The following is a 57671-nucleotide window of genomic DNA, read 5'->3' as shown; positions in this document are numbered from 1 at the left end:
GAATATCATGCGAATGCCTCCTTTGAGATGTGGATATTAAAGATTGTTTATATCTACAATTCGCGCAAAAAAAAATTTACTGCGCTTCCCGCCGGATGAACTCGAGCATATGGCCGTCCACCCGATCGACCAGGTCGATCAATTTTTGCTCCTGCAAATAACGCTCCATCCGATCCTCCGCGCGGGCCATTACGCTGCGGATCAGGCAGCCTTCATGGAAGCCCGCATCATGACCGGGGCCGCACTCGAACAGCGAGGCGGTTCCTTCCACCGCTTGGATAATATCGAGGAAGGAAATCGCGTCCTTGCTTTTGGCGAGACGGTATCCGCCGTGGACGCCCGGCGTCGAAGCGATCAGACCGGCCTTGACGAGCTGGGTCAATATTTTGGACAAGTACGTCGGCGACACGTTCTGAAACTCCGCGAGCGGGCGAACGCCTATCGATTTCCCTGCCGGGGCCGCGACCAAATATAACATCGTATGCAGGGCGTAGTTCGTCGCCTTGGAAAATTTCATTCGATCACCACGGTAATTGTAGATTCGATTTGTCTACGATTATAGCATCGGTTCCGGCCGAATGCAAGAAGGGGACGCTCGGATGCGAGGCGCCACCCCTTCTTCGCCGGGACCGAGCAGGCTTCCGTCAAGAAATGACTTTCAGCCACGCCCGATCGTACCGCCACTCCACTTCGACCGGCGCTTGGAAGAAATCGGTCAAGTAGCCGCTCGTCAAGACGTCCTGCGTCGAACCCGACCGGTACACTTGGCCGGAGCGGATCAGCAGCGCCTTCGTAAACGCCGGAACGATCTCCTCGATATGATGGGTGACGTAAATCAACGTCGGTGCGTCCGGCTGCGCGACGAGCGACTGGATGCTCGCCAGCAGCTGCTCCCGCGAGAAGACGTCGAGGCCGTTGCACGGCTCGTCGAGAATGAGCAGCCGGGGGGACGCCATCAGCGCCCGCGCGATCAGCAGCTTCTGCTTCTCGCCTTGCGAGCACGAATGGTAGTGGCGGTCGTACAGATGCGATACGCCGAGCTGCTTCATGAGCGATTGCGCCCGGTCCATGTCGTCGTCGGCCGGCTTGTCGTACAAGCCGATCGTGGCGTATTTGCCGCTCAGCACGACGTGTTGGGCCCGGTCGTTCATGTGCAGCTTCTCCTGCAGCGACGAGCTGACCCACCCGATCGATTTGCGCAGCTCGCGCAGATCGACCGTGCCGAACAAATGCCCGAAGACGCTCACTTGACCTTCGGTCGGCCAGATATAGCCGGTTATCATGTTCAGCAGCGTCGTTTTGCCGGACCCGTTCAAGCCGAGCACGGCCCAATGCTCCCCGGCCTTCACTTGCCAATTGACGTCACGCAGCACCGTTTTGCCTTCACGGTTCCAGGTGACGCGGTTTACGTCTACGACCAAGCTCATGACTTTCACTCCTCCGATCGCTCACCGTTGGTTTTGATAAATTGTATCATAACGGAAGGGGAGTGAGCGGACAAAATCGCGAAAAGCACCCATTTGAGCAATATTTGCTAGTCCGGATTGACAAGAAAACGGCCGTTCGGTTACTCTATAACTAAACTAACGATCGTTCGTTTTCTTGAACAGAGGAGGGATACGTCCATCATGTCCGCCCGACAAGACCAGGAGCAAGAACAAGAGCTCGAGCCGTATATCGATTTGAACGAGGCGCCGATCACGAGTCCGAACAAGATCAAGATTATGGAAACCGCCATCGATTTGTTCTCGCACCGCGGCTTCAGCGGCGTATCGATTCGGGACATTACGAAGGAGGTCGGCATCAAGGAGAGCTCGCTGTACAACCATTTCCGCAGCAAGGACGAGCTGCTCGGCACGATTTTCCTCAATTTCCGCCGATCCGTCACCCGGATTATGCCCCCCAAGGAGCATCTCGAGTCGATACTCGGCACGATGAGCCCGGAGCTGTTTCTGAAGCAGGGGCTGACGAATTTCATGAAGCATATCGACGACCCCGTCATGGAGAAGGTGTGGCGAATCGTCTATCTGGAGCAGTACCGGGACCCGCTGGCCCGGGACATTTACTTGAACGATATCGTCGGCGCGATCTTGTCGTTTATGGAGAGCGTCTTCGCCCGTTGGATCGCGTTGGGACGGATCAAGCCCGCCGATCCCCGGGTACTGGCCGCCGAGTACCAATATCCGCTGTTCGCGATGGTGGGCGTCTACGTGCTGCTCCGCGTGGACGGACAGAGCACGTGGGATATCGAGACCGGCATGCGGGAGCACGTCGACTTTTTTGTCAGCAAGATCATGGAGTAAGCATCGGGAACGGAGGCCATTGGCATGGAATCGATTTACCGCAAGCCGGAATATGAAGACGTCTACGTCCGCGCCTACGATCGCACGCTGAGCGAATGGAGCGTGCCGTACGAGACGTTCTACGTCCGGACGAGCTTCGGCGAGACGCACGTCATCGCGGCCGGGCCGAAGGAGGGGAAGCCGCTCGTGCTGCTTCACGGATTCGGTTTCGGCTCCACGCATTGGATCGACAATATCGCCGCGCTCAGCGAGAGCCGCCGCGTGTACGCCCTCGATTTCGCGGGCGATACGAACAAGAGCAAGGCGACGAAGCGAATCGCTACACGGGAGGAGGGTGCGGCGTGGTTTGCGGAGACGCTGGACGGCCTCGGATTGGAGGTGCCGGACGTCATCGGCCTGTCGTACGGCGGCTTTCTAGCGCTGCTGTTCGCGATCGCGCTGCCCGAGCGGGTCGGCCGCATCGCGGCGATCAGTCCCGGCGCGTCGCTCCGGCCGCAAAGCAAACGGTTTTTCTTCCGCTGCATGATGGCCGGCTTCTTCCCTTCGGCGAAACGGATCGAGCGGCTGATGGACTACATGACCGGGCCGGGCCACACGATCAACCGGACCGTCAAGGACCAATTCGTCGTCACGATGCAAACCTGCCTGCCTCGTATCCGCTTATTTGCCGGCACGTTTACGGATGAAGAGCTCGGCCGCATCCGCTGCCCGGCGCTCATCCTCGTCGGGGAGCACGAGGTGCAGTACGACGCGGCTCAAGCGGTGGCACGGGCCGAAGCGGTCATACCGGGCGTGCGGACGGTTCTCGTACCGGGTGCCGGCCACGGCCTTCCGATGGAATGCCCGGAACTCGTCAACGAGCTGCTGCTGGACTTCTTGCACGAATCGGCTGCCGCTAGGAAACATGCATGAGGAGGGAACGGGCATGATCGAGTTGAAACGATTGGACCATCTCGTCTTGACGGTACGGGACGTCTCCGCCGCCTGCGGCTTTTACGAGCGGGTGCTGGGGATGGAGGTCGTCACGTTCGGAGATAACCGGAAAGCGCTACGGTTCGGAGAGCAAAAAATCAATTTGCACGAGGCCGGCCGCGAAATCGAGCCGAAGGCGGCGTCGCCTGTGCCGGGCTCGGCGGACTTGTGCTTCTTGACCGACACGCCGATCGCAGACGTGGTGGCGCACTTGCGGGCTTGCGGCGTCGAGCCCGAGCTCGGCCCGGTTCCCCGGACCGGAGCGACGGGCCCGATCGTTTCCGTTTATATTCGCGATTTGGACCGGAATTTGCTTGAAATATCGAACGGCTCGACATGAACGCCGCTTTTCCGGCGGCTTTCCTTCGTGCCTTGGCCCGGCTTGATCCAGACGAAGGCGATCAGGGCGGCAACGGCGCATAATGCGGCGAACGTGTAAAAGACGGCCCCGTGGCCGTAGCGGGTCAAGACGGCGGCCGCCGGCGGGCCCGCGGCGACGCCGATAAACCGCATGCTGCTGTAAATCGACGTGATGGAGCCGCGCTGCTTTTTCTGAATTCCTTCGGTAATAAGCGCGTCCAAGGCGGGGAGCGCAACGCCGAATCCGACGCCGGCCACCGTATACCATACAAGCCACGACGCGACCGAGCCCGGCACGATCCAAGCGATCGCGAGCATCGCCGCGGTGCCGGCGGCCATCCCGGTAACGGCGATCCACTTCATCGCCGTTTTGTTTTCCCCCACTCCTTTCCCCGCTATATACGAAGCGGTGCAGAGCATCAGCAGCGGAATCGCGATCAGCAATCCTTTGACGACGCCGTCGATCCCGTACTGCTTCTCGAGCATCGAGGACAGATGGAACAAAAAGCCGAACAGCACGAACATGACGATGCCGCCCGCCGCAAAAATCGGCAAAAGCCATCGCTTCTTCTCCTTCAGCACAAGCAGAACCGGACGGATGAGCGCCTTGAAGCCCGGCGGACGCTCGTCCGAAGGCGGGACTTTCAAGAATAAGGCGAGCAGGACGATTGCGATCGCGCACAGCAGCGGGATCGAGAAGAACGGAGCGTACCAGAGCCAAGCGGCCAAAGCGGCGCCGAGCACCGGGCTGAGCACTTTGCCGAACGTGTTCGCCGTCTCGATCAAACCGAGTCCTTTGCTGACCTGCTTCTCGTCACGGAATAAATCGCCGACAAGCGGCAGCACGATCGGGAACGCCCCGGACGCGCCGATTCCTTGAATGAACCGCCCGAGCAAAATAAACCCGTACGCGCCGGGCGAGGCGTACAGGGCGGCGACGCCGCTGATCAGGCCGCCGGCCGCGGTGACGATCAGGCTCGGAATCATGACCATGCGGCGACCGTACCGGTCCGAGAGAAGGCCGGCGATCGGAATGAGCAGGATGGCGGTAATCGCGTATACGGTAATGATCAGGCTTGTCTGCAGCGAAGTGAGGCCGAGCTTGCCTTGAATGACCGGCAGCACGGGGATGAACATCGAGTTGCCCAGCGTCATGATGAGCGGGACCGAAGCGACGGACAGCAGATCCGCCTTCTTGTCGAGCGCGGTCGATGGTTGGACGGGCATGCGGGAAACCTCGCTTTTCCGAATTCTGGGTGAGATGCGGTTTCCGGGTTGTCCGGTCAACAATCATAAGATGCTTCATCGCGGGAAGGCGTATGCATCCGAACCGACTCGGCGGGGTAAGGCGAAAGCGGCCGTTTGCGTTCCCGGCCGCCTTACGGCTCCTGCTGCGCCGTCTTGCGGAACTCGCCCGGCGGCAAGCCGGCGTACCGCTTGAACATGCGGATGAACGAGTTCACGTTATGATAACCGACCTTGGCGGCGACGTCCTGGATTTTCAGCGTCGAATGCTGCAGCATCTCCTTCGCGATATTCATCCGCATGCCGTTCAAGTAATCGCTGAAGTTCATGCCCGTCTTCTCCTTGAAATACGTCGACAAGTAGGCGCCGGTAATGTTCAATTTGTCGGCCAGCAGCTCGAGCGATATATCTTCCCCGTAATGGTGCTCCAAGTAATGAAAAACGAAGCTCGTAATCGGATCGTGCGCTTCCTTCTTCCGCTTGATCCAGCCGGCCGCCTCGCTCAAGAAGCCGGTCCAGAACGCCTCGTACCGTTCGAGCGTATGGCAGTCGGCCAGACGCTCTCCCGGCGTATCGCCTTCGGCGTGCAACCGGCCGTCCAGCTGGAGCGCGGCCAGCACCCTCACCGTCTTGTTCAGCAGGTCGCGGGAAAACTCCGCAAACTCTCGCGCACTCGCCCGCTTCCGATGCAAGGCCGCGAGCGCCCGCATCGTCTGCTGGACGACGGCCGGGGCGTTGCCCGCCTGCAGGTTGGCGTGGAACTCCTGCTCCTCGAGCAGCGTGAACGTATGAAAGCCGTCGCGCGCCTCGCCCGGCTCGGTGACGATGATCGTATCGTCCCCGAGCGGCCGGTGCTTCAGCAGCGCGAGCGCCTTCTCGTACGCTTCGGTGAAGCGGGACGAGTCCGGGTACACCGGGCTCGAGGCGATCGTCAGGAAGCAGTAATGCCGGTCGCGGTCGAACGTCCGCTTCATTTCCGCCAGCGTCTCCGCCAGCGGGGGCTCGCCATCTTTCGGGAAGACGAGCGCCAGAATTTGATTTTTCTCCATCTGGAAGACGGTGGCGTCGGCGTACTTGTCGCCCATGACGGTCGCAATATATTCCTTCAGAAAGTACGCCGCGAAATCGGAGTCCGTCTCCATCTGGTCGTAGTAGCTGCGCCGGAACGTAATATCGAAGACGGTCAGCACGAACGGCTTTTCCGGCTCGGCCGATTCCTTCCAATCGAGGCCGTTCGTGCGGATCATCTTCAGCTTGTTCATGTACGTGTAGTACTGGAGAAGCGAGTTTTTGTGCTGCAAATCTTCGTGGATGACCCGGTTCGTCTGCATCAGGTCGCTCAGCCGGTCGCCGATAATGTCGAACTCCTTGATCGGCGAGCGCGCCCGGGGCGCGTGGGGGCCGGCGTTAAGCTGCTGGACGGACTGGACGATCCGCTTCAGCGGATTGTTCATGCGGATGCTGAACAGTACCGACGTGCCGACGCTGATGACGATCGCGAGGACGAGCAGCGTGACGAGGATGACGTTCAGCTTGACGATCTGCTGCGAGACGCCCGCGTTCGGCACGATGTTCACATACGTGAAGCCGCTGGCCGCATGCTTCGAGTAGAAGTAGTAATCGGTGCCGATCTTGAGATAGCCCTCCCGCTCCGGCAGCTTGTCGAGCGTAATGCCGAGCTCCGGCGACAGCACGGAGGAGAAGATCGTCCGCCCGTCCCGGTCGAGCACGATCAAGTTGCGGTTGATCGATTGGTGGAAGGCGCCGAACATTTTGCCCGCGTCGAGCATGGCGACGATCATCAGCTTCGCGTTCGCGCTGTCTTTAATGATGAACGGGATCAGCGTTCCTTTCGGATTCGGCGTCTCCCACGCCTGCTCGACGAAGGAAGCGGCGGGAAACAGCTTGTAGGAATAATCGCGGGCGAACTCGTTTTTCCAGAAGTCGTACGGGTAGCTGTCGCTCCGGTAATATTTCGTGAACATCGTTTCGGCCGGACTCGTCCCTTCGCGCTCGATGATGAAACCGGTTTCACGAAAGTAAAGGATGAGATTGTTGAGGTACAAATTTTCGTTGTTGATCGTATTGCGGATATTTTGCCGGATTTGACCGGCGACGTCGTAATGGATGCGGGGCGAGCTGATCTTGAGCAGCTCCACGTCCGGGCTGAAGTACAGCGTGAACGCCAAGTTGCGCACGAGCGTCAAATGCTTCTCGTAGTCGCTGACCGTCTTGTCCAAGTTCAGCTTGTTGTAGCGCAAAATCTCCTCGGTGACGTTGTTCCGGAAAAACGTATACGACAAAAAGTTGAACGAAATGAGCAGAACGATGATGGCCATGAAGCTCGTCAGCAGCTTGATGAACAGCGAGTTCGTATTTTGCCGAAGCTGGTGCCATTTGCCCATAGTTCCGTTCCCTCTTTTCTTTGCCGGATGGAGTTTCATTATACCATTCGCCCTGCGTGCAGGGGTACCCCGTAAGGGGGGCTGACGCATATTCACTTTTTTAACCGATACGCCATTCTATGGATTTTCGAAAAAACGTAGACCGGCGAAAGAACGGATCATAGCCAACGTCGGGGTGTACCTGCTACGATCGGGTCACCGACGCGAAAGCGCTGCCAAACGCCGGCGGCGGCACAACGAGATAACCGGATAGGGGGACGGCCGAATGGCACAGACAAGTACCGCAATCCCGCCGATCGCGGCGGAGACGGGGACGAAGCGCATGCCGAAGCGCGGGTTCGCCGGCAGGTGGAGGAAAAGCCGATACTTGCTGCTCATGTTTTTGCCCTGCTTCGTCTACTTCGCGCTCTTCAAATATTTGCCGATGTTCGGCATCGTCATTTCGTTCAAAAATTACAACCTGTACAAGGGCGTCTGGGAGAGCAGCTGGGTCGGACTGAAATATTACCGGATGTTTTTCGAGAACCCCGACTTCTTCAAGCTGCTCCGCAATACGATCCTGCTCGGCTTCTACAAGCTGCTGTTCGGATTCCCGGCGCCGCTTATTCTGGCGCTGCTGCTGAACGAGCTGAAGAACGCGGTGTTCAAACGGTTCGTGCAGACGGTCAGCTACTTGCCGCACTTCATCTCGAACGTCGTCGTCGCGAGCATGGTCGTCCTGTTCCTGTCGCCGAGCACGGGAGCGGTCAACCAGCTGATCGCATGGCTCGGCTTCGAGCCGATCAACTTCATGGTGAAGCCGGATCTGTTCCGTTCCATCTACGTGGCATCGGAAATTTGGCAGCATGTCGGCTGGGAGACGATCATTTATTTGGCGGCGCTGACCGCGATCGATCCGATGCTGTACGAGGCGGCGGAGATCGACGGCGCCGGCCGGTGGAGAAAGCTCGTCCACGTCACGTTACCCGGCATCGCACCGGCGATCGTCATTCTGCTCATATTGAACGTCGGCAAAGTGCTCGAGATCGGCTTCGAAAAGGTGTTCCTGCTGTACAATCCGGCCACCTATGAAACCGCCGACATCATCAGCACCTACGTCTACCGGGTCGGCTTGATGGAAGGCAACTTCAGCTACGCGTCCGCCATCGACCTGTTCACGGGCGTCGTCAGTCTCATCTTCATTCTCGCCACGAACGCGATCAGCCGCAAGGTGAGCGAGACGAGCCTGTGGTAGAAAGGAGACGAATCGCATGAAATCCCGAATCGGCTTGTTTACCGTCGTCAACGTCGCGATTTTGCTGCTCGTCGTCGCGGCGACGCTGTATCCGTTTCTGCACATGCTCGCCGTCTCGCTCAGCCAAGACATTTATGTCATGCGAGGCGAAGTGTCGATTTGGCCGAAAGGGCTGAACTTCGACATGTACAAGTTGGTGCTGAACGACCCCCGCATCGCGACCGGCTACGCAAACACGATCGTCTACGTATCGCTCGGCACCGTCATCGCGCTGCTCGTCACGTCTCTCGGCGCTTACGCGCTGTCGAAGAAAGAGATGCTGTTCCATAAGGGCTTTACGCTCATGGTCGTGTTCACGATGTTTTTCAGCGGCGGGATGATTCCGACGTTCCTCGTCGTGAAGGGGATGGGGCTGATGGATACGGTGTGGGCGATGGTGCTGCCCGGCGCGGTGAGCACGTGGAACCTGCTCATCATGCGGACGTTTTTCTCGGGCGTCCCCGTAGAGGTCGAGGAGTCGGGCAAAATCGACGGGCTTACGGACATCGGTATTTTCTTCCGCATCGTGGCGCCGTTATCCAAAGCGGTGTTCGCCACCATCGGGCTGTTCTACGCGGTCGCGCTCTGGAACAACTTTTACTTCCCGTTACTCTACTTGCGCGATCCGGATTTGTTCCCGCTGCAGGTCATTCTGCGCAATATCGTGCTGGCCGGCCAAGTCAATTCCGGCGACGTGACGAGCGTGGGAGGCGACAATCTGATCGTCGAGGAATCGCTCAAGTTCGCGACGATCATCGTATCCACGGTACCCATTCTCTTGCTCTACCCGATGCTCCAGAAGCATTTCGTCAAAGGAGCGATGATCGGGGCGGTCAAGGGCTAACGATACACCGACAGGGAGTTCGATGGGGTATAATGAACAAGAGGAGAGATGAACATGAGAAAAGGGTTGTCGACGATGCTGGCCGTCGTGCTGTCGCTCGCCGTCGCGGCGGGCTGCTCCGGGTCCAAGCCGGATGCGTCGGGCGAAACGGGCGCGGCGGGCGGGGGGACGCCGTCCGCTTCGGGCGCTCCGGCCAAGCAAACGTTCTCGATGCTGACCGAATCGCATCCGAGCTGGCCGTACAACAAAGATTGGCTCATCTGGAAGCTGTTCGAGGAGAAGACCGGCGTGACGATCGACATGCAGGTGCCGTCCGGCAAGCTGGACGAAGCGATCAATTTGGCCGTCGCCTCCGGGAACATGCCGGACATCATGTTCATGCTGACCGATCAGATGGCGAATAAGTTCGGCCAGCAGGGCGCGCTCGTGAACATCCTCGATTATTTGAACGACATGCCGAATTTCAAGAAGTGGCTCGATCGATACCCGGAAATCGCCAAAGGCGCCATCGCGGCCGACGGCAACATGTACAAATTCCCGAACGAAGGGTTCGGCGAGACGAACCGGATGATCTGGCTGTACCGGGACGACGTGTTCAAGAAGCACGGCTTGACCCCGCCGAAGACGTATGACGACCTGTACGCGGTGCTGAAGAAGCTGAAGGAGCTGTATCCGAACAGCTACCCGCTCGCCTTCCGCAACGGCGCCCAGCTCGGCATGATGCGCAACCTGTCGGCCAACTTCTCGACGCACGAAGGCTATTACTATGAGAGCAACGAGCTGAAATACGGCCCGACGAGCGACAATTATAAAAAAATCGTCGAGTATTTGAACAAGTTTTACAAGGAAGGCCTCATTCCGCCCGATTGGCTGACGATGGATACGAAGCAATGGCAGGATATCATGTCGACGAACCGCGCGTTCGTGACGTTCGACTACATCAGCCGGATCGACTTTTTCAATTTGGCGCTGCGCAAAGACAACCCGCAGTTCAACATGGCGTTCCTGGCTCCTCCGGCCGGCCTGCCGGGGGGCAAGCAGCTGAGCGCGTACACGCAGTTCGTCGAGTCGGGCCTGACCGTCTCGTCCAAGTCGAAGAACATCAAAAGCGTCATGAAATTCATCGATTTCTACTACTCGGAGGAAGGCCGCAACATCGCCAGCTGGGGCAAGGAAGGCGAGACGTATACGGTGACGAACGGCAAGAAGCAGCTGATGAAGGACAAATTCGTGGACATCTCCGATATGCGCAAAAAGACGGGGCTCGCTACGAACGGGGTCTATACGTGGATCGATTACGACGCGCATCTGTCGCTAGCGTCTCCGGAGCTGCAGGCCGCCTACGTCGAAGCGCGCAAGTACGACGACGTGTTCCGCCCGCGCGCCAGCTTTAACGAGAAGGAGCAGGAAGTGATCTCGACGGCCGGCCAGGCGATCGACAAGCATCGCGAGGAAGCGATCACGAAGTTCATTCTCGGCGAGAGAAGCTTGGGCGACTGGGACAAATACGTCGACGAAGCGAAAAAGCTCGGTCTGCAAAAAGTGATGGACACGTACAAAACGGCGTTCGAGCGCGCCGCGAAAACGAGCTTGAAGTAGGACGACACCCCCTTGGGCCGCTTGACCGGCCGAAGGGGGTGTTTGGTATGGGACGCATGGGCAGTCGGGTTCGATCGGCGCTTTCGGCGGACCGGCGATTCGGATAAGATAGGAAGTAGCGCCAACGAGCTTAGGGCCGTGTAGGCCGGCCCTTGATCGTACCGATTCGAGGGTGGGGAAGGAGGATGCTGACATGAGATGGAAGATCGCGTCGGTTGTCGGGATCGGACTGCTGATACTCTCCGTGCCGCTTCTCGTTCCGTATTGGGAAGAGACGCGCTTAAACCGGGCTGCGTATGCCCGGTACGAGCTGTCTCCGGTGTATGACCGGAACGATGCGTCGTTCTACGGCCATCGGATCTCGCTGAAGGATGCCGCGAAGGACCGGATCGCCATCGAAATCGACGGCAAAAACTACTCCGATCCGGCTCCCGCCGAGATTCGGGACGGATTCACGGACGCGAACCGGTACCACGGGTATGCGCACTTGGTCCGGCTGACGGACCGCAAGACGGGGGAGGAGCGGTTCGCGGTCGTCCAGCGCGTCGACGGCGTTCGGACCGAGCAAGTTACCCGAGTCGAAGGGCTTCGCTGGCGATTGCTGCTCGTCGATCGGGACGGTCGCGTCGCGGAGGAGACGTTCGGCTACGGCGAGCATGCCGAGCCGGCTTATCGGACGATGCTGGCGGGCTACGCCACGCCGATCGCGTTCGGTCGCTCGGGTGCGCCGTACGGTTATCCGCCGCTTCTGTCCTGGCTTCTCGTGCCGTTGACGGCTGCGGCGATCGGCGCCGTGCTCGCCGTCGCCGGAATCGTCGGGACGTTCGCGACACACCGGCGAAGAAAGCGGACGGCGGGTTGAACGGTTAAACGCCGGAATAAACGGTTAAAGCGGTTTTGGGCCGGGCGGTCCCGGGGACGAGGGTGGTATACTGATCGTATCTCGGGCCGCTTATTTCGTATGGACCCGGGACTAGGAGGCTCCAAATCGTCGTGTGCAACATCGCGTTCATCCGGATTCGCTAATGAGGGTGCAGATTGGATCGCCCGGCTACGTTCCAAAAGCCGGGTCGTATTCGGGCTGCACCTTTTTCATTCAACGAATCGAATGAACGGGGTGTATTTGGCATGTCCAAACAGAAACGTACGTTCCGGGATGGCCGCGGAGCCGAAGGAACGACTAATTTTTCCGGCCAGCATTTGCTGGTCGACGGGGCGGCGATCGGGCGCATCGTCGCGCTCGCGCAATCGCGGGCCGAAGGCGATCGGCCGATTCTCGATATCGGCGCGGGGAAAGGGGCGCTGACCGTGCCGATGGCCGAGCGGGGATGGCGCGTGCTGGCCGTCGAGAACGATCCGGCCATGGCGGAGAAGCTGCGGGCGAAGCTGGGCGACAAGCCGAACGTACGGATCGTCGAGCGGAACGCGCTCGATATGCGGCTTCCGCGAGAACCGTTCGGCGTCGTCGCGAACATTCCTTTCGCCATTACGACGAGGCTGTTCGATCTTCTGCTCGGTACGCCGGCTTCCTCGTTCGAGTGGGGCGTGTTCGTCGTCGAGCGGGGGGCGGCGTACCGGTTCACCGCCGACCCGGTGACGGATCCGCGCTTGTTGGGATGGCGCATGAGGTACGACCTGAAGATGACGCATACGATTTCGCGCGACAGCTTCGCGCCGCGGCCGCGCGTCGATGCAGCCGTCCTGTGCGCGACGCGCAGGAAGCGTCCGCTCGTTCCCGACGGCGGCGCGGAACGGTTCTTGGCGCTGGCCGCGCACGGGCTGAGGGAGCCGCGGCTCCCGTTGTTCGAAGCGCTCGGCGACGTCTTTACGGCGCCGCAGCTGAAGGTGCTTTGCCGCGCGCTCGGGGGCGACCGGAACGCGGCGATCGGCACGTTGGACGAGAAGCGTTGGGCAATCGTTTACGAGACGATGTGCCGGTACGCGGATCGTTCGCGTTGGCCGAGGAGGGTGCGGCGAAAATAGCGGATCGGCGCAACCGTTCCGGCGGTCGAAGCGTCTAACCATTTACAGGAAATCGGTAGGAGAGAGGGAGGCGCAACGATGCTTCGCGGATGGAGAAGGATGAGAGGAAAGCTGCTTGCGGCGCTGTCGGCGATCGCGCTGCTTGTGCCCGTGTGGGGGGCGGAGCGGGTCGAAGCCGGGTCGACGATATCGAAATCGGTCGTCGTCGTTCGTTCGGCCGAGCTTTACCCGTCGCCCGAGAAGACCGGACAGCCGCTCGGCGTCGTGTCGGGCATCCAGCAGGTCGACGTCGACTGGGGAGATTGGGAGGAGGACGGACGCAAGCCCGAGAAGTTCCCCCAACGGGGAGACTGGATTCGGGTGAAGACGTGGCTCGGCCCCGCATGGATCGAGGACGGAGCGGGCGTGCTATACGGCGGCTACGACGAGGAACGCGGGGAAGCCCACTTGCTGAACACGGTCGAGCTGTATAACACGCCCGTCGAGGGAGACGCCGTCGGAGCGTGGATCGCTCCGCAAAAGCTGAAGGTGACCGGAACGATATCGTTTCAGCCGAAAGATAGCGGTTCGGCCCGCCAGTTTGCGGCCTTAAGCGGCGAGTGGCTGCGAATCGAAACGTGGCTCGGGGATAAATGGATTTACAAGCCGGCCTTGATGGAGAAGATGAACCGGAAGGAGCAGTCGTATGCATTGAAGCTGACCGGAGAGGCGAAGGCGTATCCGCTCCCGCACGTCGAAGGTCCCGGAGAGACGATTCCGGCCGGCGTGGTGCATGTGACGGCGAGCGCTTGGGAAGGGCGCGACATGGGGTCGCCTCACTGGTACGAGATCGAATGGAACGGGGAGAAGCGGTGGATTCCGCTCGGGGACGACGCTTGGATTCAGTATCGGACGTTGAAGCGGCCGATCCGGCTGACGGAAGCGACGGACGTGCATGAGAAGCCGAGATATGGAGTAGGCGGAGCGGAGCTTCCGCCCGGCACCTATGAAGCGATCGAAGCGACCGGCCCGTGGGTGCATGTGAAGACGGCGGACGGTACGGCGTGGGTCGATATGGAACGCGCGCTGCTTCGGCAGAGGGAACGCGCCGTCTGGATCGAGGAGGATGTGAAGCTGTCGGAAAAGACGGAGTCGTATTACTATCCGCAGACAGGAGATGTGTACCATGCGAAGGGGTTCTTCTCGCCGCAGACGGTGAAGTCGTTCGAGCGTTGGACGGCCGAGGACGGGGAAGTATGGTACCATATCCAAACGGCGGGCGGAGCCGAATGGGTGAACGAGGACGGTGTCGTCCCGGCGGACGCCGGCGAAAAGGCGCATGCCGCCGCGGAAGGGACGGCGGAAGGCAAGTAGCCGGGGGAGGCGGGTCCGCCTCCAGCCCCCTACTTGAACTTGCGCCAGTCCATCCCGCTCTGCTCGAGCAGATGGCCGAAATCGTTCTCGAGCCGCTTCTGCTCGGCTTTGCGCGCTTCCTCCGCCTGCTTGCGGGCGTCCTCCTTGCGCTTCTCCTCCGTCGCCTTCAGCTCGTCGCCCGTCGCCTTCAGCTTGGCGAGCACGTCGGGATTCAGCAAATCTTTCAGCGTCGCCGGCTTATCGGCCGAAGAAGCGGCGGGAGAAGCCGCCGGGGGCGCCTTCCTTTTTTTATGGGCCACGATACATCACCTCGGATTTTTCCTTATTATAGCAGGCTGTGATCGTCAGTCGATACGGTTGATCGACTTCTTCAAGTAGTAATGCCGGCTCCCCCGAGGCGCGTCCTCGATGACGCACAGCACCTCGTAGCCGTGTTTCCGGTAAAAATCGGGGGCTTGGAAGCCGAACGTATTCAGCTTGACGAAGTCCGCCCCTTTCGCCGCGGCCAGCGATTCGGCTTCGGCAAGAAGCCGGGAGCCGTAGCCGTGCCGACGGTACCGCTCGTCGACCCATAGGATGTCCACTTCCACCCAGTTCCAGCACCGTTTCCCTACGAGCCCCGCGACGATATCGCCGGACTCGTCCCGGATCGCGAGTTGGATCGGCTCGTACGCCCCCGTCACATGCTTGCTATTATACTCGATCAGCTTATGGCGGACGTATGCGGCGTCCTCATCCTGCATACGGCTTACGATCGTGTCGTCGGCCATCGGTATCCGCTCCTCTCCCTCGTGCTTGCGATTGCGCCCATTGTAACGCCTAAGACGATCCCGGGCAAGGGAAAAGATCGTTATACGTCACGCTCGGGCCGGGGACCGTCCGCCCGATGTCCGGGAAACCGCGTGGCGGTGCGCCCCGGCCGGGCGGAGAAGTTTCTTTTTGGCCCCGGGGATGATAAAATATCGGTATATGACGCTGTAAGCGTTTGCCGTACAAGGAATGTTGCAGTGGGGTCTCGCGTTATCTGGCATCGTCCCGTCGGGGGACGGAAAGGAAGTCGCGAATGGGGAATCCGAGAAAGAGAAAAGTCGTCGTCTACGCCGCAACGGCGGTTATCGTCGCGGCGGCGGCCGGCGTATGGGCCGTAATGGGGACGGGAGACGACAAAGGCGGGGCGGAGCGTGCGGAAAAGGAGAAAATATCCATCGTAACCAGTAGCTTGGGGACGACGTTTCCGCCGGGGTTGAACGAAAACGACAATCCGTATCTCGATTACATCGAAGAGCATACGAACTTGGACATTCATGTCACGCTGCCGCCCGTCGAGAGCTACGAAGAGAAGCTGAACATCATCATGACGTCCAGCAATGTGCCGGACATGCTGCATGCGGTCGACGAGGTGTGGGTGGCCAACTATGCGAGGCAGGGCAAGCTGGAGGCGCTCGAAGATTTGATCGACCAGTACGGTCCCGAGCTGAAGAAGAAAATTCCGAAGGAGGCGTGGGATCAGGTCACGTTCAACGGCCGCATCTACGCCATACCGAGCCTGAACGAAGCGAAGGGCATCCAGCTGATGTACGGTCGCAAAGATTGGCTCGATCGGCTCGGCTTGAAGCCTCCGAAGACGCTGGACGAGTATTACGAAGTGATCCGCGCCTTCGCCCGGAACGATCCGGACGGCAACGGCAAGGACGATACGATCGGCCTGCTGCTGACGGAGAGGCTCGGCAGAAGCGCGCCGTTCTTCGGGGCGTTCGGCACGCAGCTCGACCAATGGCTCGAACGCGACGGACAGCTCGTCTATTCGAACATTTTGCCGGAGACGAAGGAGGCGCTCGCCTTCTTGCGGAAGCTGTACGAGGAGCGGCTGATCGACCCGGAGTTTCCGCTGAACCGGAACAAAAACCTCGAGGAGAAAATCGCCACGGGCAAAGTCGGGCTGTTCTCCGCCGCCTGGTACGATACGCGCGGGCCGATCGAGCTGAACAAGCAGCGCGACCCGAAGGCGGAATGGATTCCGCTCGACTATCCGACCGGGCCGAGAGGCGAAAAGGGCGTCTACGCCACCTCGCTCATTCGCGGCATGGAGGTCGTGCCCGTCGGCAGCCCGAATGCGGCCAACGTCATCCGCATGCTCAACTTCATCGCGGGCGAAGGACACCGCAGCTTGAAGCTGGGCTTCGAAAACCAGGTATGGTCGATGCAAAACGGGAAAATGGTAACGAACTTCGAGGAGCATAACAAGCACCAGTACCGGGGCATCTATACGTCGCTGGCCGACGTCGTCGAGCCCGAGCTCGAGAAGCAGCGGCTCGATTCGCTCGGCGAGCATTTCCGCCTGTACGAAAACGTGCGCATCGTCGAAAGCAATCTCATCCCGAACAAATTCACCGGACTGCCGACGCCGGCTATGGGCAAATATATGATGAAGCTGTCGGCGCTTCAGGACGAATTTATCAAAATCGTCCTCGGCGTATCGCCTCTGGACGAATTCGACCGCTATGCGGAACGATGGAGGCGGGAAGGCGGAGACGAAATTACGCGGGAAGTCAACGAATGGTATCGTGCGTCCAACCCTTGAAGCGCGCCTTTCGGCCGACACTCCACCTGATCAGAAACGGGGGTTTTGACGATACGCCCGATCCGCTGGTTCAGCCGGCTGTACCATCAAAACATCCAGCTGCGGCTGACCGTCTACTTTTTGTTTATTTTGCTGCCGCTTGTGGCGGTCAGTCTGTTCTCCAACTTCCAGTCGCGCCGCATGCTGCTCGAGCAGACGACCGAGCGGACGAAGGCGGCGCTGACCTCGTCCATGGACTATATCGATTTGACGCTGCAAAACGTCGAGGAAATCTCGACGCTGATCGCGACCGACGCCAACCTGCTCCGCTACTTGGAGCAGAACGGCTCGCAGCTGACGCCGCAGGCGATCGTCAACTTCACGGAAGTGCTGAAGCAGCTGTCGAATATGACGTCGATCAACCACATGATTTCGCAGGTGTCGATTTTCCATTCCCGCTCCAACATGGTCGTGTCGACGGCGAACGGAAGCAAGCATCTCGTCGACCCGAGGCAGCATGAATGGCTGCGGCTGCTCGCCCGGTTCGGCGGGAGCGGCATCGTGTATACGCTCCCGGACGAGCCTACGCCGGACGGGCAGACGTTCGGCTCCGTCATCGGAGCGGACGGCATCTCGCTCGTGCGGGCGATGGACTTGAGCAATCCGGACCGGCAGCCGAACTTGCTCGTCGTTACGCTCAGCAAGTCGAACCTGCTCGGCCTCATCCGCTCGCTGCTGCCCTCCGACAGCGCGCAGATCGTCCTGCTGACGAGCGAACGGAAGCCGATTACCGGGACGGGCGAGCTGAGCGCGGAGAAGCTGGCGGGGCGGATGGCGGACGACGGTACGTTTACCGTCGAAGTGAAGTCGAAATATTACAAATGGTCGCTATTGCTCATGCAGCCCAAGGACGAAGTATATGCGAAGTCGGAGCAGATGCAGCTGTACACGTATATCATTATCGGGATCAGCGTTCTTCTTGCGCTCTGGATTTCGTGGGCGGTCTACAGCGGCATCGCGTCACCGGTGCAGCGGCTCATGTCGGGCATGAAGCGCGCGGGCGGAGGCAACTTCAACGTGCGGATCGAGAACGACCGGCAGGACGAGTTCGGCTATTTGACACAGGCGTTCAACCAGATGATCTACGACCAGAAGCAGCTGATCGAGCACGGCTACGAGCAGCAGCTTCGGCTGGCGCTGACCGAGCTGAAGTTTTTGCAGACGCAGATCAACCCGCACTTTTTGTACAATACGCTCGATTCGATTTATTGGGCGGCGAAAAACTACGAGGCGGACGAAATCAGCGAAATGGTGCTGAATTTGTCGCGCTTTTTCCGGCTTAGCCTGAACAAGGGAAGCGATACGTTTACGGTGGAGGATACGGTGTCGCACCTCCACTATTACGTCCGGGTGCAGCAGCTGCGCTTTCTGGACAAGTTCTCGGTCCGCTACGAGATCGAGGAGGCGAGCAAGCCGATTCCGATCATGAAGCTGCTGCTGCAGCCGCTTGTCGAAAACGCGATTTTGCACGGCTTGGAGCAGCGGGAGCGCGGCGGGGAGCTGGTCGTGCGCGCGCAGATCGAAGAAGGCTACCTGCGGATGACGGTAACGGACAACGGCGTCGGCATGAGCCGGGAGCGGCTCGATTATATTCGCGGCGAGCTGGAGCTCATCTTCGGTCCGGACAAGCCCGGCTTGTCGCTTCCGCCTTGGGAGGCGCCCAAAGATTTGTACGGGCTGCGCAACGTCGCTTCGCGCATTCGGATGGTGTACGGCAAACGGTCGGCGATGAAGGTGGACAGCGCGGAAGGCGAAGGGACGGCCGTTACGGTTCTGCTGCCGCTCGACCGGTGCAAGGAGACGTTCGAGCTGTCCGAAGGGGCCGGCTTGGATAGGAGAGGAGCGGAATAGATGAATTTGCTCATCGTGGAAGACGAAATCCGCTTGTGCAACAGCTTGGCGAACAATATGCCATGGGAGCAGCACGGTATCGAAATAGTCGGCATGGCCCATAACGGGCTCGACGCGCTCGACTTGATCGAGCGGAAGAAGCCGGAGCTGCTGCTGCTCGACATTTCGATTCCCGGCGCTGACGGCTTGACCGTGGCGCGCAAAGTGCACGAGCAGCGGCTGATGACGAAAATCATTATTTTGAGCGGGCACGACAATTTTACGTATGCGCAAAAAGCGCTCGAATTCGGCGTGTCGAAATATTTGCTGAAGCCGGCGGGCGAAACGGAAATTATGGAGGCGGTTTTGCACGCGGCGGAGCAGCTGCGCCGAGAGCTGGAGCTCAAGCACAGCCAGGAGGCGCTGCAGGAAATTTGGCGGCACAACCTGCCGAATTTGCAAAACAACTTTTTCATCCATTGGCTGAACGGCAAGTTCGTGGAATGGGAGGTGACCCGCCGCAGCCAGGACGTGCAGCTCGAGCTCGACCGGGAGGCGCGGTACGCCGTCGTCGCGGTCGATATGGACCCGGTACCGGAGGAGGAGACGCGGTTTACGCCCCGCGATTTGCCGGTGCTGCAATTTTCGCTCGGGAGCATCGCCAAGGAAGTGCTGCCCGATTACTGGGTATGCTCCGATCCGGGAGGGGCGACCGCGCTTATTTACAAGGCGCCGCCGGACAAGGACGCGAATGCGGTCATGCTGCAGATCAATACGGACGTGACCCGGCTGCTGTCGAACGTCAAGGAGTGTCTGAAGCTGACGGCGAGCGCCGGCATATGCCGGACGACGGGCAGCCGCGACGAAGTGCCGGAGCTGTACCGGCAAGCGGTGCGCGCGCTGCAAAACCGGATCGTCTACGGGGGCAACATCGCCATCCCGTTCCGCGAGGAGCCGGGACACAAGCCGGTGCTGCCGACCGATCCGAATCTGGAGAAGTCGCTCGAGATCGCGCTCCAGACGGGCGACGAGGCGAAGGCGGAGGAGACGCTCGACCAGCTGTGGGGGATGAGCGGGATCGTGAGGGCGGAGTCGATGGACGACGTGCAGGAGAACGTCATGTTTTTCGGCGCGCTGCTTATCCGGATCATGCAGAAGCAGGGGTGGCCGTTCAAGGAGCTGGCCGGGGACGACTTCGCGTTCTTCCTGAACCCGCAATCGCTCGGCAACAAGGAGCAAATTCACGCGATGCTGCTGCGCGTCGTCCGGCGGGCGGCCGCATACGTGAAAAAGGAGCGCATGTCGGTCAGCCACCAAATCGTCAAGCAGCTGCTCGGCATCGTCGAGGAGGAGATGGATCAGGAAATTTCGCTCCATCAAGTCGCCGACCGGCTGTTCGTCAACTCGTCGTATTTGAGCCGGCTGTTCAAGCAGGAGACGGGCAAGTCGTTCTCCGCCTACGTCATCGAGCGCAAGATGGAGCGGGCGAAGGCGGCATTGCTGGACGGGGCGAAGATCGGCGAAGCGGCCGCCATGGTCGGCTACCACGACGGCAGCTACTTCACGCGCGTGTTCCGCAAATATTGGGGCGTCACGCCGGGCGAGGTGCGGCCGTAACGCGGCGGGCGAGGTCGCTTGCGGAGGCCGGAATTCGCGGACTGCGGAAGGGTTTGACTCGAGAGCCCGGACGGCTGCGGGCGCTGCCGGGTTATGCGGCCCTGGTACGGGCCGAGCTTCGTGCCGCGGTATCGTCCGCCGCCGTTCCCGAGCGGTGTCGCGGACCTAGGCATCCTTCAACATGTGCATGGAACGCCAGATAGGGAAGGGAAATGTGGAGTCCGGCTGCGGTCGGGCTCTTTTTCTTTTCGGCGTCCGACCGTTCATGGGGTATCTTCCAATAGAAATGGATGGGGAGGAGACGGGACAGGCCGCTCATTGGATTTCATCCAACGATATGGTCCCGGGAGGCACGTCGGGCTCGACCCTGCCACCGAACTGTTGGATCGTTTCCAGTGAAGCGCCCTATTGCCGTCCCGAAAAGCAATTGGGTTGGATAAAATCCAACGGAGCTCCCGAGTATAAAGCCCGCTAGATTCGGGCAGGCTTGTACTAGATTGATAGATTCGGGAGGAATGAACGATGAGCCGTCAAAGCCGGAGTCGGAGTCAAAGTCGGAGCCGGATGTGGGGAACGCTGCTGCTCGGGGCGCTGCTGCTCGGCGGCTGGGCCGCCAACTCGGGAGCGGCCGCCCAGCCGGGCAGCGTCGCCAACGCCGCCGCCGCGTCCGCGGCCGGAGATGCGGCGACGCTGCTACAGGCGGCCGAGCGGCTGTACCCGTCCGCCGCCTACGCGGTGACGCTGCAGCACGCCGGCGCCTATCGCCGGGCGAACGGCGACGCCGCCTTCGGCCGGCTCGGCGACGCCGTCGCGGCCGCGTTCGGCTTGCCGCTGGCGGAGCCGTCGCGCGACGCGAACGGCCACCGCGTCTACGTCGCCGCAGGCGAGACGGACGCCGCGGCGGGCGGCAAGCTCGAGGCGGCGCTCGTCGGCTGGGCGGACGGCGCGACGCATTTGACGGTGCGCTGGGACGCGCCCGCGGGAACGGACGCCGAGCGGGCCGGCGCTTGGACGCGCGAGGCGGAGGCGCGCTTGCGCAAGCTCGGCGTGGACGCCGCATGGACGGCGACGGTGCGGGGCAGCGTCGGGAAGCTGGAGCCCGACGTCGCCCGGGCGCTGCAAAGCTACGTCCGCGAGCGGTTCGAAGCCGAAGCCGTCGAGACGTATGCGGACGCGGGCAGCGAGATCGTCTCGTACGCCAGCCCGCTGCTGCGCGACGGCGTGCGCGTCGCCGACGGGCGGGTCAACCTGCAAGCCGCGCTGCACCGGGACTCCGTCGACGGCACGTACCGGCTGACGATGGCGACGCCGCTGATCGCGTCCGAGCCGTGAGCCGATCGCCGCATCGTCGAACCGACGTCCGGTTGTTTCGAACATCTATCCCTCCGCGGATAGATTTTTTATTTTTACCCTCGACAAAGTCCCGATTTTCCGCCCTTTTCCTTCTGTCCGATCGCGTCGAATCGCCCCGAATTCGCCCGAAACGGACAACGTTCCCCAAATGGTTATGAAAGTACCAAAACACGTAAAAGTAGTCCGGTACAAAAGGCCCCCCCGTTTGTTAAACTGACCATACCAATCAATTGCCGCAACGTATGGCGTTTTTCCGCAAACGCGTCGCGATCGAAACTCGAAGGGGGATTTACAGAGCATGGAGCCGGCAACGACCGCACGCACCGCAGCCGCACCGAAATCGAAATCGTATATGGGTCGCCTATGGAGCGACATTCGCAAAGACTGGGACTTGTATGTAGCGCTCATTCCCGGTATCGCCTTCTTGCTGTTGTTCAAGTACACGCCGATGTACGGCGTTTTGATCGCATTCAAAGATTTCAATATTTTCGAAGGGATGGCCGCCAGTCCTTGGGTCGGCTTCAAAAACTTCGAGCGGCTGTTCAACTCGCCCGCGTTCATGGACGTGTTCCAGAACACGCTTATCATTTCCTTGTACAAAATATTGTTCCTGTTTCCGCTTCCGATCATCGTCGCGATTTTGATGAACGAGCTGAAAAACATGATTTTCAAACGGACGGTCCAAACCGTCATCTACCTGCCGCACTTCCTGTCTTGGGTTATCGTCAGCGGCTTGTTCATCGACCTGCTCTCGACGAACGGCGGGCTCGTCAATAAACTCATCGTCGCGCTCGGCGGCCAACCGATCGCCTTCTTCCTCGACAACAGCGTGTTCCGTTCCTTGCTGGTGGCGACGGCAGGCTGGAAGGAAGTCGGCTGGAGCACGATCGTTTACTTGGCGGCATTGACGAGCATCGATCCGCAGCTGTACGAGGCGGCCAAAATCGACGGCGCCGGCAAATGGAAGCAGACGCTGTACATTACGCTTCCGGGCATGGTACCGGTCATTCTGCTCATGTTCATTCTCCGGCTCGGCTCCATCCTGGAAGCCGGTACGGAGCAAATTCTCGTCATGTACAACCCGAGCGTGTACAACGTCGCCGACGTCATCGGCACTTACGTGTACCGGATCGGCTTGGGCGAACAAGATTACAGCTTCTCTACGGCAGTCGGCTTGTTCGAATCGGTCATCGCCTTCTTCCTGATCGTCACCGGGAACGCCTTGAGCAGCAAATTTTTGAAGCGCGGAATTTGGTAAGCTTGGCGCTTTCGGCAACACAGAAATTCAATCGGGGGGAATCGCCATGAGTTCAACGGCTGCGCAATCGTCCGGCAAGCCGGCACGGCGCACGAATCATATTCACGTCTCGTTCGGGGAGCGGGCCTTTACCTTTTTCAACTATTTGTTCTTTACATGCTTGGGACTGACGACGCTGTTCCCGTTCTTGAACTTGATCGCGAAGTCGCTCAGCAGCGAGGAAGCGGTCGTCTCCGGCATGGTCAATATTATCCCGATCGATATCCAGTTCGGGACATACCGGTTCGTCATCGAGGACTCGATGTTCCTCAACTCGATGAAAATTTCGCTGATCGTCACGGTCGTCGGCTCGCTGCTCGCCCTGCTCATGACGACGCTGGCCGCTTACCCGCTGTCCAAATCGAGACTTCGGGGACGCAAGTTTTTCATCCTGATGTACATCTTCACGATGCTGTTCAGCGGGGGATTGATTCCGATCTACCTGCTTATGTCGAACCTGCATTTGCTGAACAAGCTGCCGGTGCTGTTCCTGCCGGCGATGATCAACGTCTACAACATGCTGATCATCAAAAACTTTTTCGAAGGGCTGCCCGACAGCTTGGAGGAGTCGGCGAAAATCGACGGCGCGAGCAACCTGCGCATCCTGTTCGGCATCACGATCCCGCTGTCGCTTCCCGTATTGGCTACCATTACGTTGTTTTACGCCGTTCAGTTCTGGAACGATTACTTCCACGCCTTGATCTATATCAACACGCCCGAGCTGAAGCCGATGCAGCTGTACTTGAAGGAGCTGTTCGTCACGTCGAGCGACGTGTTCCTGCGGGATAACATCGACGCGGCCATGAACGTATCGCCGCAATCGATCCAGGCGGCCTCGATCATGCTCGGCACGCTGCCCATCGTTATCGTGTACCCTTTCCTGCAAAAATATTTCGTGAAAGGCACGCTGACGGGCTCGGTCAAGGAGTGACGACCGGTCGCCCGCGGCGAAGCCCGAATTCTTTGAAGGTGGTGGTCGATGGGGGCTAGGGGGTTGTCGGAAATAGGGAATAGAGGAACACTTCAAGCATTCAAGCATCCAAGCATCCAAAGGGAGGTTCATCCATGTTCAAAAAGACATTGTCCGCCATGTCGATCGCGGTGTTGGCCGCATCGGTCGCCGCTTGCGGAGGCGGCGGAGATACGAAAACGTCGGGCAACACACCCGATACGAAAACGCCAGACAACAAGCAGGCGGAAGCGAACAAGCCGAAGCCGCAGCTGCGTATGTTGAACCAATATATCAAGGACGATCCGAATCAGGACCCGGTCGCGCAATACATGAAAGAGAAAACCGGCTACGACGTGAAGTACGACGTCCTGCCGGTCGAGAACGCCGACGAGAAGCTCAACCTGCTCATGAACGGCAAAGAGCCGTACGACATCATGAAGCTGAGCAAAAGCCAATTCGAGAAGCTGGCTGCCGCCGGCGCCCTCGAGCCGCTCGACGACCTGATCGCGAAATACGGTACGAACATGAAGCAAGTAATCAGCCAAAACTCGTGGAACGGCGTCAAGCTGAACGGCAAAACGTACGCCATTCCGGAAGCGGGATCGGGGATCGGCGTCAACTCGGCGTTCGTCGTCCGCCAAGACTGGCTCGACGAGCTTAACCTGAAAGCGCCTAACAACCTGGATGAGCTGTACACGTTGATGAAGACGTTGAAGGACAAGAAAAACGTCATTCCGTTGACCGGCGGCAAAGACCCGATCGTCCAAGAAATCGGCACCGTTTTCGGCATGAGAACGATTACGTCCCCGTGGAAAGAATCCGGCGGCAAGCTCGTTCACCTCGTCGAAGACCCTGCGACGAAAGAATATTTGACTTATATGAAGAAGCTGTACACGGAAGGCTTGATCGACTCCGAATGGGCGCTTAACCAATCGAACAAGCTGATCGAGAAGTTCACGAGCGGCAAAGCGGCCATGTTCAAAATGAACTGGGCCAACGCGCAAACCGTCGTGGAAGCGCTCGCGAAAACGTCGCCTAACGGCAAAATGGCCATTCTGCCGTTCCTGCAGGACAAGGAAGGCAAGCGCACGGCGATCGGCACCGGCGGTATCGGCTGGTACATCGCGGTTCCGAAATGGGCGCCGAACAAAGAAGAAGCCGTCAAATATATGGACCTGAAGCTGGACAAAGACATTTTCAAAGGCATCGCCATCGGACAAGAAGGCGTTCACCATACCGTCAAGGACGGCAAGTACTACCCGATCCTGCCGATCTTCAACGAAAAATGGAACAACGGCAGCTACTTCCTGACGGGTGTCGACGAGAAAAACTACCCGATCTACTGGCAAGCTCGCGTGCGCAAAAACGAGCACGTGCAAAAGTATTACGAGACGTACCAAGAAAACGCGAAAGAAAATCTCGTCTCCGACGCGCTCACGTTCGCGCCGCCACTCGACGCGATTTCGAAAAACGGGCAAAAGCTCAACAAGCTGACCGAAGACACGTTCATCAAGTTCATTACCGGCGGCGAGCCGCTCGAAAACTACGACAAGTTCCTGGCTCAATGGAAAGCGGACGGCGGTAACGACATGATCAAAGCGGCCAACGACTGGTACGCTTCGTCCAAGAAATAAGAAGAACGAACCGGATAGTAGAGAATCAGGAGAACCGAAAAGAACCGTCGTTCGCCCGCAGGCGAACGGCGGTTTTTCGGCTTTGGGCGGGCAAAATCGCCGCGAAGCGTATAAAAGGAAGGCCGGTACACCACCCTTAGGAGGAAGGGAGGTGAGAATCGCGCCATGGCCAAAGACGTATTGTGCGAAGTGAACTCGTGCAAATATTGGGCGAACGGCAACAAGTGCAGCGCCTCGTCGATTTATGTCGTCAGTCACCGCGGCAACCACGCCCGCAACTCCGAAGAAACCGACTGCAAGACGTTCGAACCGAAAATTTGACGCAAGGGCGAGAGGGGAGCGGCAACTTCCCTCTTTCTTTTTGCCCGTTGCCTACAGTGTTGCCAAGAATGATAATTATTATCAATCGCAAAACTCGTTTGGACAGACGGCCTTCGTACCCGCTACAATAAAAGCGGTAAACCTATGGGCGGAAGGGGGATTCGTTCTGCGATTCAAGATCGGAACAAACGGAAGCGTATGGGTGACCTGGCTGATTTCCTACGTGGTCGTCCTGCTCTTTCCCGTCTGCTTGAGCGGGCTCGTCTACATGCTGTCGAGCCGCATGCTGGAGCGCGAAACGCACCAGGCGAACGAGGCGCTGATGAACCAGTTTCGCGAGGCGATGGACAATCAATTCGAAACGATGAAACGGCTCAACTTCGAGCTGACCTGGAACGTCAAAGTGAGACAGCTGCTCTATTCCAACAAATATTTATACTACCCCAACGACTTCTACTACGACTTGCATCAAATCACCCAAGATTTGAACCTCTACAAAACGTCCTTTTCCCAGATCGACTTATTTTACATTCATTTGGCCGGCGACCGTCTCGTCATGCTCCCGAACGTCTATAGGAGCGACGCGTTCGGGTACGAGCTGCTTCATCGAAGTGAAGCGCTTTCTTTCGAACGATGGCAATCGCTGGTCGACGGCCGCCGGTCGCCCGGCTACATCCCGGCGATACGGGTTACCGAGGAGGGGACGATGAAGCCGACGGTAGCCTACATCTCCGCCTACTCGTCCGATAGCGGAGAGCCCGTCGGGGCCAACGTCGTCATGATCGATCAAAGCCGCATCCTCGGCGCCGTCCAGCAGCTGGAGCTGTACAGCAAAGGACATGTCGCCATCCTGAACGAACGCAACGAGGTGCTCGTCTCGAGCTCGGACGAGGCGTTACCGGCGGGCCTCGTCGACCGGCTGAACGGCCAAGAAGGTCCTTTCCTATGGAGCGACGGGGAGCGAGGCTACGAAATTTCATATGTGACCTCCGGCAGCTCGAAGCTCAAGTACGTCTCGATCGTGCCGAGCCGCATTTTTTGGGAAAAGGTCCGGCTCGTCCGCCGCGTAACCGACCTGAGCATCGCGATCAGCGTGCTCGGCGGGCTGGCGCTGACCGCGTTTTTTCTTCGCAAAAACTACAATCCCGTTCGCCGCCTCGTTCAGTCGCTCGGCGCCAAATCGTCGTCGCGGCGGCAAGGGACGTACAACGAGTTTCATGTCATCCAGGAAGCGATCGTCGGCGCTTACGAGGAGATGGACCGGCTGCGCAGCGGCATGAAGCAGCAGCGCGACATCGTCCGGTCGCACTTCATCGCGCGCCTGCTCAAGGGCAGGCTGGACGGCCGGACGCCCGTCGACGAATCGCTGGCCGCCTTCGGCATGCGGTTCGACTCCGACGAATTCGGCGTCATGGCGCTGTATATCGAGGACGTCGAGTCGCTGGCGGAGTGGATACCGGGAGACGACCGGAACGAGAAGCTCAAGCTGATCCACTTTATCGTGACGAACGTGACGGAGGAGGTCGCCGGCCGGCTTCATCGCGCCTATGTGACGGAGATCGACGAGACGCTCGTCTGCCTGATCTGTCTGCATCCGGAAGGAGGCGACCGCCGGAACGAGGAGCTGTACGCCATCGCGAACGATATTCGGCAGTTTCTATCGTCGCAATACCGGATACGGCTGTCCGTCTCGATCGGCGGCGTCCACCGAACCGTCGCGGGCATTCCGCAGGCCTATGCGGAGGCGCTCGACGCGATGGAATACAAGCTCGTCATGGGCCGGGACGAAATATTGTCGTACGGCGATTTGCGGGCCCGGATGACCGAGGGGCGGGAGAGCGGCTACGATTATCCGCTGGAGGTCGAGCGGCAGCTCATCAATTACGTAAGGACGGGCGACTTTCCGAAAGCGCGCCGGACGCTGGACGACATCATCGAGCGCAACTTCGCGTCTCCGGTCATGCCGCTGCCGCTCGCCCGCTGTCTTCTGTTCGACCTGGTCGGTACGCTCGTCAAGGCGGCGGGGGAGGCGGGCGCGCTGCCGGAGGAGGAGGCGCCGCACGATGCGAAGCGGATCGAGCGGCTGGCGTCGTGCGAGACGATTCCCGAGATGCGACGGCAGATGACCGAGCTGCTGCGTGCCTTTTGCGAAGCGGCGGGTGCGAAACGGAAGCGGAACATCGAGGAGTCGCGGCAGCGGGCGATCCGCGAGCTGGCGGAGCAGGTGTCCGTTTTTATCGACGAGCGGTTCGCCGATCCGGACTTGAACGTCTCGACGATCGGGGCTCACTTCGGACTGAAGCCGGCGTACGTCTCCAAGCTGTATAAGGATCAGACGGGGGAAGGGCTGCTCGAGCGAATCAACCGGGCTCGTCTGACCGAAGCGAAGCGGCTCATCCGCGAAGGAAGGAACAGCGTGTCCGACGTGGCGAGGCGCGTAGGCTTCCATGACGTGAACGCGTTCATCCGCGTCTTCAAGCGGTACGAGGGCGTCACGCCGGGGTTATACAAGGAAAGCTCGACAAATTGAAGATCGAATTGGCGATTTTCGAGATGGCTGGCGTACGTTTTCGCGATCCGATTCGAGGTATTGCCGATTTCCGTCATGTAAGCGGTGTCTTATGATGAAGGCGCGAGATTCGTCTCGAAATCGCTCCGGTCCGAGACCGGCAGAATGAGGAGGTCTTCCGAAGACATGAGAATCCGGACTAGCACACGGGCAGCCGCGCTGGTCGCAACCGGCCTGCTGGGCGTCACGATCGCCGCTTGCTCCGGCGGGACAAAGCCCGCGTCCGACGGGGCGGCCGCGCCAAGCGCCCCCCAAGGCGGAAGCGCGACCGTCTATCCGATCCAGACGGACAAGACGCTCACGTATTGGGCGGAGCTGCCGGGCAACTTAACCGGTGTCAAGGCGGCGCACGGCGAGGTGCCGTTTTTCCAGGAATGGCAGAAGCGTACCGGCGTTCCGCTCAAATTTACGACGGCTCCGACCAATCAGGCGAAGGAGGCGCTGAACGTCATGCTCGCCTCCGGCAATTTGCCCGACATGATCGAGTACAACTTCGTCGGCTTCCCGGGCGGGCCGGAGAAGGCGATCAAGGACGGCTACATCTTGAAGCTGAACGATTTGATCGACAAGCACGCGCCGAACTTGAAAAAGTATTTGAAGGAGCACCCCGATGTCGACAAGATGATCAAAACGGACAGCGGCAGCTACTACGTCTTTCCGTTCATACGCGGCGACGACGTGCTGATGGTGTACCAAGGGCCGATCGTCCGCAAAGATTGGCTCGACGAGCTCGGCCTGCCGGTGCCGACGACGATCGACGAATGGACGGCGATGCTGCGGGCGTTCAAGGAGAAGAAGGGGGCGGCCGCGCCGATATCCGTCACGAGCAAGCCGAGAATATTCAACGAATTCGGCTCGGGCGCGTTCGTAGGCGCCTTCGGCGTCACGCGCGGCTTTTATTTGGACGGGGGACAGATCAAGTTCGGTCCGGCGGAGAAAGGCTTCAAAGATTTCCTGGCGCTATTCCGAAGCTGGTACGCGGAGGGGCTGCTGGACAAAAACATCGCGACGGTCGATACGAAGGCGCTGGACGCGAACATCGCCTCCGGAGCGACGGGGGCGACCGTCGGCAACGCCGGCGGCGGCATCGGGAAGTGGCAGCCGCTCGTCACGGCGAAAGATCCGAAGGCGAAGCTCGTCGCCGCCCCGTACCCGGTCGTGAACAAGGGCGATACGCCGAAGTTCGGCCAGCGGGAGCAGCCGTTCTCGCAGCAAGGGCTTGTCGCGATAACGGCCACGAGCAAAAACGCCGAGCTTGCGGCCAAGATGCTGGATTACGGCTACGGCGAGGAAGGGCACCTCTTCTTCAACTTCGGCACGGAGGGCGTCAGCTACAAGATGGAGAACGGCTATCCGAAATATACCGACCTCATCATGAAAAATCCGGATAAGCTTGCGCCCGCCCAAGCGATGTCGATGTACTTCCGCAGCAATTACAACGGCCCGTTCGTGCAGGACAAACGGTACATCGAGCAATATTTGGCGCTGCCCGAGCAGCGCGAGGCGATTCAGGTGTGGCAGAAGACGGACATGGCCAAGCATCAGCTGCCTCCGATTACGCCGACGCCGGAGGAAAGCTCGGAATACGCCAAAATCATGACCGACATCGACACGCTCGTCGACGAGATGACGCTCAAAATCGTGCTCGGCACCGAGCCGCTCGACAGCTTCGAGAAGTACGTCGACAAGATGAAGTCGCTCAAGATCGACCGGGCGATCGACATCCAGAAGTCCGCGCTCGACCGGTACAATAAGCGGTAATGCGCCGCCGGACAAGGGAAAGGAGGGCGGCCGATGGCCACACGTGCGCCGGCCCGGCCCGCCGACGCGTCTCCGGCGGTCCGAACGGGCTTCAAGAAGCGGCTCGTCCGCGATTTTGCGCTCAATAAATATTTGTACGTCATGATGGTTCCGGTGCTCGTCTATTACGTCGTCTTCCACTACGCGCCGATGTACGGAGCGACGATCGCCTTCAAGGACTACAGCCCGATGAAAGGCATCCTCGGCAGCGAATGGGTCGGCTTCGCCCATTTTCGCGACTTTTTCGAAAGCTACTACTTTTGGCGCATTTTGAAAAACACGGTCGTCATCAGCCTGCTGACGCTGGCGTTCGAGTTTCCGGCGCCGATCGTGCTGGCGCTGCTCATCAACGAAGTTCGGCACCGGCTGTTCAAGCGGTTCATCCAGACCGTCACGTACATGCCGTATTTCATCTCGCTCGTCGTCATCTGCGGCATGATCAAGGAATTTACGAACAGCGGGGGCATCGTCAACGGGATGCTGACGTCGTTCGGCTACGACGGCCAAGCGATGCTGCAAAAGCCGGAATGGTTCCGCTTCATCTACGTGCTGTCGGAAATATGGCAGCGGGTCGGATGGGAGTCGATCATCTACATCGCGGCGCTCATGACGATCGACCAGGAGCAGTACGAGGCGGCCCGGATCGACGGGGCGAACCGGCTGCAGCAAATGTGGAGCATTACGATTCCCGGCATCATGCCGACCGTCATGATCATGTTCATCCTGCGGATGGGAAATTTGCTGAACGTCGGCTTCGAGAAAATCATTCTGCTGTACAATCCGGCCATTTACGATACGGCGGATGTCGTCTCGTCATTCGTGTACCGCAAGGGACTGCTCGAATTCGGCTGGAGCTACAGCGCGGCCGTCGGCCTGTTCAACTCGGTCATCAATCTGCTCCTGCTCGTATCGGCCAACTATATAAGCCGCAGAGTGAACGAACACAGCTTATGGTGAAAGGGGGAGCCCGATGAAGCTCAGGCAAACCGCATTCGATCGGCTGTTCGACGTCGCCGTCTACGCCGCGCTGCTCGCGCTCGCCGCGGTTACGCTGTATCCGCTGCTGTACGTTGCGTTCGCCTCGTTAAGCGACGCCGCCCGGCTCGTCGTCCATAAGGGGCTGCTCGTCCGGCCGCTCGGCTTCAGCCTGGAGGCGTACAAGAGCGTGTTCGCCAATCCGGGCATCTTGACCGGCTACCGCAATACGCTGTTCATTCTGATTGCGGGCGTCGCCGTCAACCTGTTCATGACCGCCTTGGCCGCGTACGTGCTGTCGCGCCGCAACGTGCTGTGGAACAAGCCGTTCCTGTTCGTCATCGTGCTGACGATGTTTTTCAACGGGGGCTTGATCCCGCTTTACTTGATCGTGAAAAACGTCGGACTCGTCGATTCGCTCTGGTCGACCGTCATCCCGTTCTCCGTCAATACGTTCAACCTGATCATCATGCGGACGGCGTTCATGGCGATTCCGGAAAGTTTGGAGGAGTCGGCGAAAATGGACGGGGCGCACCATTTCACGATATTGTTCCGCATCGTGCTGCCGCTGTCGATGCCGGTGCTGGCCGTCATGACGCTGTATTACGCGGTGGAGAAATGGAACGGCTGGTTTTACGCCTCCGTGTTCATCCAGAACCGGGACTTGTACCCGCTGCAGCTGACGCTGCGCGAAATATTGATCGCCAACTCGACCGACAGCATGGCGCAGGGCGCCGACGCCGCCGAGCGGTTCCAGGTCGGAGAGACGATCAAGTACGCGACGATCATGGTCGCGACGATCCCGATCCTGTGCGTCTACCCGTTCGTGCAAAAGTATTTCGTCAAAGGCGTGATGGTGGGGGCGTTGAAGGGGTAAACGAGAGGGGAAAGGAAATAAGAACGAAGAAGCTGCCCGGCGGACGGGCAGCTTTTTCGTTCGAACGGTCAAGCCATACGCCGATGCCTTCGGCAACGGCCTCTTAGAAGCGGACTTCGACGCCCTTCTCCGCGGATTCGTAAATGCCGCAAAGAATTTTCATCATTTCGACGCCGTCCTCGACCGGGCTGAGCGTCTCGCGCTCGCCGCGGCAGACGCCGATGAAATGATCGATCTCGTCCTGGAAGCCGCTTACGAAGTCGAACGACAAGTTGTTGACCTGCGGCGTGACGTTCAGAATCGTATCGTACTTCTCCGTCACGATCGCGAGCTCGGGCTCGACCTCGAAGCCGCCCTTTTCTCCGAACAGCTTGACGGAAATTTCGTCCTTCTTCGCATGCAGCGTGAAGCTGACGTCGACAAGCAGCGAAGCGCCGTTCTCGAAGCGGATGACCGCGTTCGCCAAATCTTCCACGTCGTTATGCTCCGCGTTGTAGTCGGCCGCTTTGTAATAGCTCAAGTTTTTCACGTTCGACCGGTTGCCGAGCTTGCGGTACGTATTGCCGCTGACGCTTTTCACCTTCGGACGGCCCATCAAGTACCAGCACAAGTCGATGACGTGAACGCCCAAGTCGATGAGCGGGCCGCCGCCCGAGCGCTCGATGTCGGAGAACCAGCCGCCCGGATTGCCGAGCCGGCGGATGCAGGTCGCCTTGGCGTAATAAAGCTCGCCGAAATCGCCGTTGTCGATATATTCCTTGACGATCCGCGTGTTCGACGCGTACCGGCGGACGAAGCCGACTTGGAGCGTTTTGCCGCTTCGGCGGACCGCCTCTTGGACGGCCAGCGCTTCCTCGACCGTCTTGCAAAGCGGCTTCTCGCACAGCACGTGCTTGCCGGCGTTCAAGGCGGCGATGCTGATCGGCGCGTGGCTGTTGTTCCACGTGCAGATGCTGATCGCTTCGATGGCCGGGTCTTTCAGCATTTCGTTATAGTCCGTGTAAACGTTCGGGATATTGTACTTCTCGGCTTTCGCGCGGGCGCGCTCCTCGTTCAAGTCGCAAATCGCGTACAGCTCCGCCTGCGGGTTGGAGGCGTACGATTTCAGATGGCTCTCGGAGATGGAGCCGGCGCCGACGACGGCGATTTTAGTCGTTTGGCTCATGATGGGATGCACCTCGTATTAGGATAATAAAAGATTAGACCGGACGCGTAACCGGCCACGACAGCTCGACGCCTTCGCGCGTCAGCAGCTGCTGGAATTGGCCGAGATCGGACTTGCCGTTCCGCACCGCGCGCGGCGAGATCCCGCGTTCCAAGCTGTATGCGGCCAAGTAGCCGGCGGCTTCGCCGATGTTCCACTCGACCGGATGGAGCCGGTAGCAGCCGTTCGTAATGTGTGTAACGCCCAAGTTTTTGCAGGCCGGCAGCAAGTTGTTCATCCGGACCGGGATGAGCGAGCCGAGCGGAATTTGGAACGGCAGCGACGAGATGTCGATATAGTGCCGGTTGCTCGTGCTCGGATGCAGGTCGATCCGGTAGCAGCCGATGCCGACCGAGTCCTCGAACGTCTCCGCTTTGCCGTCGGGACGGCAGGCGGTCGCGACGTGCTGCTCGAGCACGGTGAATTCGGCCTTGATGCGGCGCGATTCGCGAATGTACGGATACATGGCGAGGCCGTCCTCGGTGCCGACGACGTCGGGGCGCAGGCGCAGTCCCGGATAGCCCTGTTTGCCGTCCGGACGCGGCGCTTCGGTCTGCAGCCAGTACAAGAGCGACAGGCTGAGCTGCTTGGCGCCTTCGAGATGCTTCGCGCGCTCCTCCGCGCTTACTTCGAACACGGGGCCGAGCCAGTAGTCGTTTTGCGGCCAGTTGACGAGCGTCACGTTGCTCGCGAACGTGCCCGGCGCGAAGTGCGACTTGTCGACGATTTGCCGGTAATGGAACAGCGAGTAGCGGTCCGTGCCCGGGAACAGCTCGTACTGCACCGTCTCGAGCGTATGCGGGCGGACGCCCGTCCAGCTGAGCAGCTTGTCCGGCCAGAAGTCGGCTTTGTACTGGCGCCAGAAATCGTACTGTGCCGGACGGTCGATCGTATGGTCCTCGCCCTCGATGTAATCCATGGCGAAGCAGTGGGTGAAGCCTTGCATGTCGAGCGGATCGGCGTCGCCCTCGAGCGCATGCGGCTCGCCCGTCTGCGCCTGCGACTCGGCGCCGGTCACGTACTCGACGCCCGCGAGCGGCAGCACGTCGCCGCACTCGGTCGCGTCGATGAAGTACGGCGCGGTGAGCGTGACGAGCGTGCCGGTATCGCCGTTCTTGACGACGGCGGCGACGATGCGGTCGCCGTCCGTCTCCGCCGATACGATGGCGTGACGGGTCAGAATCGTCAGCAAGCCGCTGTGCACGTAAGGGGCGAGCATTTGGTTCAACACGGCGAGCGCCGCGCGCGGCTCGTGGCAAATCCGGCTGACGCCGCCGCCGCCGGGATTGAGGCGCTCGTTGGCGCGCGCTTGCGGCGTCATCGGGAAATGGTCTCGGTAATAAGCGCGAACGCCGTTGCGGAATTGCCGGTAGCTGCGGGTACAGCCGAATTGCTCGATCCACGGATGCTCGTCGGGCGGAACCGCCTGACTCGTGAGCTGTCCGCCGATCCAATCGGTCTCCTCGGTCATGATGACGGAGCGGCCCATCCGGGCGGCGGCCAGCGCTGCGGCGACGCCTCCGGTACCCCCTCCGATAATGACGATATCCGCATGCAGATGACGGTTCATCGGTTCGACTCCTTTGCCGGTTGGTCTACGTTTCCATTATATCGCTATGCGGTGGGCATAGATAGCTTCATTGTATAGAATCGGGCGGCGTTATCCTATGGAATGCGATGACCTTTTTTGGTACTTTGAACGTTTTTTCGCGGCGATTCCCTTCTTGTACGACGCGTCGGGGCGTATAATGAACGGAACGGATCGTTCGAGAGACGGAAGGGGAAAGGGAGGAGGAGAGGCGATGGAAATATGTCCGATCGACCGCGCCCGGCAAATGCTCGTCGTCGAGACACCGGACTACGCCTCGGTCCGGGCGACGCTGTCGATGTGGGAAGCCGCCGCCGGAGGCTGGAGGCGGGAGGCGCGAGTGCCCGCCGCCATCGGCCGCGGCGGGCTGACGCTGTTGAAGCGGGAAGGCGACGGCCGGACGCCGGCCGGCCGGTTCCGTATGGGCACCGGCTTCGGCGCGCCGCCCGCCCCCGGAGGGTCGTGGCCGTACCGGGTCGTCGACGCGCACGACTACTGGATCGACGATCCGCAGTCGGACGATTACAACACGTGGGTGCGTTATGCCGGGGACCCGGCCGCCCGCTGGAAGTCGTTCGAGCGGCTGGCGATTCCGCCGTACCGGAAGGCGGCCGTCATCCGGTACAACGACGAGCCGATCGTCAAGGGGCGCGGCAGTGCGATCTTTTTCCACGTCTGGAGCGGCCCGGACGCCGGCTCCGCCGGCTGCGTCACGGCCGCGGAGGAGCACGTCGTCGGCGTCCTTGAATGGATGAGGCCGGAGGCCGAGCCCGTCATGGCGATCGGGACGCGGCAGGAGCTCGTCCGGCTGGCGCCGTTCGCGTTATGAAGGCGCGTCGCACCGCGCGTTAGCGGGACCGCTGCCGGTCTCGAAGCTCCTTCCACGACAGGAGGCGGAAGCCTTCCTCGTCGATCGTTCGGCGCACGTCCGGGTCGAGCATCAGCCGATACTCGTATTCCCGCTTGATGCGGCCCATCACCGTCGCCGACCCGATGGCGCGCCGGACGAACAAACCGGCGATCGCCGCGTTCGCACGGGGCGACAGGCCGAAGTCGTCGGCATGGAGGAGCAGGTACCGCGGGGCTTCCATGGAAATTCCTCCTTTTGCGCAATCGGCAAAAAAACGGCGCGAGCCCCTTCCGGGAGTTCGCGCCGTTTCGGCGTATGGCGTATGAAGGTCCAATCGTCGTTATTGTAACACGCACTTCGGATTTGTAAAGAGGCGAATCGTCTCGTCCGCGGCGGCGCCGGCCGCCCGCTTCATTGTCCGGAGCGCGACAGCTTGATCATCTGCAGCACGTCGATCGGCTTGTCGGACAGCTCGTTGAACAGCTCGCCCGGCTTCACGCGATCGATGTACAGCACGCCGTCGAGATGGTCGATTTCGTGCTGCAGACAGACGGCGACCTCGTCCTCCCCCTCGATGAACGTTTCGTTCCCTTGACGGTCCCACGTCTTCACCTTCACGTATTGCGACCGCTTCACCGTGCCGTATACGCCCGGAATGGACAGGCACGCTTCGTGGCCGGTCCGTTCGCCGGACCGTTCGACGATAACCGGGTTGATCAGCTCGATCAATCCCGTATGGTCGTATTCGAGCACGGCGACTCGTTTGGCGATGCCGACCTGGGGGGCGGCCAAGCCGGCGCGGTTGTCGCCCCCGCGGATCGTCTCCGCCAAGTCGTCCAGCAGCTTGACGACGTTCGGCGTCACGGCCGGGACGGGGCGGCACGTTTCCCGCAGGACGGGGTCTCCGATTTTGCGAATTTGTCGTTCGGCCATCCGATCATTCCTCCATTCCCATGACGATTTAGTCCAACCGGTCGAGGAAGCTTCGCAGCGCCTGCTCGTTGCCGCCGACGAGCGTATACCGGTGCGAGTTGCTGTCGGGGTTCTCGAACAAGCCCTCCTTCACCAGCACCTTGAACGTCACGTACACCGGCAGCCGAGGCGCGCGCTTGTACTCGCTCTTTTCCACGATCGTATCGAGCTTCACGTTCAGCACGTCCGACGTCTTCACGTACCCGTCCGATTTGATCCGGTTCAGGGCGGAGAGGGCGAGCTCCTTGAACAGCCATACCGGAATGACGTTCGAATAAGCGGAACGACCTCCTTCGGTTTGGACGCGGATTTTGTCCCCGAGCTTCTCCCAGCGGGTGCGGGCGGTAACGGGCAAGCTGTCCGCGTCTCCGCCGGACGCCGGTTCGGCGAGATCGTCGAGCCCGTTCAGCCGGTCCCACTCTTCCTTCAGCGCGATAATTTTCGCGGCGAAAACGCGCATTTGCTTGGCGTATTCGGACTTCTCCTGAATCGTTTGCCATTCGCGCCGCTTGGCGAGCTCGGCGATTTCGTCGGCCAATTCTTCCTCGTAGGCGGCCATTCCTTCGGACAGTTCGTCGAGCGACGAGCTGACGGCGGTCGGATCCGGCATAGGGGACGCTCCCTTCATATCGTTTATTTTGTAACGAAATTATATAACGATAACTAATTGTATTCAAGTACAAAATGATATTTCCGTTACAAAAAAACAAGCCTTCCGTCGTGCGAAAGGCTTGGGTAACGTACGGGAGACGGCACGGCCGGCGGCGCGGTCCTCTCCGCTATGCCCGGTCCGCCGCTTCGACGGCGGACGGCCGGTCCTTCAGCCGCAAAGCGCAGAAGGCCGCGACGGCGACGATGCCGGCTGCGAGCGCGAATACGGCAAGCAGCGACGTCGCCTTCAATAGCGGGCCGGCCAACGCGGAGCCGGCGAGCAGCGTGCCCGTCATGATCGGGGCGAGCGTGCCGTTGATCCGGCCCACATAAGCTTCGTCGATCATGCGGATCATCATCGCCGACAAAGCCGTCTGCATGAACGCCATCGCGATGCCGACGAGAAACCGGGAGACAAGCGTCACCGGCACCCAGACGGACCATGCCTCGACGACGATCGAGACGGCGAGGAAGCCGAGCCCGCCGGCGACGAGCCAATGCCCGTTCGGCCGGGTCTTGCCCGCCGTCACGGCCGCAAGCACGCCGCCGCCGAGCAGGCCGACGCCGGAGACGAGATAAAACCACTGCACCTGCTCCTTGTCGAGCGCCAGCCGGTCGGTGACGATGAAAATGTCCAGCGGCTGAATGAGCCCGGTGCCGATGCCAAGCAGCGCAAACAAGAGCAGCAGCGTCTTCAGCCGGGCGTCGCGGAGGACGAACCGGACGCCTTCCCGCATGTCGCTCCACAGACCGCCGCTTCGTTCGGCGTCGGTCTCCCTGGGGACGCGCGGCAGCCAGAAGACGAGCAGCGTGGAGGCGAGGAACAGCGCGGCGACGAGCAGGAGCGACGCCTCGATGCCGAGCCGGGCGTACACGGCCGTTCCGATAACGGGTCCGGCGATCAGGAATATCGCCGCCATGCTTTGGCCGAGCCCGGTCGCCGCCGCGATCTGTTCCTCCTTCAAGTGCCGCTTGATGATGACGAAGGAGGACGGCTGCGAAAATTGGCTGACGATCGCGGACACGGCCGTCGCCAGGAACACCGTCTCCCAGGCGCCGTACCGGACGGCGAGCGCAATCGCCGCGACGGAGGCCGCGCTCAGCAGCCCGCCCGCCATCATCGTCCGCCGCGGCTCCCACCGGTCGGCCAGCGTTCCGCCGATCATCGAGAACAGGAAAATCGGGGCGTATTCCGCCACCGTAATGAGCGATACGGCGACCGGGTCGTCGCCGGTTTTGTCCATGACGAGGAACAGGACGGCGATGTTGCGAATCCAGATGGCGATATTGTCCAACAAGTCGTTGCCGAGCAGCAGCCGAATGACGCGGTTGCCGAACAAATGCTTCATGAGCGGAGGTCCTCCTCTTTTAATCCGACCGATCGGTTTAATTAATGGGCAAAAAAAATTAGCGGTTGGCGATGCCTTCCAATATCGTCCTGACGCCTTGACGGTACAAGGCGAACAAGCCGTCCATATCCGTCTCGTAGTACGAGATGCCCAGACCGCCGAGAAGCCCGGCGAGAATGAGCGACATGTCGCGGACGTTGCTTTGGCGGAATTCGCCCGTTTCCATTCCTTCCCGCAGCACGTCCTCGAATATGGGGTAGTGCATCCGCGTCAGCTCGAGCAGCTTCTCGAGCGTCTCGGGGCCGCTCGCCTGGCTGCCCGAAAATTCCTCGGCCACCTTCGTCAGCGGGCTCTGGAAATCGGCCGCGTAATGATCCGCCAGCGCGTACAGCTTTTCGGTCGCCGTACGGCATGCGGCCGCCTTCGCGCTCCAGCTCTCCATCCATTCCTGCAGCTGGGTTTCGAGGATGTAGAGGAATAACGATTCCTTGTTTTTGAAATGGTAATACAAGCTGCCCTTGCTCGCTTCGGCCGCCTTGCATATGTCGTCCATCGACGCGGCGGCGTACCCGCGCTGGCAAAACAGCTCCTTCGCCTTGGCGGCGATCTGCTTCTTCGTCTGCTCCGCTTCTCCGCGACGGCGATTCATGTGGATGCTCCTTTACATTAAACAAACTGACCGGTCTAATTACACTATACATGCAGCGATCCGGCGGCGCAAGTCGGGGAGGGTCGGCAGTTGTTGGATTGATACATATCGTATCGGATTATTCGTCGGCAAGAGGGAATTGTCTTGAAAATATGCGAAAAATTGCTTACTATTATTTTGATACAAAATGTATCTGCAAAACCGAACAATCGCAGCCATGGGAAACCGAACGAAGCCGAGCGGATCGTCATCCGTCGAAAAAGGGAGGCCCGGTATGGAAAAAAACAAAACCGCCCGTTTTCCGAATCCATTGCACCGCCATCTGGTGAAAATCGACAACGGCGTATACGTCAGCGCCAACGATCCGAACGCCTATGAGAAAATGCTTCGATACGGCGACCGGACTTCGCCGGAAACGCACTATATGCTGGGGAAAAAATATGAGGAGCTGGGCGACAAGCCGAAAGCGCTGCACCATTACCGGGAAGCCGCCCGCACGAGCTCGTCTCCGTACTACGGCCGGGCATACGAAGGGATTCGGAGGCTGACGCGGCCGGCGGTCGTCCAAGCCGTTCCCGCGGTTTCGGTATCCGCAGCCGCCCGGGTCGGGCGAAAGCCGGCAACCGCGGCGGTCCGCGGAGGGAGAGGGGCGTTATGGGTCGGCATCGCCGCGTCGCTGCTGCTGCTTGCGCTGCTCGCGGCCGAAGCGGTCCTATCGTCGGTGAAGCCGGCGGCGACGGTCGGGAAGCGGGTAACGTACGAGGCGAGCGTCCGCCCGTTTTTCGTCTATTTGCCGTACGACGCGAACGATGCGAAGGTCGCCGAGACGATGCGCAGCAAGGCGGCCGAAGCCGCCCGCGACGGGCGGGACGGCGTGCGGCTCTACGGCTTATGGACCGCGGACGCTTCCTTGTACGACAAGGTCGTCCCGCTGGACGCGGTGCCGGATGGGGAGACGAAGAAGCGGGGAGCGTTCGTGCTGGCCGAGTACGATCCTTCGGTCGACAAGGCGGTGCGCATCCGATTTTTCCCGCAGGAAGGCGGGACGGCGAAGGCTCCCGGAGAGGGAGCCTTTACGCGGCCTGCTCTTTCGCCGGCCGGCCGGACGAGCTACGCTTTGCCGCCGAGCGGGGATTGATCCGCGTCCCAGCGAAACGTAACCGCCGCGAGCAGCAGGACGGCGGCGGTGAAGCCCGCGACGATCGCGACCGAGACGGCCGCGTCGGCATAATGTCCCGCCAGCGCGGAACGCATGCCGTCGACGAAGTAGGCGAACGGGAAGCAGCGGCCGACCGCCTCGATCCAGCCCGGCGCTCCGGCGAGACTGTAAAACGCATCGGTGCCGAACACCATGGGGAGATAGAGCAGGTTGGACAGCATATTGATTTGGCCTTCGTTCCGGGCCATGTTGGCGACCAGGAACCCGAGCGCGGTAAAGCACAGCGTGCCGGCGGCCAGTACGACGAGCAGTGTCAGGACGCCCGCCAGCGTCACCGGCAAGCCGAGGACGACGACGGCGGCGAGCAGCACGAGTACGCTCATCGCCAACCCGAGAACGGTCCGGGCGAGCGTCATGCACAGAATGAACGACAGCGTCGGATACGGTGCAAGCCGAAGCAGCTTGTAGACGCCTTTGTTCCGCTGCTGCATCACTTGAAAGGCGACCCCCTGCAGCGCCCAGAACAAGCTGCCGAGCCCGATGACGCCGGTCGTCAATACCGGCTTGTAGGCGGGGGAATCGAAGTAAAGGCCGAGCCCGACGAGCAGCGCCACCGGGAACAGCGTCGAGTAGAACAGGCTGATTTTATCGCGAAGCGATGTCGCGAGCATCGATTGGAATATCGTACCCGTCATGCCGATCGACCTCCTTCGGAGCCGGCGTCCGATTGCGCGAGCATCATATAAACGTCCTCGATATCGTCCGTGCCGAACCGGGCGCACAGCTCCTCCGGCGTGCCTTCCGCGGCGACCCGGCCCGCCTCGATGAACACGATGCGGTGAGCCAATCGGTGCACTTCCTCCATGTCGTGCGACGTGAACACGACGGAGACGCCGGATTCGTTCAGCGTCCGGATCAGCGAATGAATATCCCGGCGCGCCTTCGGGTCCAGCGCGGCGGTCGGCTCGTCGAGAAAGGCGAGCCGGGGCTCGTGGACGAGCGCCACCGCGATCGCGAGCCGCTTCTGCTGGCCGCCCGACAAGCGCGACGCCTCCGTATCGGCGACGTCCTGCAGCCCGCACAGCCGCAGCAGACGTTCCCCCTGCTCGCGCGTAAGCGGCTTGCGGTAAAACGCCGCGAACAGCTTCAAATTGTCGGCGGCGCCGAGACCGGGGAAGAACGGGGTGGATTGCAGCTGTACGCCTACGTGGGTGCGGTAATCGTCCCGCCAATACGCGACCGTTCCCTCGTCGGGCCGCTTCAACCCCAGCGCCAGATCGAGCGTCGTCGATTTGCCGGCCCCGTTCGGGCCGATGACCGCGACGATTTCGCCTTCCAGGATGTCGAGACTGACGCCGCGGACGACCTCGCGTCCGCCGAACCGTTTGCGCAGCCCCGTTACCGACAGCAGCGTGTTCGGTTTTCCTTTCATTTCGATTCCTCCTCGCCATGGATGACTTCTTTCAATTGCTCCAGGAAGTCGAGCTGAAGCTCGAATTGCCGGTACATATTGCCGAACAGCAATCGGATCCGCTCCGGAATCCGCACGGCGGCCTCCTTCGCCTTCTCTCCGGCCTTCGCCGCTTCGTAGTCGTCGCGGATGCGGCGAATTTGCTCGTCGATGGCGGCGATCGCATGCTCGCGGGGAAGCAGCTCGATGAACGACAGCGCCGTATACAGCTCCGTCGGGAAGACGACCGACGATTGGCGGAGCGATTCGCGGAGCAGGATCAGCATCTCGTCCCGGCCGGCCTCGGTAATCGAATAAATCGCTTTGGTGCGATTGCCCGTCTGCTCCACGTTATCGAGGCGGACGAACCCTTCCTGGGCGAGCTTCTTCAACGCGTGGTAAATCGAGCCGGGCAAAATGCCGGCCCACGTGTCGGTCCGGGACTGCTGCAGCAGCTGCTGCATCTCGTAACCGGACATCGGCTTGTGAGACAGCAGGCCGAGCACCATTAGTCTTGTCATGAGGCGTGCCTCCAAAGTTGATTAGTCAATCTTGCATAGTCAACGTTGACTATTCGGTATGCCCTCATTTTAGCCGATTCCGTTTTCGTTGTAAAGCGTTCGTTTTCCGGGTTTGTCCGGGTCCGATTCAAGGTTAGGAACATATCCGCAAGCTCCGGGGCGGCCCGAAATGAAGAAAGGCTCTGGGGCGTCCTTGCGGAAGGGACCGTTATGGGAAAAGCAAGCGCAAAAAAACGGAGGCGCTTCGCGTCTCCGTCGGTTTATAAGTTGATCCGGGCGGCGCTCCGTGCTACAATAAGGAGTGATATTGCCGGAAATATGAACATAATCAGATTATCTCCACAATAATCATATCACAAAGGTCTGATGTTTGTCAAACGATTCCCGGCAAAAATATGGAGACGAGAAGGAGCGGTGCCATGAGCGCGGAACAAAATTGGACGGAAGAGCAGATGAGGGTGGACCGGGTCGTCGCCATCGTCGAACGGCGAATCGAGACGCTCGGCGATCAAGTCGGGGGGCTCCGGGAAGATATCGTCAACATCCGGAAGACGTTCTGGGACGACGTGACCGTGAACATGGAGGACTTGAACGAGGCGATCGAGACGTTCGCGAGCATGAAGCAGCAGGCGGAGGTTTTGTCGGAGCGGGAGCGCAGCCACCGCCACGCGATGAGCCAGCTCAAGGCGCTCGGCCGGCTGAGACGTTCGCCGTACTTCGGACGGATCGACTTCGTGGAGGAGGGCGAGACGAAGCCGGAGCGCGTTTACTTGGGCACGAGCTCTCTGCTGGACGACGACGGCTTGCAGTTTCTCGTCTACGACTGGCGCGCTCCGGTATCGAGCCTGTATTACGACTACGGTCCGGGGGAGGCGGAGTACGAGACGCCGGGCGGGACGATCCGCGGCTCGATGGAGCTCAAGCGCCAGTTCATCATCCGCGACGCCCGCATCCGGAGCTTGTTCGACACGGGCGTCACGATCGGCGACGAGCTGCTGCAGGAAGTGCTCGGCAAGCACTCCGACGCGCAGATGAAAAGCATCGTCGCGACGATTCAGCGCGAGCAGAACCGGATTATCCGCAACGAGAAGGCGCGGCTGCTTATCGTTCAGGGAGCGGCCGGCAGCGGCAAGACGTCGGCGGCGCTGCAGCGAGTCGCTTACTTGCTGTACAGGTACCGGGAGACGCTGAGCGCGGACCAGATCGTGCTGTTCTCGCCGAACCCGATGTTCAACAGCTACGTCTCGACCGTCCTTCCCGAGCTCGGCGAGGAGAATATGCAGCAGACGACGTTCCAGGAATATATCGAGCACCGGCTCGGCAGCCGGTTCCGCGTCGAGGATCCGTTCGAGCAGATGGAGTATTCGCTGTCGCGGATGGAGGAGCCGGGATACGACGCCCGCATCGAAGGGATCCGGTACAAGGCGTCCGCCGACTTCCTGAAGCTGATCGACGAATACGCGGGCTACCTGGGACGCGAGGGGATGCTGTTCCGCGACGTCGTCTTCCGCGACCGGGTGCTGGTGCCGGCGGAAACGCTGCGCGAGCGATTTTACGAGCTGGATGCGGGCATGACGATTCCGAACCGGATGCAGGCGCTGTCGGAATGGCTGCTGAAGGAGCTGCGGCGGCTCGCCAAGCTGGAGAGACGCAAGCCCTGGGTAGAGGAGGAGGCCGAGCTGCTGGACAAAGACGCTTATATCGAAGCGTTCGAGCAGCTGCAGCGGAAGAAGCGGTTCAGCGAGGATACGTTCGACGATTTCGCCCGCGAGCAGGAGCAGCTCGCCTATATGATCGTGCAGGAGCAGTTCAAGCCGCTCAGGCGGCAGGCGAAGCGGCTCGCGTTTGTCGACGCGCCGGGGATGTACCGGCAGCTGTTCGCCGACCCGGGGCTGGCTTCGCGGATATCGCCTGACGCCGAGCTGCCGGCCCGCTGGGCGGACATCTGCGCGCAGACGGCGGAGAAGGTGGAGCAGGGCGAGCTTGCGTGGGAGGATTCGACGCCGTTCCTTTATTTGACCGAGCGGCTGGAAGGGTTCCAGCGCAATTCGTCCGTCCGGCATGTGTTCGTCGACGAGGCGCAGGACTATTCCGCGTTCCAGTTCGCGGTCATCCGCAGGCTGTTCCCGATGGCGAGAATGACCGTTCTCGGCGATTTGAACCAGGCGATCTACGCGCACGCGACGGGGAGCGACGGCTTCGAGGCGCTCCGCGCCTTGTTCAAGCCCGAGGAAGCGGAGACGTTCGTGCTTACCCGCAGCTACCGGTCGACGCGGCAGATCGTCGAGTTTACGCGGGGGCTCGTGCCGGGCGGCGAAGCGATCGAGCTGTTCAACCGCGACGGGGCCAAGCCGACGGTGACGGGCGTTGCGGACAAGACGGAGCTGGCGCGGTCGATCGCGGAGCGGGTGCGGAAGATGCAGGAGGACGGCCACGGCTCGATCGGCATCATCTGCAAGACGGCGGCGGAGAGCCGGGAAGCGTTCGAAGCGCTGAAGGACGCGCTGCCGCTTAAGCTCGTCGGCACGGAGGCGATTTCGTTCGAGAGGGGCGTCGTCGTCATTCCTTCCTATTTGGCCAAAGGCGTCGAATTCGACGGCGTCGTCCTGTACGACGCTTCCCGGGACCGGTACGGCCGCGAGAGCGAGCGGAAGCTGTTCTACACCGCCTGCACGCGGGCGATGCACGAGCTGCACGTCTATCATGTCGGGGAGCGCAGTCCGTTCATCGGCGACGCTTTGCCCGTGACGTACGCTTCCGAAGGCTGAGGGTTTGCCCGCCGGCCTCGTGTCGGGCGTTAGCGGCGTCGGAGGATGGTGCGCCGGCCGGCGAACTGGTACAATGACGGGAGAAGCGGCCGCGGCCGAACGGGGCTCAAGGAGGAGAAACGGTTGACGATCAAATGGGATGGGCATTCGCATACGAAATTTTGCAAGCACGGTCACCCGGACGAGTTGGACCGGTATTTGGACCGGGCGGTCGAGCTCGGCTTCGAGCGGTATTCGGTGACCGAGCATCCGCCGCTGCCCGATCGGTGGATCGACGACGCGCCGCTTATGGCGGAGCTGGCGATGGGCTTCGAGGAGATGCCTGCGTACTTCGCGTACGTGCGCGAGGCGAAGAAACGATACGAGGGACGGCTGGACGTGACCGTCGGCCTCGAGATCGATTATTTGCACGACCGGTTCGCGTTCACGGAACGGATCGTCGACCCTTGGGCGGACGCGCTCGAGGACATCGTCGTCTCGGTCCACTATTTGCCGGGGCGCGGCGGCATGCGCTGCATCGATTACAAGCCCGACGACTTCAAGACGAACTTGCTGGATTACTACGGCTCGATGGAGCAGGTCGTCGACGCCTATTTCGACCATGTCGAGCTGGCGATCGAGACCGCCGCCCGGCTGCCCGGCCGCAAACGGATCGGCCACCTCGGGCTGATCGGCAAGTTCCGCCAGGCGCTGCCGCCGATCGACGAAGGGCAGATGCGGGAGCGGCTTGAGAAGGCGCTGCCGCTGCTCGTGCGGGCGAACGTCGGCGTCGACGTGAACACGGCAGGACTGCGCGTCGCCACGTGCGGCGTCGCCTACGTGCCGGAGTGGCTGATCCGGGCGTGCGTCGATGCCGGCGTCGAGTGCGTCTACGGCTCGGACTCGCACAAGCCGGAGCAGGTCGGCTTCGGCTGGGACTACTTCGAGCGGGCGATGCGACGTGAAGCAAAGCCGGGAAGCCGGAACCCCTGAAGCGGGTAGCACCGGAATAGAACGAAAAGGTCGTCCCCTGCATGGCTTCATGGGGGACGGCCTTTTTGGATTGCGGGGACTTCGGGCGGCGGTTGAAGGAGCCTATTCCCCCATGCCCGGCGAAGTCAGACGAACAGTACATCCGTGTAGTAATAATTCGACCCCGGCGCGGACGCCGACCGCTGCGCGACGGGCAGCACGTAGACGACGGGCGGCTTCCCGTCCGGCGAGACGGCCTCGACGTCGAGACGGTGCCGACCCGCCTCCGCGAGCCACTCGTGCCGCTGGCTGGCCGGCGCCCGATGATACGCCGGCATGAAGCTCGTCTCGTGCGGCGAGTCGACGATCGTCTCGCCGTTCCACGCCGCCTTCACCGGCGAACCGCTGGCCACGATCAGCCTGAGCGGCCTGCCGCTCGGCACCGAAACGGTCGCGGAAGCCCGATATATGCCCGGCCCGTCCGACCGAAGCCGCTCGAATTCGATCCGGTTGCCGGCGCAGTCGATTTGCCGGCGGTCACCGCCGGGACTTTCGACCGTCCACCGGGACGCCGCTACCAAGGCGAACGGCACTTGTTCCGTCCGCCACCGGTGACCGTCATGGTCGCGATGGACAAGAACGGCCAGCACGTGGGAGCTGCGGACCGCATCGTCGGCGCGGACGGTTACGGGCCACGTGACGGATTGTCCGGCCGCGAGCTCGAACGGCTTCGCCCCGGCCGACGTCCGCCAACCCTCGGGCACGGCCAGCTCCATCGAGCCGAGCCACGCTTCCCGCGAACGGTTCGCCAGCGAGACGACGAGCGTCTTCTCGGCGCCGCGTCCGATGGCCGGTCCATCCGGGCCGAAATCGACGGTCAATTCGACCGCGGCATCGCGAACCGGTCCTTGCGGGACGCCGTACCGGACGGCGGTGACGGGAACGTCCCACAGCCGCCGCGGATCGCCGGCGTCGCTCAGCGAACCGGCCGCCGCGGCCGGTTCGCCGTCAGGACCGATCGACACGCCCGTATCCCATACGGCAAGCACTTCTTTCGCCGCCGCCATCGTCCTCTCCGTCAGCTCCCGCAAATCGGCGGGAGCCGGGAAGCCTTTCACCGGCGGGCTGACGACGATGCGGTCGCCGACCGGATCCGCCCACTCGGCGGGCAAGCCGGCCGTTCCCCCGATCATGCCGAGAATGGCGCCGAGCGTCGCGCCCGTGCAGTCCGTGTCATACCCGCAATTGACCGCCTTCAAAATCGCGTCTCCGAAATGTTCGCCGTACAGCCAGCCGAGAATCGTAAAGGCTACGTTTTGCGGGGTGTCGGTGAAGTTGTCGCTGCCGTGAACGGCGAGCACGAGCTCGCGGGCTTCCGTCCAGCTTTTCCCTTGCCCGTGCCATGCTCGCAAATCCCGGACGGCCTTCGCCGTGCGGCACGTCTCCGGGATGACGGCAAGCCCGATGTCGAGCAGCCGGTCCCGGTCGCTCTCCGTGAAAGCGGCGCTCTGGATGGCGGCGAACAGCATTTCGCCGTATACGCCTTCGCCGCCCGCATGGTCGACGATCGCATCCTGATACGCGAACTGCGCCGCGATACCGGGCGAGGCCGGGGCGACCATCGCCCATATTTCCGAACGGATCGGGGACCCCATGCCGTCCGCGAACGGATTGTTGAACGCACCCGACACGGGCGGGACGAGTCCGCGGCGCAAGTTGGTGAGCGCGTATCCGTATTCGTCGTACGGGAAAAAAACGTGCTCCAGCCACTCCTGGGCGAGCTCCTTCGCGGTAAGCCGGGCGCCGTGCTGCTCCAAGGCGTGAAGCCAGACGAGCTGCAGGTCGAGATCGTCGTTTTCGAGAGGGCCGTCGGGGAGGCTGGAGTAAAACGTCAAATCGAGCGGCTCCATCCGCCCTTCGTGCGGCGCGCCAAGCGTTCCGCCGATATTTTTGCCGAGCCAGCCGGCGTATACTTTGTCGCGATAGTCCAGCTCCCGGAGCGCGATGCGGGGGCGGCCGGTCTTTTGCATCCGTGCACTCTCCTCTATAATAAAGTCATGGAAACGGTTCCTTCCCCATTATAGGGAGGGGCCGCGATGCATGAACATGGCCGACATTGCGATGTAACGGCGAAAAAAAGGAGCGATGGCCATCCATTACGCCATGTCCCGATCCGCATTTCTCGATGTAAAGTGGGCCGCTCTTCATACGGTCCGCGAATCGTTTTCGCTGGAGCAGCATTACAACCCGTATTTCGAATTGATCGCCGTGACGGAGGGGCCGGTCCATTTGCAGGCCGAGGAGGAAAAGGTCGTGCTGCACGCCGGGGATACGTTTCTGCTTCGCCCCTGGGAGCGGCATAAAGGCTGGAACCCGGCCGCGCAGGGCGGCGAGTTTTATTGGGTGCAGTTCGCCGCCACGCCGGAGCCGCGGCCGTTCGATTTCGCGAAGGACCGGCTCCCCGTCGGCCTCGAGGCGCCGCACGGGCCGTCCGATCTGCGAACCGTCCCCGCGTACCGGGACGAAACGATGATCGTCCCGCGCCGGTTCCGGTCGTCCGGCCGGTTCCACCTGCTCGGCCTGTTCGAGCAGCTCGTCCGCGAGATGGACGAGGCGAAAGGCTATTACCGGTACCGTTCGTCGCTGCTGCTCGGCACGATGCTGGAGCGGCTTGCGAGCGACCTGCTCGGGCACGTCCGCCAGGAGACGACGCTGCCGGCTTCCTATGTGACCTACCGCAGCCTGGTCAGCCTGCTCGACAATCAGTACCCATCCTCGTTGACGCGGGAGACGCTCGAGGCGCAGCTCGACCGGAAGTACGAATATTTGTGCGGCGTGTTCAAAAAATATGCCGGCATGACGATCGGCGCGTACGTTCGGCATTTGCGCGTCCAGCGGGCCCAATATTTGCTGCAGGCGACGGAGGACAGCGTCCAGTCGATCGCCGCCGAGGTCGGCATCGCGGACCCGTTCACGTTCAGCAAGCTGTTCAAAAAGCTGGTCGGCCGATCGCCCGCCGACTACCGGAACGAAATACGAAACAAGCCGCGCTGCCCCGATGAAGGGTAACGCGGCTTGTTCCGCTTTCAGCCTCGCGTCAGCAAGGCGCGGGCTTGCTCCGCGATGTCGCGGACGATGTCGGCCGCCGGCGTGCCGCGGGTGAGCATCCCCCGGGCTTGGCCGGACCAGAGCGCCATATAGCCGGCGTCGCCCCGCTTCGCCGCCGCCTGCCGGAGCGGGCCGGTCGCCGTGTTCTGGCTCGGGAACGGCAGCGGCTCGATGCCGAGCCGTTCCGCCTCCTCCACGAACCGGTTGCGCAGCCCGCGCGCCGGCCGGCCGGAAAACCAGCGGGTGACGACTGTGTCGTCGTCCCGGCCGGCGAGCAGCGCCTCCTGGTAGGCGGCGTGGGCGCCCGACTCGGCCGCGGTCAGAAACCGCGTCCCGAGCTGCGCGCCCTGCGCCCCCAGCATCAGCGCTGCGGCGAGGCCGCGGCCGTCCATGACGCCGCCGGCGGCGACGACGGGCACGCTCGCTTGATCCGCGATCAGCGGGACGAGCGAGAACGTGCCCGTGAGGGCCCCGTACGGGTGCCGTTCGACGTCGAACGTGCCCCGGTGGCCCCCCGCGTCGCCGCCTTGCGCGACGAGGACGTCGCAGCCCGCCGCCTCGGCGAGCCGCGCCTCCTCCGGCGCCGTCACCATCGTCGTGACGAGCCGGCCGGCGTCGCGGGCCGCCCGGCCGAGCGGCTCCGGGAGCGGGCCGAACGCCGTGCCGATGACGGGGACGTCCTCCTCCAGCAGCACGGCGAACTGCCGCTCCAGCCGGTCGGGCGTCGGCAGCGGCTCCGAGCCGGCGCGCGGGGCGACGCCGAGCGGGGCGCCGAGACGGTCGAGGTGCGGCTGCACCTCGGCGTAGCGCGAATAGTCGTCGCGCATCGGCACGACGAACACGTTGACGCCGAACGGCTTCGCCGTCAGGCGGCGGACGGCGCGGACCGCTTCGCGGATCGCCTCCGGCTCCATATAGGCCGCGCCGAGCGTGCCGAGGCCGCCCGCCTCGGAGACGGCGGCGACGAGCTCGGGCGTCGTCGGGCCGCCGGCCATGCCGGCCTGGATGATCGGCAGTTCGATGCCGAGCAGCCGGCACAGCGGGGTTTGCAGCGGGTCTCGGGCCATGGATAGCCCTCCTTTACGGTATCGGATTCCTTACGAACCGGTCGGCCCGGTTTGTCGGATTCGGCCGGTTCGACGGGTTGCTTTATTCGCACATTCCCATTATACTGGGAATCAGCCGCAACGGAAAACCGCGGCAAATCGAGCGAAAGGGCAAGGTACCCGGTGCCATGGACAACACATCCGAATCGGAAGGTCGCCGCATTTGATCATGTACCACATGATGAATCAAATTCGATTGAACCCGGAGATTGGGATACGTCTGTCCATACGACCGTCTATACGCCTTGCCAAGCCGACCGTCCGCGACCGCTTTTTTCCGGTTCGCGCCGGTGCGATTCGATTTGCGCGACGAAGGCCGAAGCGCTTCGCCCCACGGGCGAGCCGTGCCGTGCCCTTGGTTTCCGACGCTTTCGATCGGCTTGCTTGCGGCGTTTGATTCGGATTCGTTCGCTGTTTTTGGCGTCGATCCGAGTGAACAGATGCGTGGACCAACTCCTCTCCGGGAACGGGGAGGTTTTTTTATGTTGCGATTGGAAGCGAATCAGATTGAGCGCCGTCTCGGCGACCGGGTGCTGTTCCGGATCGAAGGGGCGCTTCGCCTATACGAAGGGGAGCGCGTCGGACTCGTCGGGGTGAACGGCGCGGGCAAATCGACGCTGCTCGCCGTGCTGGCCGGCCTCGAGGAGCCGGACGCCGGGACGGTGGCGCGACACGGCGCGATCGCCGTCGTCGAGCAGATCGACCCCGAGCATGCGGAGGCGCCGCCTCCGGAACGATACGGGACGATGAGCGGGGGAGAGCGGACGCGGTGGAAATGGGAGCAGGCGATGCGCAAGCGGGCCCCTCTATTGTTCGCCGACGAGCCGACGAGCCATCTCGACGCCGAAGCGACGGCCGGAGTCGAGGAGGAGCTGCGGACGTACGAGGGCACCGTCGTGCTCATCTCGCACGACCGCGCGCTGCTGGACGCGGTATGCACCCGCATCCTCGAGCTGGAGGACGGCGAGCTGCGCGATTACAAGGGCAATTTCTCCGACTACATGGATCAGAAAGAAAAGCGGCTCGCCAGGCGGCAGTTCGAGTACGAGCAATACGCCAAGGAGCGGAAGCGGCTCGAGCGGGCCGCCGCCGACAAGGCGGAGCAGGCGCGGGGGATGAAGAAAAAGCCGACGAACAAGGCGGACAGCGAATACCGGCTAGGCAAAGACCGGTTCGGCACGCGCAAGGCGAAGGTGGAGAAGGCGTCCAAGGCGATCGAGAAACGACTCGAGCAGCTGGAGGTGAAAGAGAAGCCGCGCCATCGGGAGCTGCCCGTATTCGACATCCGCTGTCATGCGCCGCTTCACGCCAAGGAAGCGATCCGGCTCGAGCGGATCCGCTGCTCGTTCGGCGACCGGACGCTGTTCCGCCCGTTCTCGTGTGCCATTGCGACCGGTATGCGGGTCGGCATCGTCGGGGCGAACGGCTCGGGCAAGACGACGCTGATGAGCATGATACTGCGCGGGGCGGAGGGAGTCCGTCTCGCCGCCGGCTGCAAAATCGGTTACTTCGACCAGCGGCTGGCCATCCTGAAAGAGGACGTCTCCGTGCTGGAGCAGGTGGCCGAGTCGAGCGAATACCCGGAGTCGACCGTTCGAACCGTGCTCGCGCGGCTGCTGATGAAGCGGGACGACGTCTTCAAGCCGGCCGGCGTGCTGAGCGGCGGAGAGCGGGTGAAGGCGGCGCTCGCCAAGCTGTTCATGGCGGACGGCAACGTGCTGCTGCTCGACGAGCCGACCAACTACTTGGACATTTTCGCCCGCGAGAAGCTGGCGCAGGTACTGCGGGAATACCCGGGTACGATTTTGTTTTGCTCGCACGACCGGCACGTTCTGGACGAAGTGGCGACACATCTGCTCGTGATCGAGGACGGCGTCTGGACGTTCGAGCACGGCGGGTACTCGGAGTATATCGAGCGCAAGAAGAGGAAGGCCGCGCTCGCCGCGGAGGAGGGAGGACCGGCGGAGACGGAGAAGTCGAAGCCGGCTTCGGCCTTTGCCGGTGAAGGCACGGGGGCGAAAGCGGCGGATAGCGCCGATGCCCGGGCAGACGAAAGACCATCGACGCCCGCGGAGCGCGAGGAGGAGAAGCTGCGGCTCGAGCTGGAGCTGACCGAAGTGCTCGGCCGGTTGTCCGTACCTGCCAAGCCCGACATGCAGGCGGCGCTGGAGGCTCGGTACAAGGAGCTGCTCGCGCGTCTGAAACGGCTTCGGGACCGCTAAGCCGCTCATGAGACGGGCGCCCTTCGCGGCTGGGGGCGGACCGTTCGTCTCGGTGCCCTGCCGTTTGCACCCGAAAGCCGGCTGATCCGTATACCTTCATAGGGCAACGGCAAGGAGTGAGGCGAATTGGTAATAGATGAAACGATAGAGCATTTGAAGCAGGAGCTGGCGGTCGTCGAACGGTGGGAGAAGGAGCAGAAAGACTTGTGGTTCTGGGAAAAGCTCGGCCGTCTGCCGTTCATGCTGCTCGACAAGCTGACGCCGAAGGCGATCCAGGAAAAGATCGGGCAGGCGCTGGACGAACTCGGCGGCTACGTGCAGACGGGCGGACGGTATCTCGTCTCCGAGAAATCGGTGCTGTCCGTCGTGGACGCGGCCGCGCGCGAGGCCGGTTACGAGGTGGCGCCGCCGTCCACCGTCGCCGATGCGGGCCGGCTGCCGCTGGCCGCCATGGACCGCGCCGCCGACAAGCTGGCGGGAAGCCGCAAGACGATCGCCGCCGTGCAAGGGGCGACGACCGGCTTCGGGGGCATTTTCACGCTCGCCGTCGACATTCCGGCGCTGCTCGGCTTATCGCTCAAGGTGCTGCAGGAAATGGCGATCTGCTACGGCTTTGACCCGAACGACCCGAAAGAACGGGTGTTCATCGTCAAATGCCTCCAGTTCAGCTCGTCCGACATCGTCGGCAAGCGGGCGGTGCTCGAGGAGCTATCCGCCTTCGACGACGGAACCGGCGGAGGCCGCATCGCATCCCAGCTTCAAGGCTGGCGCGAAGTGGTGGCGACGTACCGGGACAATTTCGGCTGGAAAAAGCTGTTCCAGCTCGTGCCGGTCGCCGGACTGCTCTTCGGCGCCCTGCTGAACAAAAGCACGGTGAACGACGTCGCGGAAACGGGCAAAATGCTGTACCGGAAGCGGCGCATAATGCGTCGGCTGAATGAAGCGGATGTCACGTAGGCGACGCGAACGATGGAGAACGATTCCAAGGCGAAGGCCCTTCCGGGGCCGAGTCTTGGAATTTTTTATATTCATATATTGAATCGATATATATCGATATGTTATATTTTGAAGCGAGATAAAAAATAGACGGAGCAAGGAGGTTCATCGTGACCAGTCAGGACGTCATACTCGGGATGCTGATGCTGCGAAGCTGTTCCGGCTACGACCTCAAGATGAGGTTCGAGGCGGTATTCTCTTACTTTTTCGACGCCAGCTACGGAACGATTTATCCGACGCTCGCCAAGCTGGAGAAGGACGGTCTCATTACGAAGGAAAGCGTCGCGCAGGAAGGCAAGCCGAACAAAAACGTGTATTCGATCACCGAGCGGGGGCGCGCCGCCTTCGAATCGTACTTGAACAGCGACATTCAGAACGATGCGATCAAATCGGATTATTTGGTGCGGCTGTTTTTCGGCGAAATGGTCGACCCGGCCGTCCTGATCGGCTGGCTCGAGAAGGGCATCGAAAAGACGGAACGGCAAGCCGCCAAGCTGCAGGCCGATTACGAACGGTGGGAGGCGGGCATGTCGCCTTCTCAGCGGATCTGTATCGAGATCGGCATCTCGAATTACACTTCCCGCCTCGAGGTATTACGCCGGGGGCTTGCCCGTCTGAAAGAAGCATTGGAGAAGGAGTGACGAAACGATGCAAAATCGGTCCAAAACGGGCTTGATCGTCTTGGCGATGGCGCTCGGCTTATTGATGGCGTCGCTGGACAATACGATCACGTCCGCGGCGATCAGCCCGATTTTGAAAGACATCGGGGGCTTCGACCGGATGGCGTGGGTATTTACCGCGTACATGCTCGCTTCGACGAGCACGATGCTCGTCTTCGGGAAGCTGTCCGATATGTTCGGGCGGAAGCGGTTTTATTTGATCGGCATTACGATCTTCCTGATCGGCTCGGCTTTGTGCGGCTTGGCGGACAGCATGGAGCAGCTGATCGCGTTCCGGGCGATTCAGGGCATCGGATCGGGCGCTTTGTTCCCGATCAGCTTTACGATTATTTTTACCATTTTCTCCGATCCGAAGCAGGCGGCGAAGCTTTCGGGCGTGTTTGCCGGCATTTTCGGTCTTTCCTCGGTCGCGGGTCCGCAGCTCGGCACGTGGATTTCCGATCATTTGGGCTGGCGATGGTGCTTTTACGTGAACGTGCCGCTCGGGCTGCTGTCGTTCCTCGTGCTGCTGTTCGCCTTGAAGGAATCACGGTCGGAGCGTAAGCCGAAAATCGATTATTTCGGCACGATTCTGCTCGTCGTCTGCACCGTTTCGTTCATGCTCGCGCTCGAATGGGGTGGAAAAGACTACGCATGGACGTCGCTTCCGATCGTCGGCTTGTTCGCCACGGCGGTCGTCGCGGGCGTCCTGTTCGTCCTGGCCGAGCGGAAGGCGGAGGAGCCCGTTCTGCCGCTGCATCTGTTCCGGAACCGGATGGTGCTCGGCACGAGCTTGACGGTGTTTTGCCAGGGCGCAATCATGTTTTCCGCGATCGCCTACTTGCCGATCCTCTCGGTGGCGGTACTCGGACGCGCCGACTCGAACGGTTTGCTTACACCGATGATGTTCTCGCTTATGGTCGGAGCTATCGTGTTCGGCATGCTGCAGGCGAAATTCGCGTTTCGCACGTTAATGGCTTTCGCGATGACGGCGGGAATCGTCATTTCCTATTTGCTCAGTCGGGTAGGGCCCGACGCCTCGGTTGCGTATATGACGGTGCTGATGGCGGTGCTCGGCTTCGGCGCGATCGGGCCGCTCATGAGCGTTTCCCAGAACGCCATGGCGATGAGCGTCGACAAGCGTTACATCGGCGTCAGCTCGTCGATCGTCGGCTTCTGGCGGAATATCGGGGGCGTTCTAGGCGCTTCGCTGATGGCGACTTCCGTGAACAACGGGCTGAGGAGCATGATCGAGGCCGGCGCCGAGAGCCGCCATATCCCGGCCGACCAGATCGATACGCTGGCCAATCCGGAGCTGCTGATGCGCGCCGGCGCGAACGTACCGCAAGACATTTTGCAGTTTGTGCGGGATTCTCTCGGCGCGGCGATCAATCACGGCTTTTGGATCGCAATCGGGTTTGCCGTACTGGGTCTGCTTGCGGCGGTTTACGCGGGACCCGGCCGTTATGTGCGTCCTCAGGAGAAACCGGCGGCGGAGATCGCGGTTTAAATCGGCGTCTGAGTAACCCCCGCACGCCTGCGACTTGCTCGCGGGCGCAGCGGGGGTCTTTTTTTCGCGGCACGTTTTTAATATCCGATTTCATGGAGGCATTTATTTTCTTCGCAAACTGTCTATCCTTATATAAAGAAGGGGCGGCGGCTACCGGCGAATCCTTATTTCGGTCCTTCCGTGTGCCAAGCCGAACAAGCGAATTCCGGATATCCCCATTTCGCGCTCCGGAAATGCTATTTACACCGACTGTTCGGATCGGTTAAGCTTTTGTTAATACAGGGAAAAGCCTTTCTCTACCTAGGCGGACCACACCATAGCGGCTTTTTTCTTCTTCAACCTGTCAGTGCTCTCGTCAGAGACGCTGGGAAACGAGTGATCGAGATGATGAACGGCGGGCTTGTGGCATTGAAAGCGATATTGGATCAATTGAAGCCGTCCGAACGGAAAGTCGCGGATTATATATTGGAGCATCCGAAAGACGTCGTGAAGCTTTCGGTACAAAAGCTGGCGGAGTACAGCGGGGTATCCGAAGCGACGATCATCCGTCTGTCCAAGACGATGAACATGAAGGGGTTTCAGGAGCTGAAGCTTCGCATCGCGGGAGACTTGAGCTCGAACATGCCGACGGGCGAATACGAGGAAATCAAGATGGGCGCCTCCGTCGAGACGATCATTCAGGCGATAAGCAACAATAATAAGCAGTCGATTCAGGATACGATATCGGTTCTCTCCCCCGAGGAAGTGGAGCGGGCGGCCGAAGCGCTGGCGAAGGCCCGCAAAATCGACGTCTACGGCATGGGCGCCTCCGCCGTCATCGCCCAAGACATTTATCAGAAGCTGAGCCGGATCAATTGGTGGTGCCAGGCGTATTCCGATTTCCACGCGCAGCTGACGTCCGCGGTAACGTTGACGGGGAGGGACGTCGCCTTCGGCATTTCGTACTCGGGGCAAACCGACGAGATCATTCAATCGTTGACCGAGGCGAAAAAGCAAGGGGCGACGATCATTACGCTGACGAAGTTCGGCACGTCCCCGGTAGCCGATCTGGGCGATATCCGGCTGTTTACGAGCTCGGTCGAGCAAAGCATCCGCAGCGGAGCGATGGCGTCCCGGATCGCGCAGCTGAACGTCGTCGATATTTTGTTCATCACGATCGCGAGCCGGCTGCAGGACAAGGTCATCCCGATGCTCGACAAGACGAGGCTGGCCGTCAGCCGGACGAAGCGGACTTAGGACGGCGGAGGTTCGATCCGTACGAAGGCTGCCTGCGGGCGGCTTTTTCTTTTTTCCAGCGATCGGTATTTGAAACCGGACCACGGATGTGATATAGTGTATTTCGTTGTCTTCGCCGAACGGATCGAATCGAAGATTCTGCGCTTGTCGGTATTACGATACCCTCGAATGGAAAAAAGATTCGGTTGCGCTTCGGGCGGCAACGTGGTAATATAATGTTCCTGCCGGTTCGGTTTGAAGGAACGGAGCCGATGGGAAAACAAAACAGTTGAAATGCAATAGCGAACTATGATATAGTAGATTTCGCTGTCGCAAGACGACGGTTGCTCTTTGAAAACTGCAAACGAGTGAGTAAGCAAACACGCAAGTGTAACATTTTGAGCAATCAGCTCATCCAATAAGCAGTAACCTTTTTGGAGAGTTTGATCCTGGCTCAGGACGAACGCTGGCGGCGTGCCTAATACATGCAAGTCGAGCGGGTCTCTTCGGAGGCTAGCGGCGGACGGGTGAGTAACACGTAGGCAACCTGCCCGTAAGACC

50 protein-coding genes and 1 rRNA gene (1 of these 51 running past the window's edge) are annotated in these 57671 nt (G+C 60.9%); 32 read left to right on the top strand and 19 right to left on the bottom strand.

Annotation, left to right across the window (positions count from 1 at the left end):
* The 3 genes from DLM86_RS28925 to DLM86_RS28915 form a co-directional block, all read right to left on the bottom strand.
* Positions 1-9 carry the 5' portion of an NAD(P)/FAD-dependent oxidoreductase gene (locus tag DLM86_RS28925; protein ID WP_110843541.1) on the bottom strand. It extends 897 nt beyond the left edge of the window, so only the first 9 of its 906 coding nucleotides appear in the window; the start codon lies at positions 7-9; the stop codon falls past the left edge of the window.
* 67 nt (positions 10-76) lie between these two features.
* A complete protein-coding gene (locus DLM86_RS28920; RefSeq protein WP_110843540.1) occupies positions 77-517 on the bottom strand; it encodes an Rrf2 family transcriptional regulator in 441 nt (146 codons plus the stop codon).
* 127 nt (positions 518-644) lie between these two features.
* Complete coding sequence (locus tag DLM86_RS28915) at positions 645-1427, bottom strand: ABC transporter ATP-binding protein (RefSeq protein ID WP_110843539.1); 783 nt, start codon at positions 1425-1427, stop codon at positions 645-647.
* Between the two features lie 201 nt (positions 1428-1628).
* Between DLM86_RS28915 and DLM86_RS28910 the strand changes: the two genes are divergently transcribed.
* The 3 genes from DLM86_RS28910 to DLM86_RS28900 are packed head-to-tail and all read left to right on the top strand — an operon-like array spanning position 1629 to position 3615.
* Positions 1629-2303: a TetR/AcrR family transcriptional regulator gene (locus DLM86_RS28910; RefSeq protein ID WP_110843538.1), complete on the top strand. Its 675-nt coding sequence runs from the start codon at positions 1629-1631 to the stop codon at positions 2301-2303.
* A gap of 24 nt (positions 2304-2327) precedes the next feature.
* A complete protein-coding gene (locus DLM86_RS28905; protein WP_110843537.1) occupies positions 2328-3215 on the top strand; it encodes an alpha/beta fold hydrolase in 888 nt (295 codons plus the stop codon).
* Between the two features lie 13 nt (positions 3216-3228).
* Positions 3229-3615 (top strand): VOC family protein, encoded by a 387-nt coding sequence (locus DLM86_RS28900; RefSeq protein WP_110843536.1) that lies wholly within the window; start codon positions 3229-3231, stop codon positions 3613-3615.
* Here the strand turns inward: DLM86_RS28900 and DLM86_RS28895 are convergent.
* Together DLM86_RS28895 and DLM86_RS28890 are read right to left on the bottom strand one after the other, a co-directional pair.
* Entirely contained in the window at positions 3561-4862 is a 1302-nt protein-coding gene (locus tag DLM86_RS28895; protein WP_110843535.1) for an MFS transporter, read from the bottom strand. The two genes, DLM86_RS28900 and DLM86_RS28895, sit on opposite strands and share 55 nt — an antisense overlap.
* A gap of 152 nt (positions 4863-5014) precedes the next feature.
* Positions 5015-7285, bottom strand: a complete 2271-nt coding sequence (locus tag DLM86_RS28890) for a helix-turn-helix transcriptional regulator (RefSeq protein WP_158289710.1) — start codon at positions 7283-7285, stop codon at positions 5015-5017.
* 322 nt (positions 7286-7607) lie between these two features.
* Here DLM86_RS28890 and DLM86_RS28885 point away from each other — a divergent pair, with 322 nt between their 5' ends.
* The 6 genes from DLM86_RS28885 to DLM86_RS28860 all read left to right on the top strand — a co-directional run bounded on the left by DLM86_RS28885 (position 7608) and on the right by DLM86_RS28860 (position 14337).
* Positions 7608-8519 (top strand): ABC transporter permease, encoded by a 912-nt coding sequence (locus DLM86_RS28885; RefSeq protein ID WP_245954998.1) that lies wholly within the window; start codon positions 7608-7610, stop codon positions 8517-8519.
* A gap of 16 nt (positions 8520-8535) precedes the next feature.
* Entirely contained in the window at positions 8536-9402 is an 867-nt protein-coding gene (locus tag DLM86_RS28880; protein WP_110843532.1) for a carbohydrate ABC transporter permease, read from the top strand.
* Between the two features lie 54 nt (positions 9403-9456).
* Positions 9457-11001, top strand: coding sequence for an extracellular solute-binding protein (locus tag DLM86_RS28875; protein ID WP_110843531.1), 1545 nt, complete (start codon positions 9457-9459; stop codon positions 10999-11001).
* A gap of 193 nt (positions 11002-11194) precedes the next feature.
* The gene (locus DLM86_RS28870; RefSeq protein WP_110843530.1) at positions 11195-11863 is read left to right on the top strand and encodes a hypothetical protein; all 669 of its coding nucleotides are present in this window, start codon (positions 11195-11197) and stop codon (positions 11861-11863) included.
* 266 nt (positions 11864-12129) lie between these two features.
* Entirely contained in the window at positions 12130-12984 is an 855-nt protein-coding gene (locus tag DLM86_RS28865) for a ribosomal RNA small subunit methyltransferase A (protein ID WP_110843529.1), read from the top strand.
* Positions 12985-13062: 78 nt separating this feature from the next.
* Positions 13063-14337 (top strand): hypothetical protein, encoded by a 1275-nt coding sequence (locus DLM86_RS28860; protein WP_110843528.1) that lies wholly within the window; start codon positions 13063-13065, stop codon positions 14335-14337.
* A gap of 29 nt (positions 14338-14366) precedes the next feature.
* On the opposite strand, the gene DLM86_RS28855 is transcribed toward DLM86_RS28860, so the two are convergent.
* Entirely contained in the window at positions 14367-14636 is a 270-nt protein-coding gene (locus tag DLM86_RS28855) for a YqkE family protein (protein ID WP_110843527.1), read from the bottom strand.
* Positions 14637-14681: 45 nt separating this feature from the next.
* Positions 14682-15107: a GNAT family N-acetyltransferase gene (locus DLM86_RS28850; RefSeq protein ID WP_110843526.1), complete on the bottom strand. Its 426-nt coding sequence runs from the start codon at positions 15105-15107 to the stop codon at positions 14682-14684.
* Between the two features lie 293 nt (positions 15108-15400).
* On the opposite strand from DLM86_RS28850, the gene DLM86_RS28845 reads away from it, so the two are divergent.
* From DLM86_RS28845 to DLM86_RS28790, 12 genes are all read left to right on the top strand, one after another.
* Positions 15401-16918 (top strand): extracellular solute-binding protein, encoded by a 1518-nt coding sequence (locus tag DLM86_RS28845; RefSeq protein ID WP_110843525.1) that lies wholly within the window; start codon positions 15401-15403, stop codon positions 16916-16918.
* Between the two features lie 45 nt (positions 16919-16963).
* On the top strand, positions 16964-18808 hold the full coding sequence (locus tag DLM86_RS28840) for a cache domain-containing sensor histidine kinase (RefSeq protein ID WP_245954987.1): 1845 nt from the start codon (positions 16964-16966) through the stop codon (positions 18806-18808).
* Entirely contained in the window at positions 18809-20404 is a 1596-nt protein-coding gene (locus DLM86_RS28835; protein ID WP_110843524.1) for a response regulator, read from the top strand.
* Between the two features lie 522 nt (positions 20405-20926).
* A complete protein-coding gene (locus tag DLM86_RS28830) occupies positions 20927-21736 on the top strand; it encodes a YwmB family TATA-box binding protein (RefSeq protein WP_110843523.1) in 810 nt (269 codons plus the stop codon).
* Positions 21737-22055: 319 nt separating this feature from the next.
* Positions 22056-23015 carry an ABC transporter permease gene (locus DLM86_RS28825; RefSeq protein ID WP_110843522.1) on the top strand — a complete coding sequence of 320 codons (960 nt, stop codon included), beginning with the start codon at positions 22056-22058 and terminating at the stop codon, positions 23013-23015.
* A 46-nt stretch (positions 23016-23061) separates the two neighbouring features.
* On the top strand, positions 23062-23985 hold the full coding sequence (locus DLM86_RS28820; RefSeq protein ID WP_110843521.1) for a carbohydrate ABC transporter permease: 924 nt from the start codon (positions 23062-23064) through the stop codon (positions 23983-23985).
* A 134-nt stretch (positions 23986-24119) separates the two neighbouring features.
* Positions 24120-25640 (top strand): extracellular solute-binding protein, encoded by a 1521-nt coding sequence (locus DLM86_RS28815; RefSeq protein WP_110843520.1) that lies wholly within the window; start codon positions 24120-24122, stop codon positions 25638-25640.
* Between the two features lie 165 nt (positions 25641-25805).
* Complete coding sequence (locus DLM86_RS28810; RefSeq protein ID WP_110843519.1) at positions 25806-25961, top strand: DUF1540 domain-containing protein; 156 nt, start codon at positions 25806-25808, stop codon at positions 25959-25961.
* Positions 25962-26163: 202 nt separating this feature from the next.
* A complete protein-coding gene (locus DLM86_RS28805; protein WP_158289709.1) occupies positions 26164-28491 on the top strand; it encodes a helix-turn-helix domain-containing protein in 2328 nt (775 codons plus the stop codon).
* Positions 28492-28656: 165 nt separating this feature from the next.
* The gene (locus DLM86_RS28800) at positions 28657-30291 is read left to right on the top strand and encodes an extracellular solute-binding protein (protein WP_110843517.1); all 1635 of its coding nucleotides are present in this window, start codon (positions 28657-28659) and stop codon (positions 30289-30291) included.
* Between the two features lie 33 nt (positions 30292-30324).
* Positions 30325-31287, top strand: coding sequence for an ABC transporter permease (locus DLM86_RS28795; protein WP_110843516.1), 963 nt, complete (start codon positions 30325-30327; stop codon positions 31285-31287).
* A gap of 13 nt (positions 31288-31300) precedes the next feature.
* Positions 31301-32182: a carbohydrate ABC transporter permease gene (locus DLM86_RS28790; RefSeq protein ID WP_110843515.1), complete on the top strand. Its 882-nt coding sequence runs from the start codon at positions 31301-31303 to the stop codon at positions 32180-32182.
* Positions 32183-32285: 103 nt separating this feature from the next.
* Here DLM86_RS28790 and DLM86_RS28785 read toward each other — a convergent pair whose 3' ends face one another.
* Positions 32286-33347: a Gfo/Idh/MocA family protein gene (locus DLM86_RS28785; protein WP_110843514.1), complete on the bottom strand. Its 1062-nt coding sequence runs from the start codon at positions 33345-33347 to the stop codon at positions 32286-32288.
* A gap of 34 nt (positions 33348-33381) precedes the next feature.
* A complete protein-coding gene (locus DLM86_RS28780; RefSeq protein WP_110843513.1) occupies positions 33382-34956 on the bottom strand; it encodes an FAD-dependent oxidoreductase in 1575 nt (524 codons plus the stop codon).
* Positions 34957-35188: 232 nt separating this feature from the next.
* Between DLM86_RS28780 and DLM86_RS28775 the strand changes: the two genes are divergently transcribed.
* Positions 35189-35803, top strand: coding sequence for a L,D-transpeptidase family protein (locus DLM86_RS28775; protein ID WP_158289708.1), 615 nt, complete (start codon positions 35189-35191; stop codon positions 35801-35803).
* A 19-nt stretch (positions 35804-35822) separates the two neighbouring features.
* Here the strand turns inward: DLM86_RS28775 and DLM86_RS28770 are convergent, their stop codons facing one another.
* The 5 genes from DLM86_RS28770 to DLM86_RS28750 form a co-directional block, all read right to left on the bottom strand.
* Positions 35823-36065 carry a ChbG/HpnK family deacetylase gene (locus DLM86_RS28770; protein WP_110843511.1) on the bottom strand — a complete coding sequence of 81 codons (243 nt, stop codon included), beginning with the start codon at positions 36063-36065 and terminating at the stop codon, positions 35823-35825.
* Positions 36066-36235: 170 nt separating this feature from the next.
* Positions 36236-36757, bottom strand: a complete 522-nt coding sequence (gene def / locus DLM86_RS28765) for a peptide deformylase (RefSeq protein ID WP_110843510.1) — start codon at positions 36755-36757, stop codon at positions 36236-36238.
* Between the two features lie 28 nt (positions 36758-36785).
* Positions 36786-37406 (bottom strand): hypothetical protein, encoded by a 621-nt coding sequence (locus DLM86_RS28760; protein ID WP_110843509.1) that lies wholly within the window; start codon positions 37404-37406, stop codon positions 36786-36788.
* Between the two features lie 169 nt (positions 37407-37575).
* A complete protein-coding gene (locus tag DLM86_RS28755) occupies positions 37576-38796 on the bottom strand; it encodes an MFS transporter (RefSeq protein WP_110843508.1) in 1221 nt (406 codons plus the stop codon).
* A 58-nt stretch (positions 38797-38854) separates the two neighbouring features.
* Positions 38855-39445, bottom strand: coding sequence for a TetR/AcrR family transcriptional regulator (locus DLM86_RS28750; protein WP_110843507.1), 591 nt, complete (start codon positions 39443-39445; stop codon positions 38855-38857).
* A 274-nt stretch (positions 39446-39719) separates the two neighbouring features.
* On the opposite strand from DLM86_RS28750, the gene DLM86_RS28745 reads away from it, so the two are divergent.
* The gene (locus DLM86_RS28745) at positions 39720-40583 is read left to right on the top strand and encodes a tetratricopeptide repeat protein (protein ID WP_110843506.1); all 864 of its coding nucleotides are present in this window, start codon (positions 39720-39722) and stop codon (positions 40581-40583) included.
* Here the strand turns inward: DLM86_RS28745 and DLM86_RS28740 are convergent.
* From DLM86_RS28740 to DLM86_RS28730, 3 genes are read right to left on the bottom strand one after another with little or no spacing between them, the layout of a single operon-like run.
* Positions 40556-41299 carry an ABC transporter permease gene (locus tag DLM86_RS28740; protein ID WP_110843505.1) on the bottom strand — a complete coding sequence of 248 codons (744 nt, stop codon included), beginning with the start codon at positions 41297-41299 and terminating at the stop codon, positions 40556-40558. The genes DLM86_RS28745 and DLM86_RS28740 overlap by 28 nt on opposite strands.
* On the bottom strand, positions 41296-42036 hold the full coding sequence (locus DLM86_RS28735) for an ABC transporter ATP-binding protein (RefSeq protein ID WP_110843504.1): 741 nt from the start codon (positions 42034-42036) through the stop codon (positions 41296-41298). Before DLM86_RS28735 ends, DLM86_RS28740 begins: the two co-directional genes overlap by 4 nt.
* Positions 42033-42575, bottom strand: a complete 543-nt coding sequence (locus tag DLM86_RS28730; protein WP_110843503.1) for a PadR family transcriptional regulator — start codon at positions 42573-42575, stop codon at positions 42033-42035. Before DLM86_RS28730 ends, DLM86_RS28735 begins: the two co-directional genes overlap by 4 nt.
* Before the next feature lie 419 nt (positions 42576-42994).
* On the opposite strand from DLM86_RS28730, the gene helD reads away from it, so the two are divergent.
* Both helD and hisJ read left to right on the top strand, forming a co-directional pair.
* On the top strand, positions 42995-45343 hold the full coding sequence (gene helD, locus DLM86_RS28725; RefSeq protein WP_110843502.1) for an RNA polymerase recycling motor HelD: 2349 nt from the start codon (positions 42995-42997) through the stop codon (positions 45341-45343).
* Positions 45344-45466: 123 nt separating this feature from the next.
* Positions 45467-46315, top strand: coding sequence for a histidinol-phosphatase HisJ (gene hisJ, locus DLM86_RS28720; RefSeq protein ID WP_110843600.1), 849 nt, complete (start codon positions 45467-45469; stop codon positions 46313-46315).
* 125 nt (positions 46316-46440) lie between these two features.
* On the opposite strand, the gene DLM86_RS28715 is transcribed toward hisJ, so the two are convergent.
* Complete coding sequence (locus DLM86_RS28715; protein WP_110843501.1) at positions 46441-48324, bottom strand: ADP-ribosylglycohydrolase family protein; 1884 nt, start codon at positions 48322-48324, stop codon at positions 46441-46443.
* 115 nt (positions 48325-48439) lie between these two features.
* Between DLM86_RS28715 and DLM86_RS28710 the strand changes: the two genes are divergently transcribed.
* Positions 48440-49363 carry an AraC family transcriptional regulator gene (locus DLM86_RS28710; protein ID WP_110843500.1) on the top strand — a complete coding sequence of 308 codons (924 nt, stop codon included), beginning with the start codon at positions 48440-48442 and terminating at the stop codon, positions 49361-49363.
* Between the two features lie 17 nt (positions 49364-49380).
* Here DLM86_RS28710 and DLM86_RS28705 read toward each other — a convergent pair whose 3' ends face one another.
* Positions 49381-50469 carry an NAD(P)H-dependent flavin oxidoreductase gene (locus tag DLM86_RS28705; protein WP_110843499.1) on the bottom strand — a complete coding sequence of 363 codons (1089 nt, stop codon included), beginning with the start codon at positions 50467-50469 and terminating at the stop codon, positions 49381-49383.
* Positions 50470-50990: 521 nt separating this feature from the next.
* On the opposite strand from DLM86_RS28705, the gene abc-f reads away from it, so the two are divergent.
* The 6 genes from abc-f to DLM86_RS28675 form a co-directional block, all read left to right on the top strand.
* Entirely contained in the window at positions 50991-52730 is a 1740-nt protein-coding gene (gene abc-f / locus DLM86_RS28700) for a ribosomal protection-like ABC-F family protein (protein ID WP_158289707.1), read from the top strand.
* A gap of 126 nt (positions 52731-52856) precedes the next feature.
* Positions 52857-53687: an EcsC family protein gene (locus DLM86_RS28695; RefSeq protein ID WP_110843497.1), complete on the top strand. Its 831-nt coding sequence runs from the start codon at positions 52857-52859 to the stop codon at positions 53685-53687.
* Between the two features lie 149 nt (positions 53688-53836).
* Entirely contained in the window at positions 53837-54367 is a 531-nt protein-coding gene (locus tag DLM86_RS28690) for a helix-turn-helix transcriptional regulator (protein WP_110843496.1), read from the top strand.
* Positions 54368-54374: 7 nt separating this feature from the next.
* Positions 54375-55895 carry a DHA2 family efflux MFS transporter permease subunit gene (locus tag DLM86_RS28685; protein ID WP_110843495.1) on the top strand — a complete coding sequence of 507 codons (1521 nt, stop codon included), beginning with the start codon at positions 54375-54377 and terminating at the stop codon, positions 55893-55895.
* Between the two features lie 384 nt (positions 55896-56279).
* Positions 56280-57131, top strand: coding sequence for a MurR/RpiR family transcriptional regulator (locus DLM86_RS28680; RefSeq protein WP_110843494.1), 852 nt, complete (start codon positions 56280-56282; stop codon positions 57129-57131).
* Between the two features lie 410 nt (positions 57132-57541).
* A 16S ribosomal RNA gene (locus tag DLM86_RS28675) occupies positions 57542-57671 on the top strand; the annotation flags it as partial.

This window comes from Paenibacillus flagellatus (genome assembly GCF_003217775.1).
GTDB classification, from domain to species: domain Bacteria; phylum Bacillota; class Bacilli; order Paenibacillales; family NBRC-103111; genus Paenibacillus_AB; species Paenibacillus_AB flagellatus.
This window is presented reverse-complemented; position numbering and strand designations above follow the sequence as displayed.

Coding starts and splice junctions, on each gene's coding strand:
- DLM86_RS28920 (WP_110843540.1), bottom strand. CDS start 517: ATGAAATTTTCCAAGGCGACGAACTACGCCCTGCATACGATGTTATAT.
- DLM86_RS28915 (WP_110843539.1), bottom strand. CDS start 1,427: ATGAGCTTGGTCGTAGACGTAAACCGCGTCACCTGGAACCGTGAAGGC.
- DLM86_RS28910 (WP_110843538.1), top strand. CDS start 1,629: ATGTCCGCCCGACAAGACCAGGAGCAAGAACAAGAGCTCGAGCCGTAT.
- DLM86_RS28905 (WP_110843537.1), top strand. CDS start 2,328: ATGGAATCGATTTACCGCAAGCCGGAATATGAAGACGTCTACGTCCGC.
- DLM86_RS28900 (WP_110843536.1), top strand. CDS start 3,229: ATGATCGAGTTGAAACGATTGGACCATCTCGTCTTGACGGTACGGGAC.
- DLM86_RS28895 (WP_110843535.1), bottom strand. CDS start 4,862: ATGCCCGTCCAACCATCGACCGCGCTCGACAAGAAGGCGGATCTGCTG.
- DLM86_RS28890 (WP_158289710.1), bottom strand. CDS start 7,285: ATGGGCAAATGGCACCAGCTTCGGCAAAATACGAACTCGCTGTTCATC.
- DLM86_RS28885 (WP_245954998.1), top strand. CDS start 7,608: ATGCCGAAGCGCGGGTTCGCCGGCAGGTGGAGGAAAAGCCGATACTTG.
- DLM86_RS28880 (WP_110843532.1), top strand. CDS start 8,536: ATGAAATCCCGAATCGGCTTGTTTACCGTCGTCAACGTCGCGATTTTG.
- DLM86_RS28875 (WP_110843531.1), top strand. CDS start 9,457: ATGAGAAAAGGGTTGTCGACGATGCTGGCCGTCGTGCTGTCGCTCGCC.
- DLM86_RS28870 (WP_110843530.1), top strand. CDS start 11,195: ATGAGATGGAAGATCGCGTCGGTTGTCGGGATCGGACTGCTGATACTC.
- DLM86_RS28865 (WP_110843529.1), top strand. CDS start 12,130: ATGTCCAAACAGAAACGTACGTTCCGGGATGGCCGCGGAGCCGAAGGA.
- DLM86_RS28860 (WP_110843528.1), top strand. CDS start 13,063: ATGCTTCGCGGATGGAGAAGGATGAGAGGAAAGCTGCTTGCGGCGCTG.
- DLM86_RS28850 (WP_110843526.1), bottom strand. CDS start 15,107: ATGGCCGACGACACGATCGTAAGCCGTATGCAGGATGAGGACGCCGCA.
- DLM86_RS28845 (WP_110843525.1), top strand. CDS start 15,401: ATGGGGAATCCGAGAAAGAGAAAAGTCGTCGTCTACGCCGCAACGGCG.
- DLM86_RS28835 (WP_110843524.1), top strand. CDS start 18,809: ATGAATTTGCTCATCGTGGAAGACGAAATCCGCTTGTGCAACAGCTTG.
- DLM86_RS28830 (WP_110843523.1), top strand. CDS start 20,927: ATGAGCCGTCAAAGCCGGAGTCGGAGTCAAAGTCGGAGCCGGATGTGG.
- DLM86_RS28825 (WP_110843522.1), top strand. CDS start 22,056: ATGGAGCCGGCAACGACCGCACGCACCGCAGCCGCACCGAAATCGAAA.
- DLM86_RS28820 (WP_110843521.1), top strand. CDS start 23,062: ATGAGTTCAACGGCTGCGCAATCGTCCGGCAAGCCGGCACGGCGCACG.
- DLM86_RS28815 (WP_110843520.1), top strand. CDS start 24,120: ATGTTCAAAAAGACATTGTCCGCCATGTCGATCGCGGTGTTGGCCGCA.
- DLM86_RS28810 (WP_110843519.1), top strand. CDS start 25,806: ATGGCCAAAGACGTATTGTGCGAAGTGAACTCGTGCAAATATTGGGCG.
- DLM86_RS28800 (WP_110843517.1), top strand. CDS start 28,657: ATGAGAATCCGGACTAGCACACGGGCAGCCGCGCTGGTCGCAACCGGC.
- DLM86_RS28795 (WP_110843516.1), top strand. CDS start 30,325: ATGGCCACACGTGCGCCGGCCCGGCCCGCCGACGCGTCTCCGGCGGTC.
- DLM86_RS28790 (WP_110843515.1), top strand. CDS start 31,301: ATGAAGCTCAGGCAAACCGCATTCGATCGGCTGTTCGACGTCGCCGTC.
- DLM86_RS28785 (WP_110843514.1), bottom strand. CDS start 33,347: ATGAGCCAAACGACTAAAATCGCCGTCGTCGGCGCCGGCTCCATCTCC.
- DLM86_RS28780 (WP_110843513.1), bottom strand. CDS start 34,956: ATGAACCGTCATCTGCATGCGGATATCGTCATTATCGGAGGGGGTACC.
- DLM86_RS28775 (WP_158289708.1), top strand. CDS start 35,189: ATGGAAATATGTCCGATCGACCGCGCCCGGCAAATGCTCGTCGTCGAG.
- DLM86_RS28770 (WP_110843511.1), bottom strand. CDS start 36,065: ATGGAAGCCCCGCGGTACCTGCTCCTCCATGCCGACGACTTCGGCCTG.
- def (WP_110843510.1), bottom strand. CDS start 36,757: ATGGCCGAACGACAAATTCGCAAAATCGGAGACCCCGTCCTGCGGGAA.
- DLM86_RS28760 (WP_110843509.1), bottom strand. CDS start 37,406: ATGCCGGATCCGACCGCCGTCAGCTCGTCGCTCGACGAACTGTCCGAA.
- DLM86_RS28755 (WP_110843508.1), bottom strand. CDS start 38,796: ATGAAGCATTTGTTCGGCAACCGCGTCATTCGGCTGCTGCTCGGCAAC.
- DLM86_RS28750 (WP_110843507.1), bottom strand. CDS start 39,445: ATGAATCGCCGTCGCGGAGAAGCGGAGCAGACGAAGAAGCAGATCGCC.
- DLM86_RS28745 (WP_110843506.1), top strand. CDS start 39,720: ATGGAAAAAAACAAAACCGCCCGTTTTCCGAATCCATTGCACCGCCAT.
- DLM86_RS28740 (WP_110843505.1), bottom strand. CDS start 41,299: ATGACGGGTACGATATTCCAATCGATGCTCGCGACATCGCTTCGCGAT.
- DLM86_RS28735 (WP_110843504.1), bottom strand. CDS start 42,036: ATGAAAGGAAAACCGAACACGCTGCTGTCGGTAACGGGGCTGCGCAAA.
- DLM86_RS28730 (WP_110843503.1), bottom strand. CDS start 42,575: ATGACAAGACTAATGGTGCTCGGCCTGCTGTCTCACAAGCCGATGTCC.
- helD (WP_110843502.1), top strand. CDS start 42,995: ATGAGCGCGGAACAAAATTGGACGGAAGAGCAGATGAGGGTGGACCGG.
- DLM86_RS28715 (WP_110843501.1), bottom strand. CDS start 48,324: ATGCAAAAGACCGGCCGCCCCCGCATCGCGCTCCGGGAGCTGGACTAT.
- DLM86_RS28710 (WP_110843500.1), top strand. CDS start 48,440: ATGGCCATCCATTACGCCATGTCCCGATCCGCATTTCTCGATGTAAAG.
- DLM86_RS28705 (WP_110843499.1), bottom strand. CDS start 50,469: ATGGCCCGAGACCCGCTGCAAACCCCGCTGTGCCGGCTGCTCGGCATC.
- abc-f (WP_158289707.1), top strand. CDS start 50,991: ATGTTGCGATTGGAAGCGAATCAGATTGAGCGCCGTCTCGGCGACCGG.
- DLM86_RS28685 (WP_110843495.1), top strand. CDS start 54,375: ATGCAAAATCGGTCCAAAACGGGCTTGATCGTCTTGGCGATGGCGCTC.
- DLM86_RS28680 (WP_110843494.1), top strand. CDS start 56,280: ATGATGAACGGCGGGCTTGTGGCATTGAAAGCGATATTGGATCAATTG.